Genomic DNA, 57,671 nt, shown 5'->3' with positions numbered 1-57,671 from the left:
TGTCGACCAGATCGCCCCAGACGCCGGCATGCAGGCTGAGCTTGACATGCTTCCGGATCTCCTCCAGCAGCTTTTCAATCCACTGGGAGGTCTCTCCCCGATCGAACCGATAGCCCTCCTTCATCGCGGCGAGCACGCACCATTCGCCGTCGCGCATCTGGATGACGGCATGGCGCATGCCGCTGCGCCGCAGCGACTCGCGCAGCACGTTGGCGACCGCGAAGTTCCACAGCTTGCGCTCCTTGTCGTTCCACTCCCGCCAGTCCTTGGCCTCCTCCGCGCCGGCGTCCATGTCGAGCACGAGCAGCAGGTAGGAGCGGCCGCTCAGCTCATGCTCGTCCTCGGCGACGAGCCAGTGGTTGTGCGACACGTCGGTATAGTCCTTGAGCACGTCGAACAGCACCTTTTCGTTGGCGAGGTCGAGCACGGCGTTCATCCGCACGCGCTCGTCCTGCTGCTGCCGCTGCCGGGCCCGCCGCTGGCTCATGACGCGGGCGATGACGCCGGTCAGCTCGTCGTACGGGATCGGCTTGAGGATATAATCCTGCACGCCGTACTGGATCGCCGTGCGCGTGTAGCTGAAATCCTGGTAGCCCGACAGCATGATGATGTCCAGATCCATGCCGGCATCGCGGATCGTCTTGACCAGCGTCATGCCGTCCATGACCGGCATCCGGATGTCGCAGAGCAGCAGGTCGATCTCGCCGCCCTGCAGCGCCTCCAGCGCCTCCCTACCGTTCTTGGCCGTAGCCGCCACCTCGAGGCCGAGCATCTCCCAGGGGATGACCTTCTCGAGGTTGCGCGTAATATGCGGCTCGTCGTCGACAATCATGACCTTGCCCGTCATTCGAGATCCCCCTTATTGCGCGGTATCGTACAGCGGATGATCGTCCCCTCGCCGGGGCTGCTGCAGATCATCATGCCGTAGGAAGGGCCGTAGTGGATCCGCAGCCGGTCCGCCACGTTGCGCAGGCCGAGTCCGCCCCGCTCCCCGTCTTCCATCGGGCTCCACTTCTCGTCCTTCTTGCCCTCGGCCACGCGCCGCAGCGTCGGTCCGTCCATGCCGATTCCGTTGTCCTCGACCGTCAGCACGATGGCGTTCGGACGCAGCTCGACCCGCACCGAGATGACGCCGGGACGCTCCAGCCCGTCGAAGCCGTGCTGGATGCTGTTCTCCACGAGCGGCTGCAGCGTCAGCTTGAGGATGCGATATTCGCGCGCGTCCTCGTCGACTTCCATCCCGTACGAGAACAGATCCTCGAACCGGTATTTCTGGATCTCGAGGTAGCTGCGGACATGCTCGAGCTCCTCGTGCACGGTGATCTCTTCCTTCTGATGCATGCTCGTGCGCAGCAGCTGGCTGAGCCGGCGCACCATGAGCATGATCTTGCCGCCTTCGTTCTGCGCGGCCAGCGCGTTGATCGACTCCAGCGTGTTGAACAGGAAATGCGGCTTGATCTGCGCCTGCATGAGCATCATTTCCGCCCGCTGCTTGCGGATCTGCTCCTCCCGCACCTCGGTCAGCAGCCGGCCGAGCCGCTCGGTCATGCTGTTGAAGCTGTTGCCGAGCAGCACCGTCTCGTCCTTGCCCTGCACCGGCACCCGGATGTCGAGCAGGCCCTGCTCGACGAGCCGCATCTTGCGCACGACGCGGATGATCGACTTGGCGACCCGGTTGACGAAAAAGACGTTGAACAGCACCGCGGACAGCAGGCTGAGGCCCGTCAGCAGGCTGATCCATTTGACAAAGGCGACGTTCTCGCTCATGAGCGAGCTCCACGGCTTGGCCGACACGAGCATCCAGTCGTTGATGCCGAGCCAGTACGAGGAGACGAGGCTGTCGGTATGGAGGAACTCCGCCCGCCCGCTCACATAAGGCGTGCCGGGGCTCGCCGACGCGTAGCTGGAGCTGCTGATGTAGCTGCCCTCCATATCCGTCTCGCTGTCGAGCAGCACGAGCCCGTTGCGGTTGAGGATGTAATAGCGCGAGCCGTCGTCCTCGCTGCCCTTGAAGTCGGTGAGGATCTCGTCCACGCCCGACGACTTGAACTGGGTGACCATGATGCCCAGATCGCTCAGGCTTTCCCGGTCCTTGACGAGGCGCATCTGAGTGAACAGCGTGAACTCCTTGCCCGTCAGCTCCTCCTGCTCGTAGGGGCCGATCCAGAGCGGCTTGGCGTTGAGCTTGACCGCCTCCTCATAGGAGGGATGGAGCCTCAGCTTGTCGTAGGCGATCGGCTTGAACGTCGTCGGATCGTTCCGCGTCGAGCGGAACAGCGCGCCGTTGTTGGCGTAGAGGGCGATATAGCTGATGGCCGGATTCTGGAACAGCAGCGGTCCCATCTCCTTCTCGGCCATGCCGATCGCGATCAGAGAGCTGGCTCCTCCGTCCGGATCGGCGTTGATCTTAAGCGTATGCTGGACGACCGAGCTGGTCAGGTTCACGTCCGTCAAGCGGTTCATTTCGTCGAAAAAGTTCGTGATGTTGCGGCCGACCGCATTCATCGTCAGCTCTGTCTGCTCGTTGTATTTTTTCTCGATCAGATGCTCGTAATACAGGAAGGACACGACGCCCGACGCTGCAACCGGCACGACGATGAGCAGGATGAAGGCGAGCAGCAGCTTCGGTCTCAGGTTCACGGCCTCTCCAGCTCCTCTCTAAGGTGTTCGTCAGCTGCCGCCGCCGGGCGAAGGCTCGCTCTCCTGCAGCTGCTGCAGGTCCTTGGCGACCTGCTCCGGCGTCTTGACCTGCCCGATCAGCTCCTGCAGCCCGATGCCGATCTCCGCGTTCATGCGCGGGGAAAAGATGGAGTCGAACGCCGGGAACGAGCGGCTCGCGTTGCCCACGACCTGCAGCACCTCCGAGATGAGCGGATCGATGCCCGCGTAGTCGCTCAGCTTCATCGACGGCAGCGTCTTGTCCTCCAGCAGGATCCGCTTCTGCACCTGCTCGTTGAAATAATTGCGGATGAAGCTTTTGACCATCTGCCGCTGGTCCCCGCTCAAGCTCGACGAGAAGCCGAAGCCGTTGGAGTAGCCGGCGTTGAGCGCGCCGGGATCGCCCTTGCCCCCCGTCACCGAAGGGAAGCTGAAGTAGCCGATGTCGTTTTTGTACGGCCCGGCGTTGTCGTCGGTCAAGCCGGCGAGATCCCAGGTGCCGGTGAACAGCATCGCCGCCTTGCCGGTCAGCAGGTCCTTGGCCTGCTGCTTCTCCTCCTGGCTGAGCGCGTCGGCCGGGAAATACCTCTTGTCCACGATCTCGGCATACGCCTGGAAGCCGGCGAGCACGTCGGGATCGGTCCACTTGGCCTTGCCGGAGGCGATCGCCCGCAGCTTGTCCGTGCCCGCATGCCGGTCCATGATCGTGTTCCACATCATGCCGGCCAGCCAAGGATCCTTGGCCGACAGCGCGAACGGACTGTAGCCGGCCTGCCGGATGCGCTCGCACGCCTCCATCAGCTGCTCCCACGTCGCCGGAACGGCGAGCCCGAGCTCGCGGAAGATCCGCTTGTTGTAGTAGATCGCCTCGCTGTAGCCGCCGAACGGCAAGCCGTAGACGCGGCCGTCGACCGTGAACTCCTCGAGGCTTTGGAACTGCTGGCCGATGCCGAGCTCCTCGATGATCGGCGTCAGGTCGAGCAGGCGCTGCGCCTTGACGTACAGCCGCAGGTCCGAGCCGCCGAACACCTCGAAGATGTCCGGCGTAGAGCCCGTCGCCATCTCCGCCTTCAGCTTCTGATCGCGATTGATGATCTCGTCGATGCCCTCGAGCTGGAACTTGAGGCCCGGATTTTGCCGTTCCGTCTCGTCGAGCACGTCCTGCAGAATCTTCAGCCGGGCTTTGACCGACTGCTTGATCTGCGTATGGCGGATCGTCAGATTGACATGCGACGCGCCGCCCTCCGCCGAACCTTCTCCGCCTTCGGCTTGATTGGCGGACTCGCCCGCTCCGCCGCCGAAGCAGCCGGCCGGACCGAGCAGCAGAACGAGCGCCAGCAGCGCTTGCAGCCCTTTTTTGCCCATAGACAGACCTCCCCTTGTCTGACCGCGTGACAGTCTATGTCTTGTTTTCATTATAGGCGAACGGCAAGCGGCTTGCAGGATGAAAAATAGACTGTCAAGGGATAGATTTGTATTGTAAAAAAGGCCTCGAACGCCGGCTCAGCCGGCATTCGAAGCCTTATTGCAGTCCTGCGCGCTAGCGCTGCCCGAGGCGGCGCGCCGCCTGGCGGACCGCCTCGTAGAACGCCTCCCACTCGGGGGGAAGCGCTTCGGCCGCCGCCGGCTGCGCCTGCGCGTCCGGCCCGGCTCCGTCCTGCATCGGAGCGGGACGGCCCGGACGCGGATCGAGTTCGTCTTCCATCATGCTGCCCCCCTCCTCTGGCCGCTGCTCAGCTCTCGAGCCACTCCTTGCGGAGCGTGAAAATTTCCCGCAGCTCCTCGTTCGACAGCTCGGTGATCCATTGCTCGGACTGGCTGACGACCTGCTCGCTCAGCGACTGCTTGCGCTCGATCATCTCGTGGATTCGCTCCTCAAGCGTGCCCAGCGCGACGAACTTATGCACCTGCACCTGGCGCCGCTGGCCGATCCGGAACGCGCGATCCGTCGCCTGGTTCTCGACGGCGGGATTCCACCAGCGGTCGAAGTGGAATACATGGTTCGCCTCCGTCAGATTGAGGCCAGTGCCCCCGGCCTTGAGCGAGAGCACGAACGCTCCATGCGGCCGCTCCGGATCCTGGAACGCCTCGATCATCTCGTCGCGCCGCGCCTTGGGCACGCCGCCATGCAGATACGGCACCGGCAGGGCGAGCCGCTTTTCCAGCAGCCGCTGCAGCGCCGCGCCCATGTCGACGAACTGCGTGAAGATGAGCGCGCGCTCGCCCTCGGCGGCGATCTCCTCGCACATCTCGACCAGCCGCATCAGCTTGGCGGAGCGCTCCGGCGACCAGTCCCCGGTCGCCGCGTCCTCTCCGAGCAGCAGCGCCGGATGGTCGCACACCTGCTTGAGCCTCGTGATCGAGGCGAGGATCAGGCCGCGGCGCTGCATCGGCGCGAGCGTGTCGAGCTTCTCGAGCAGCTCGGAGACGATCGTCTCGTACAGCGCGCCTTGCTCGGCCGTCAGCGTCACGTACACCTGGCCTTCGTTCTTCTCCGGCAGCGACAGCTGGATCGCCGGGTCCTTCTTGAGCCGGCGCAGCATGAACGGCTTGATCCGCCGCTGCAGCGAGGCGATGCGCTCCGCGTCGCGGTCCCTCTCGATCGGCAGGATGACGGCTCGCCGGAACTCCGGCAGCGTGCCGAGATAGCCCGGATTGGCAAAATCGTAGATCGACCACAGCTCGCTCAGCCGGTTCTCCATCGGCGTGCCGGTCAGCGCGATGCGGTGGCGGCTCGGCAAGCCGCGGATCGCCGACGACTGCTTCGTATAGACGTTCTTGATGTTCTGCGCCTCGTCGAGGCAGAGGCTCTCCCATTCGAAGCCGCTCAGCTCCTCCTCGTCGAGCGACGTCAGCGCGTAGGACGTGATGACGAGATCGGCGCCGGCCGCGAACTCCTGGAAGGCTTCCTTGCCGCGCGCGCGGCGCGGACCGTAATGCAGCCGCACCTCGAGTCCCGGCGCGAAGCGCTGCAGCTCCTTTTCCCAGTTGCCGATGACCGACGTCGGACAGATGAGCAGCGACGGCCGCGCCGGCTCTCCGGCCGCGGCGCCGGATTCCTTGACATGAAGCAGATAGGCGGTGAACTGGATCGTCTTGCCCAGGCCCATATCGTCCGCCAGCGTCGCGCCGAGGCCGAACCGCCGCAGGAACGCGAGCCACGACACGCCTTGGTGCTGATACGGCCGAAGCTGCCCGCGGAACGAGTCGGGCACGTCGACGAGCGGCAGCTCGGACGTGTCCTGCAGCCGGTTCATCAGCTGCTCCAGATGGGCGTTCAGCTCCACCTCCGCCTTGAGCAGCTCCTCGCCTTCCTCGGCCTCCTCGTTCAGGACGATCCCGCCCTGCAGATGCATCTGCATGATCTCGCGGAAGCTGAGACCTTTCTTGCCGCCGTTCTTCTTGATCCAGCTGCGGATGCGGGTGATGTCCTCCGGATGGAGATGGACCCACTCGCCGTCGATCTTCATGAGCCGCTTGTTCTGCGCCGCGAGCTGCATGAACTCCTCCTCCGAAAGGTCGGCGCCGCCGAGAGCCAGCTTCCAGTCGAACTGCACGATCTGCGACAGGCCGAACATCGGCTGCTCCGCCGAGCCGGCGGCGGAGCGCAGCTTCGCCTTGAGCCGCACGCGGCGCTTGCGCACCGATTCCCACCAGCCGGGCAGCAGCACCGCCGCTCCGGCATCGAGCAGCTGCAGGCTCGCCTGCTCCAGGAAGCGCCACGCCTCCTCGTCCGCCAGCTCGCGCTTGACCATCTCGTCGTCGCCGCTCCAATCCGGCAGCGCCGTGCGCCACTTGCCTTCTTCCTTGGCGAGGCGCTCCTCCAGCAGCGGCAGCCATTCCTCCGGCAGGCTCAGCTCCGAGCCTGCGGCCGGACGCCAGCTGCCCGGTCTGGCGCCGCGCTCCAGCGGGATCCAGCCGGCGTCCGCCGCGCGTCCGCGCAGCGCGGCTCGCAGCCGCCAGACGCCGTCATCGCCGGGCTCAGCGAGCTGCAGCGCGATGCGGAACGGGAACCGGTCCTGCTTGAGCCCGAGGCCGATGTACCAGTCCTCCTCGTCCGGCGACCGGCGCTCCAGCGCCGGGCCGAGCGCCCGGGCGAGGCCGCTCCAGGCCGCCTGCGCGCCCGCATCCTCGTCGAGCAGCTGCTCGACGCAGGCGCCGAGCCAGGCGGACAGCCACGACGGAGCCTCCGCCGTCCGGCCCGCTTCGTCGCGGAAGCGCCAGCCGCGCGCTCCGTCCGTCCAGCGGCTCCAGTCCGGCTCGAAGCCGCCGCTCTCGAGCGCTTCGCGGATGCGGATCGCGCCGGCGCGAAGCTCCTGCGCCTGGCTGGACCAGCCGAGCGCGAGCATGCGCACCGGCCGCGGCGACAGCAGGTAGTCGAGCGCCGTCAGCGGCCGCAGCAGCATCGGCTTCGCCTTGCGCGTCGGGTCGGACTCGACGTAGTCGATGTCGGCGCCGTACCAGGAAGGCACATGCCAGGCGAACAGCAGATCCTTGAGCCGGGCTTCGAGCTCGCCTGCGTCCTCGGCTTGAAGCACGATGCCGCTGCCGTTCCAATAGCCGTCCACGACGATCGGTCGCGCGGCAGAGAATCCCTTCATCATTTCAGCATGGTTCCTTTCCGCAGTTCTTCCTGGAATGCCCGCATCCGCTGGTACTTGGAGACGGTCCGGTCGAGGTACAGCTTCCACTCCGCGGTCCGCTTCTCGGCCGCGTACAGCTTCTCCAGCTTCTTGAGCTGCTTGACCGCCATCCGGTAGCTCTGCCGGTTGCGCATCGCGATCCAGCCCTCCACCGCCTGATGGTACAGCGGAATCATGACGGACGGCGCGCGTTTCGAGACGAGCCGCAGGTCCGCCGGATCGAGCTCGTCGGGCCGCAGCCCCATCGCCAGCTGCAGGTCCGCCCATTCCTCGAAGCAGCCCTTTTCCAGCAGCAGGTCGGCCAGCGACATGTACGAGTAAGGCAGCTTGTCGGCCATGCGCCGCTGCCAGGACGGATCGTCCGGCCGGGCGAGATCGGCGTCGCGGCACAGCTGCAGGTACGAGGTCAGCAGATTGCCCCGCTTGCTACCGGCGATCGGATCAAGGAAGTCCATCCAGATGGCGAAATCATTCCAGCCGCGCTGCTCCAGGCGGATGCGGGCATAATCCAGCGCGAGGCTGGCGACCGCGTCCGGCGCCGCCTGCCGCAGCCGCTCCACCGCCTTCGCGTCCTCTCCCTGGGCGGCGTCGAGGCAGGCGAGCGCCGCGTTCGCGAAAGCGAAGCCGCGTTCGAGATCCGCCGCCGCAGGAGCGCCCGCTTCGCCGGCAGGCTCCGATTGCGCCGCCGCTTGCCGCGCGGAGCCCGCCTCCAAAAGCATCCGCTCCAGCTCCGCGCGCTCGCCCTGCAGCCAGGCCGGATCGGCCAGCAGCGGCGAGATGAAGCCGAGATAAAGCTGATCCCAGCGGAACAGCTTCGGCTCGGCCGACGCGGCTTGGCCCCGCAGGTAGGAGGCCAGCTCCGCCTGCCAAGCCAGGCCTGCTTGACCGGCAGGCTCCGCCGCCTGGCGCTCGGCGAGCGAGTAGTAATGCTCGATCCACGGCTCCGCCATCCGGGCGAAGCTCATTTCCTGATAATAGCGGCTGAACGGATCCGTCAGCTTGATCGCCCGCTCCGCCTGCTCCAGGATGAACAGAATGCTGTACATCCAATGCATCGCCTGGAGCGGCTTGGGCCAGTCGCGCGCCGCCCCCTTGAGCGCCGACAGCACCGGCTGCAGCGGATGCAGCGTATGCCGGCAGCCTTGCCAGGTGCGGCCGAACCGGCGCTCCATCCATTCCATCCATTCCTGCGGGCTCGACTGCTCGTCGATGCCTCCCGCCGCCGCTTGCGCCGGCGATTCGGCCTGCTCGGCGGGCGCTTCTCTTTCCAGCCGGCTGACCGTCACCGGCCCGGCGCCCGTCAGCCGCTCGAGCGCCCGCTTCGGCTCGCCGCCCTGCAGCTCCAGCGCGGCGAAGTACGAGGCCACTATATGCTTGCACCAGCCCGAATACGGGCAGTCGCATGTGTTGTCGTCGAATTGCGCGCCGAGCACGACGTGGTAGGGCTCCGTGCCCTTGACGGCGGCCAGCAGCCGCGAGCCGGCCTCCTGCACCGACTTCACTCGTCCTTGGGCGTAGTAATCCCAGCCGCGCGCGATGATGTCTTTCCGCGTGTAGTCGGAGATCTTCCGCTCGATATCGTTCAGCAACGTTTCCGAGATCCCGTCCGCTCGCATGGCTGTCCCCCGCTTTTCTGTTTCGGCATTCTTATCATTATACCAAATAAAAACGGAAACCGTCCTGCCTCGCCTTATAAAAATGCATGGGCTCGCTCCGAAAACGGAAAACGGGGCTGCTCCCGGCCAAAAGCTGCTGGCCGAACGGAGCTGCCCCGCTGCGCGGAATAAAGGTTCGAAACAGGCGCGAGGACGGATGGAGCGGCGTCCTTCCACGCGCAGCCGGAACGATCAGGAAGCGTTTTTGCCGAGCGAGCAAAGCAGCGCCCAGCGCCGCTCCTGACGGCGCTTGTATTTGGGCAGCTGGCGATACAGCCGCAGCCCTTCCTCGAAGGCGGCCTTCGCATCGGCCTTGCGGTCGAGCCCCTGCAGCAGCTTGCCCATGCGGTAGTAACCTTCGCAGGAGGAGGACTGGATGCGGGAGAATGCCTCCAGCTCGGCAAGCGCTTGCGTCTTGTCGCTCTTTGCCTTGAGCGCGGCCAGCCGCAGATGCGGCGCGCCGTATTTGACGCGCGGGTTGAGAGCCAGCGCCTTGCGGATCGCCGCCTCCCCCTCCTCCTCGCGGCCGGTATGGAGCAGGCTCGTGCCGTAGTCGTCCCAGAATTCGGCCGAATCCTCCATCAGCAGCGATTCGCGCAGCGGCTCCAGCGTGCTGCGCGCTTCCGCATAGCGCTTGCGCTCCAGCTGCAGGCGAGCCAGCTCCAGGCGGGAGCCGCTGTTGCTCGGGTTCGCGTCCAGCTCCCGCCGCAGCGCCGCGATGCGGCTGCGGCGGCGCAGCGGCTTGGTGAAGCTCGGGGTCAGGCCGACGAAGCGGCGGTCAAGGAAGTAAAGGACGGCCAGCAGGACGAGCAGGGCGAGAAACGGGTTGCCGAGCAGCGTCCAAAGGAGGCCGAACAAAAGCGCGATTTTCATGATAGCGGCTCCAATCTCTAATAAAATGGACGCTCCTATTTTAGCACATGAAAACAAGGGTGAAAACGGAATTGATGGAGGTGTCTGGAAGGGCTGTCCCGGAGCCGCCGGCATTATTCCTCTTGACCCGCGCCCAAATGAAGAAATGACCGCACCCATGAAGAGGCGGATTCATAAGATACGTTGACTGTATCCCTTAACCTTGTTGTAACCCACAAAAACCCGTGCAAGGAGGGGGGACGAAATTGAAGGGCTCTGACCACAAAAACAAGTTTCTGCTGACTCACCGGGAACGTGAAGTCTTCGAGCTGCTGGTCCAAGACAAAACGACGAGGGATATCGCCGGGCAGCTGTTCATCAGCGAAAAGACCGTCCGCAACCATATCTCCAACGTTATGCAGAAGTTGAACGTGAAAGGCCGCTCGCAGGCTGTCGTCGAACTGATCAAGCTTGGAGAACTGACGATCTGATCCGCCTGGTCGGCGCTCTTGATAAGCCTTCCCGCTCCGCATCCGCTTCGGCGCATGCGGCGGGAAGGCTTTTTAAGCTACATAAACCATGCCCCGAAAAGCTTAGCTCCCGATGTCGGAACCCTCCATGGAATCGTGCAGGGACTGGAAGAGTTATGGTACATTTAAGGCAAAATACTTGACGAAGGTGGAACAAGCCTATGCGCACGAATGCTCCTTCGGAAATAAGCTCGCTCACTTCTCAAGAGAAGCAAAGCTTAGTTCGTCTGAAGCAAAGACTTGCTGCTAGCTTTCGACTGATTGAACTGATCCTTTTCGGCTCCAAGGCAAGGGGAGACCATGACGAATGGTCTGATCTGGATGTATTGGTTCTCGTCGAAGACGAAAAAAATTGGCGAAACCGCGAGCTGCTTTCCGATATTGTTTATGAACTGAACCTGCAATACGGCACCCATTTGACGTGCATCTTGGAAAATGCGGATGACTGGCGGTCAGAGGAAACGTCCATTGGGCTCCCCTTGAAAGACAATATTGTCGAGGAGGGCATTGTCATTGCGATACCTTAAGGCTGCCGAAGTCATGAAAGGCAAGGCGGTTGATGGATCATCGAGCAGAAGCTGACTATAGCGCCACCGTGTCTTTCTCAAAAGATGATGTGGCCCACCTGCTCCATCAGGTCCGGTCGTTCAACGAAGCCATCGTGAAGATCATCGATCAAGAAGCCGCTAAGTAAGAATCGATGTGGTAACCTCCATTTTACACGAAGCCCACATGGGCTTTTTTTTCTAGGTGTCGCACTTCATATACAATCCGTCATACATAATACCGGAGAGGAATTAGTCAACTATTTACTTATTACGCCGATATATTACAAATAACAACTATTTCAATGAAGAAAGAGGTCCGCGATGCAAACGAATGGCATTTACGCATCATCAACTCCGAGCGCTATAGCAGCAAAGAATAACCCACTTGCTGCTAAAGTGTCCGTACCTGCAAGCAGCCATGCTTCTGATGCCGTAGAAACGTACACCCCGAGTGTGATTGATGAAGGACAACAAGGGCTTCGTGCACTGGGAGGCCAGTGGATTGTTGGAAGGGAATTTACATCCGTGCAAGGTACGGACTACTCAAAGAATTTTCTGGATGATGTAAGCGGGTTTCTGGTAAAAAGCGCCTATGAGCGTGATCTCCTGCTTCAGCGTTACGCAGGAGACGAATTGAATCAGCAGCTTGAGCAATACGATAAGCAAGTTCAACTCAAGCTAGAGGATATCGCGCAGACAACAGCGAGCACTTTGTCTCACTATTTGAATTTTGAAAATGATTCTATTTTTGGAGGCAGCAAGGAGACGCAAGGAGAGTTCCTCTCCGCCTATAAGCCGCTCTTCGACAAAAATGAGTTGACCGATCGCATCAAGAATATGCTGCAGGAACAGTCCCGGATTCTGGACAAGTTGCAGGAGGAGCAGGGGGACCAATGGAAGCAGGTCATGGAACAAGGCGGCAAGGGGATTACAGACTTTCGGGATTTACTGAAGGAGGAGGCAAGTAAAGCCTCTGGAGGAGAATCGACCTCTTTTCAAGATATTAGTTACCGTGATGTAGCAGGAGTATTCGATGCACTTGTACACACAACAGCTAAAGCTATGAACACGTCTACTTTTGATACGGAATGGATGGCGAACAATTTAGGGACCGCACGTCTCAAGCTGGAACTTTATTTGCAGCAATCGCCTATGTCGTCGGCGATAAAGGAGCAGCTCACTCAGTCCGTAGATAAGGCAATGAGTACCAAAATGGGAATCGCAGAATATGAAGACTATAAATCCTCTCTTGTCTCAACGCCTTCCTTCCGCAAGCAATTTGCTTCACATCAAGAAATGTCCTTGGAAATAAAGCGAATGTACAGCGACCATCTACAAGACCCTAATGCCAAGAAGTCTGTAGGAACGATCATGTGGGAGGGCATGAAGGAATTATTGAATCAGAAGCCGGAGCATCTTCTCAGCGGCCTGATGGACTCCTTCAATAGACTGCATCACAGCCTCATATCCGCACCGAGTATGGAAGGGGATGTAGGTCCAAAGGCCAAGCTTGAATTTGCCAACCAGGTACGAGATGCGAATTTAGAGGACTGGAACAGCTTCATTTCTTCTCTGAATATGGATCAACAGCAGAAGAGCGCGCTTACGATGCCCAAGAATAGTATCGACATTAAAGTATAGCAGTAACGTAGAGCTTCTGTCCGGAATTCAGCCGGTCAGAGGCTCTTCTTCTGTGTTCTGGTTCGCAGCTTCTATATTTCCAACGTAATGCTCTGGCGATCCGGCTCCGTTTTGACAAAGACACCGTTCTCCGGTTTATTTACGATGCCGCGATCCCCTTTGACAACAACCAGGGCTGCCAACGACGAATCAGATCGTTAAAAGCCCCCAAATCGGGCAGCAAAAAAATCTAACGACGCGTGAGGAGCTTAGCCATGCAAAAAGGCCGAAAAAACGTGTGGAGGCATGCAAAAGACGGCTCTAAGCGTCTGACTCGTCGTTAGATTTCGGGAGACTCGGAAAAAGGGATTCTAAGCGTCTGAGGAGTCGTTGGCAACGGATGGTGAGTGCATGAGTCCCGCGGAACAGCAGGAACCGGCGATTCAGAAGCCGTGAGACGACCGATCCAGGCAGCCCGATGCCGCTCCAGCCGCCGACCTCGCACGGGCCGTCGTCGTTGTCGCCGCCAGCGACGACCTTTCCGTCCGATCTCAGGCCAACCGTATGCCGTTGGCCCGCCGCTGCGGAGCCCGCTGGCCGACCGCCACCCTTCATCGGTCAAGGCTCTTACATTCAAATCAAAAAAGGCCTCGATTCCTCATTAGAGGAATGCGAGGCCTTCTTCGGGCAAACTCGGGAGGGAGCGCGATCGCTCCCCCGCCGGCGCCGGTCGAAACGTCATTTCACCGCGCCGGCGACGAGGCCGGACACGATGTGGCGCTGCGCGAACATGTAAACGATCAGCACCGGGACGATCGTGAACAGCAGGCCGGCGAACAGCGGCCCCCACTCGGTCTTGTACTGCATCTCGACCTGCATCGCGGCAAGGCCGATCGGCAGCGTGTACTTGGACGGGTCGTTGACGAGGATCGTGCCGACGATGAACTCGTTCCAGATGTCCAGCACGTTGATGATGCCGACGCTGATGAGGCCGGAGCGAGACAGCGGCAGCATGACGCGGAAGAACGTGCCGAAGTAGCCGGCGCCGTCGATCGCGGCCGCCTCCTCCAGCTCCTTGGGCAGCGTCTTGAAGAAGCCGATGAGCACGAAGATGCCGAAAGCGAGCGTATTGGAGGCGTAGACGATGATGAGGCCCAGCGGCTTGTTGGTCAGCCCGAGATCGTTCATGAGGAAGAACAGCGGGATGAGCGCGAGGCTGAACGGAACCATCATCGACGAGATGTAGATCAGGAACAGCGCCTTGCTGCCGAAAAAGGTGTAGCGGCCGATCGTGTACGCCGTCATCGACGCGAGCACGAGGCCGAGCAGCGTGCCGCCCGTCGTAACGAGAATCGAGTTGAAGAAGTAGCTGCCGAAATTGTAGTTGTTCCAGACGTAGCTGAAGTTCGACCATTGCAGCGGCAGCTCCGGCAGCGCCCACGGCATGTTGAAATAGAACTGCTGGTTGTCCTTAAGGGAATCCAAGAAGGTCCACAGGAGCGGATACAGGACCGAGATGCCCCAAAGGATGAGCAGCAGCATGAAAAATCCTTTGACGACAGGATGAACGGTGCGTTGAACCATACTCGCTTCTCTCCTTCCTTATCTGTCTTGCTTTAGCTGACTTCCACCTGATCCTTGCGCAGAAGCCACTGCAGGAAGAGCGTGGTGATGAGCGAGGTGGTCAGAATCGCGATGCCGATGGCGGCTCCGTACCCGAAGTGAGCCTGCTTGAACGCCTGCTGATACAGGTACGAGCCCATGACCTGCGTCGAGTTGTCCGGTCCGCCTGCCGTCATGATCGTCACGATGACGAACGAGCCGTTCAGCGTCGTCATCATGATGTTGATGACGGAAATCTTCATCTGCTCCCAGACGAGGGGCAGCGTGATGTGCCGGAATTGATGCCACTGTCCGGCACCTTCTATGTCGGCGGCTTCGTAAAGCGACTCCGGAATATTCGTGATTGCGGCGATCAGCAGGATCATGTAGAATCCGATGCCCGCCCAGATGGTGGGAGGCAGCAGCATCCAGATCGAATGGCTTTCGAAGCCGAGCCAGTTGATCGTGACGGGCTCCTTGGTGAACAGCGACAGGAAGCCGTTCAGGAAGCCGATCTGCGGGTTGTAGATGAAGCCCCACAGAATGCCGACGACGACGACGGACAGTACGTTGGGGATGAAGAAGATGGAGCGGAAAAACCCGGCGCCCTTGATGCGCAGGCGCGTCAGCGCCACGGCGAAGAAGGTCGCGATGACCATGATGCCGATCATCTTGCCGGCGACTAGGAAATAATCGTTGCCGATGGCCGTAAGCATGATCGGGTCCTGCAGCAGGTCCTTGAAGTTCTGCAGCCCGACGAAATCCTTGTTCTGGGACATGCCGGACCAGTCGTAAAAGGAGTTGTATAAAGCTTGAACGATCGGATAGATCGTGAACAAGCAAAAATAGAGGAATGTCGGAATGATAAACGCCGCAATGAACAGCTTGCGCTGCAGTTTGGCTCCTCCCAGTTTCATCTCAAGCTCACCGCCCCGTTCGTTCTGCCATCAGAGAGCATCCCCGGGAGCTTCCGCTCCCGAGGATGGCCTTTGCTGGTTCTATCTTGGTCTTGGACAGCCGATCGATTACTTCGCGACTTTTTCGACGACTTTGACGACGCGGTCGACCCAGCCTTGCGCATCGATCTTGCCGATCGTCAGCGCGACCGTCGCGTCCTGCATCGCTTTGTCCACGTCCTGGTTGAACGTGACCGTAGGCACGACGACCGTTGTATCGGCGGTCAGGAAGGCCGCTGCCTGCTTGACGAAGTCCGGCGCGGCGGAGCTGCTGATGTCGCCCTTGATGTTGGACGGAGCGCCGCTCAGCTCGGCGAACTTGGACGCCTGGCTCTCGGAGAAGATGAACTGCAGGAACGCTTTCGCGGCGTCCTTGTTTTTCGCGTTCTTGGCGATGGCGACCGTGGACGTCGACGTGTTGGCGACGACCTTGTCTCCCGCTTTTTGCGTGACGGAAGGGATGAAGCCGAATTTGAAGTCGGCCGGAACGTCCTTGCTCATCTCGTTCGGCAGCCACAGGCCGTTCGGGATGTACGCGTCCTTGTTCTGCAGGAACAGCATCTGCGAGTCCGTATGGTTGATGGAGACGGAGGCCTTGTCGATGAAGCCCTTGTCGCGCAGCTCGACGATCTTGCCCAGCGCTTCGAGCACCTGCGGCGACTTGAACGCCTCGACCTTGCTGTCGCCCATGTCCTGCAGCAGCTTGTAGTCGTTGCCGTTGGCGGAGACGATCGCCGGGAACAGGAAGGAGCTGTTGATGTAGTACGGGTATTTGCCGGTGTGGATGAACGGCGTCGTACCGGCCGCCTTGATCGCCTCGGAGGAGCTGAGGAACGTATCCCAGTCCTTCGGTTCGGTCCAGCCGTTCTTCTCGAACAGCGCCTTGTTGTAGAAAATGCCCCATGAGTTCAGGACGAGCGGCACGTTGTAGATCTTGCCGCCGTATTGCGGAGGCTGCTGCGCGAGCAGATCGAGAATCTTCACGCCGTCGACGTTGGTCGCCGTCTGCAGCCAGTCGGTCAGGTCCTCCAGCTGGCCGTCTTCGGCCATCTGGCGGTCGTTGAGCTCCGGACCGTCGATGTACACGAAGTCAGGCGGGTTGCCCGCGATCCACTTCGGCTTGTTCTGCGTATTGATCTGAGGACCAGCCTCTTCCTTGATGTTCAGGTCCGGATTGGCCGCCTTGAAGTCGGCGATGACTTGTTTCCACCACTTGTCGCCGTAGCCGCCGACGAAGTATTGGACCGTGAAGTCTCCGCTCAGCTTCGTCTCGCCGCCCGTGCCCGCGGTGTTTTCCGCCGCTGCGTTCGTTGCCGAGTTCGCAGCCGGCTCGTTGGCCGCTCCCCCGTTGTTGCCGCTGTTGCCGTTGTTGCCGCCGCAGCCTGCAAGCACGGCCAGCGACATCGCGATCGCCATGGCGCCCGCTGCTGTTTTCTTTACGGTAAACGTCATCTTGGCATAACCCTCCCGATTGGATCTGTTTTGGCCGATGCTCGCTTTTCCGACGGCTTGCCGGTAGAGCCACGGCCTATATGTATCGTAAAGGGGATCGCTTGCGCGCTCTATGGAATATCTTCCATAAAATCTTTAGTATTTTATGATTTTTAGTTTCATCGTTTTGATAGGAAATGTCATTTTATGCACATAAGCAGCCGCCGTCTTTCCCGACGCAACAGAAAAAGCCGCTTCCGTTGCCGGAAGCGGCTCTTTCCTGCCTTCGCTCAATCCACGTCCTGCTTCACCGCGATCGTTTGAAGCTCCTCCAGCGCCGATTGCGGCGAGTATCGCCCTTGGAGCACGGCGCTGCCGAGCTTGCGGGCCGCGTCCATCACGTTGCTCCAGCGCGGCTGCTCGATCGGCACGAAGCGCGCGCCGTCAAGGTCGTCCAGGTTGGCGCGCATCTCCGCATCGGCTTCGGACAGCAGCCTTCCCGCCGACAGCGTCACCGGCAGGAACCCTTCCTGGCGCACCATGTCGGCATAACGCTCGTCCTCGTACAGATACTGGATGAAGGCGGACAGCGCGGCCGGGTCGGTATGGCCCGTCTTGAACGAGACGAGCACGTCCTGCACGCCGAACGTCATCGGCGGCTGGCCGTCCTTGACCGGAATCGGTCCCCTGCCCCATCGCAGTCCCGGGAATTCCTTGGGCACGACGGAGCTGAAATAATTGCCCGAGATCATCATCGCGAGCCCGCCGCCGCCAAGGATCCGCTGCTTCTCGTCCCGCGTCTTCAGCCACGGTTCGGCATCGGTGAGGCCGGCGTCGTACATCGACTTGAGCAGCTCCAGCCCCTCCACGTTGGCCGGCTGGTCGATCGCCCACCGGCCGTTCTTGATCCAGCCGCCGCCCGCTCCGTAAAAGAAATAGCTCAGGTAGGAGTGGATCTCGTTGTCGGTCATGTCGATGCCGAAGCCCTCTCCGTGCCCGCCCTCCCGGACGAGCCGCGCGTCCTCGACGAGCTCCGACCAGGTGCGAGGCGGTCCCGCGATGCCGGCTTGCTCGAGCAGATCCTGATTGTAGTACAGGCTGCGGACCGAGGCGACGTACGGAAGCGCGGCCAGCTGTCCTTTGTAGGTGTCGCGGGAGAGCAGCGAAGGCTGCAGGTTGTCGAGGAACGAGTCCGGCAGGATTTCTCCCAGATCGTTCAGCAGCCCGTCCGCCGCGAAATGCGCGTAGAAATTGGCGTTCAGCAAATCGGGCGGCTCGCCCTGCGCGAGCATGTTCGTGTAGACGCCGTCAAGAATGTCCCAATTGACGACCTGGAGCTCGACGCGGATGTCGGGATGGAGCGACTCGAAGCCGCTTACGATATCCTCGAGCAGCGGCTTCGTCTCCGTGCTGTATTCGGAAGCGACGAACTTGATGAGCGCTTGCTGCGGCTCCGGCTCGGTCACCTTGGGCGCGGGAGAGGACGAGGAGCAGCCTGCCAAGAGCGCGGCCAGAGCGAGCGCCCAGGCGGTCCGCTCGCTCCGCCGCCGGGCCGTCGTCCGCCGCGGAGCGGCAGCACCCGCCTGCCGCTTCGGCGCATGTTCGGGACGCTGCGGGCGCGCGGACCGCGGCGATGCTTTGCCGGCGACGTCATTCGTCATGGCATAGCGCCTCCTTTTCAACGGACGATGGATTCAAGAAACGAACGGAAACAGCAGCTTCTGATTCTCGGGCTCGTACATGTTGGCCGACGTGACCGTCGCGGACGGGATGTCCACCCACTGCGGACGCTTCCTGCCCTGCATGACGGCGCTAGCCGTCTCGACGCCGAGATACCCCATGTTGAACGGGTTCTGAACGATCAGCGCATGCATCCGTCCCCGTTCGAGCAGCTGGATCTCCGGCAGCGAGCTGTCGAAGCCGATCAGCTTGACGCTATGAGACAGTCCCTGATCCTCCAGGGCGCGAGCCGCGCCGCTCACCCCGACATCGGTCAAGGCGACGATGCCGTTCATGCCGGGATAGGCGACCGTAAGCGACTTGACCGTCCGATACGCCTGCTCCTCGGACTTGCCGACGTCGATCGTCCCGAGGCTGAACGCCTCTCCCGGCGGGAGCTTCTCCAGCACGCCCTGGCGGCGCTGGCTCGCCACGACGGAGTCGTCGTCGCTTGTGATGAAGGCGTAAACGGGCTTCTTGCGCTTGTCGGGAGCGAGCATGTCCGCCGCGACGCGGCCTTCCTCGACATGATCGCTGGAGACGTAGCTGTCATACGGATGGCTCAGCAGCGGCGTATCGATGACGATGAGCTTGATGCCGGCCTTGCGGCAGGCGTCCAGCTCCTCCGACAGCCGCTCCTCGGCTATCGGCGCGAGCACGATGGCCTCCGGCCGGGCCGCGATCGCCCCGCGCAGCAGCTCCTTCTGCTCCTCCGCCGCCTCCGCTCCGGTCGGACCGAGCAGCTCGAGCGCCACGTTCAGCTCCTTGGCCGCCGCCATCGCGCCCGAGCGCACCGTCTGCCAGTAAGAGCTGTTGACGTCCTTCGTCTGCAGGATGACGATGATGCCGCCTCCGGCATCGGCAGGCTCCGAGCGCTTCAAGCCGTTCCAGACGACGAGCGCGGCGAACAGCAGCAGCAGGAGCGGCAGCCACAGCTTCTTGCTTCCCATCGGCATGACCTCCTTCAACGGACCTTCGGTATCGTGACGGCGACGCAGGTTCCTTCGCCGGGCTCGCTCTCGATCGACACGCCGTAGCCGGCTCCGAACGTGAGGACGATCCGCTCGTTGACGTTGCTGACTCCGATATGGTCGCGTCCGTCGTTGTCGCGAGCGCTCGCGTTCAGGACCGCCTGCACCGTCTCCTCGTCCATGCCCTTGCCGTTGTCCCTCACCGTGAATCGGATGGAGTCTCCGTCCACCTCGGCGGCAATCTGCACCACTCCGCCTTCCGGCATGTTCTTGATGCCGTGATAGATCGCGTTTTCCACGAACGGCTGAAGCAGGATGCGGGGCGACTTGTACAGGTGCAGCTCGCGCGGGATGTCGATCTCGTAGTCCAGCATGTCCCGATAGCGCATCTTTTGAATCTGCAGGTAGCTGGCGATATGCTCCTGCTCGATGCGGATCGGCACGAGCTCGTCGTCCTTGGCGATGCTGGCGCGGAACAGCTTGGCCAGCGCCGAGGTCATCCGCACGACCTCCTCGTTCTTGCGCTGCTCCGCCATCCAGATGATCGAATCGAGCGTGTTGTAAAGAAAATGCGGATTGATCTGCGATTGCAGCAGCCGAAGCTCCGTCCGGCGCTTCGTCTCCTCGGTCTGGATGCGCTCGTCCATGAGGCGCTGCGTCTGGCCGACCATCATGTTGAACGTCCGCTCCAGCTGTCCGATCTCGCTCTGCTGCTCCACCTCGGCGCGCACCTCGAAGTTGCCTCGCTCGACCTGGCGCATCGCCGCTTGCAGCCTGCGGATCGGGCGGGTGATGCGATGGCTCAGCAGCAGGCTGATGAGCAGCGTTCCCGCCAGCGCGGCCGCGGCCCAGAGCAGGAAGGAGTTTCGCATCGCGTCCGGTTCGGCGATCAGCTCGCTGCGATAGGCGACGCCGACGATTTTCCAGCCGAAGTTGCTGTCCTGCACGGAATACAGCCTCTCGCCGGCGCCGTCATCGACGAGGAAGCTGCTTTGACCCGCGGAGAGGATGCGCTCGATCGGCTCCTCGCGCAGCTTGCTGTACAGCAGCTGCTGCTGGGGGTGGTACACGATGTTGCCGGCGCTGTCGACGATGAACACGTAGCCGCGCGAGCCGAGCTTGACGCTTCGGCAGATGTCGTTGATGACGTTGAGCTTGAGGTCGACGAGCGCGATGCCTTGGCCGGTCATTCCGTTGCTGTTCTTCAGCTCGCGGCTGAGCGAGACGACCCATTCGTAATCGCCGGAGACGACGTTCTGCACATGCGGCGCCGAGATGACCGAGCGTCCGCCGGCGCGCGCCGCTTTGACATACCAATCCTGCTCGCGCAGCTGCACGTACGGATTGAGCGTCGTCAGCCTGCGGTCGGATACGTTGCGGCCGTTATAGCCGAACACCATGATCGAGGCGATGTCCTTGCGGGTGTACAGCAGCGATTGGAACAGGTCGGAGATGCTTTTCTCGTAGGTGCGGATCTCCTCCCGGCTGAGGAAGGGATTGTCCGACAGATAATACTTGACGTCCTTGTTGGTGAAGATAAGCAGCGAGATGTTCTCCATGTTGTCGATATACGACTGGATGTTCTGGCCGACCTGCTGGATGACCTCGCCCAGATAAGCCTGGGAATTGCTCAGCACCGCCTCTTCCGACAGCTTGTAGCTGTTGAGGCTCGTGATGCCGATCGCCGCGAGGATCAGGATCGAGAACGCGGCCGAGATCGTGCCGTGGATCGTGCGGAGCGGCCGCAGCCCGCGCTTCAGCCAGTCGGGAGGCCGCAGCCTCGTCATGCCTGCCCTCTCGCCTGCTCGCGGTATTCGCGCGGCGACAGGCCGGCATGCTTCTTGAAGGCGAGGCTGAAGTAGTTCGGATCGGAGTAGCCGACCCGCGCCGCGATCTCGTACAGCTTCAGCGGCGTGTTCTCCAGCAGCTCCTTGGCTTTGGCCATGCGGATTCGCGTCAGGTATTCCACGAACGTCTCGCCGGTCTCCTGCTTGAACATCTGGCTGAAATAGCTCGTGCTCATCAGTGCCTGCCGCGAAATATCCGACAGGCTGAGCCGCTCGTCGGCGAAATTCTGCTCGATGTACAGCAGCGCTTGCCCGATCTGGCTGCGCCCGAGCCGGCTGCGGCCGTCCGCAGCGGCTTTGGCGCCCCGCACCGCGAGCTCCGTCAGCCATTCCCCGACTTCATCCAGCGTCGGGAGCCGATGCGCCTCGGCGAACAGGCTGCCGGGACTGTCGCCCAGGCCGCTTTCGTCGACGCCCATCTCCTGCAGGACGCTGAGCATCGTGACGAGCGCACGCTGGATCTCCAGCTGGCAGGAGACGAACGGCGCCCGGGACTGCTTGAGCCGCTCCGCAAAATCGCCGAACAGCTGGCGCAGCTCGGCCGGCGAGCCGGTCCGCAGCGCCGCTCCGAGACTGCCGGACCAGTCCTCGCTGGCGGCCGGCGGAGCCGATGCGCCCTCGAGCTCGACGATGCTGAGCACCCGGTCGCGGCCATAATGGAAGCGGTAGTCAAGCGCCGCAAGCGCGCTTCGGTACGCCTCGGGCAGCTCCTCGAGACGGTCCGCAGCCCGGCCGAACGCGGCCGACACCGCGTAGCCGAGATAGTGCTCGATCTCCCTGCGGATCGACCAGGCGATACGCGAGGCCTGCTCGTACAGCTCTGCCGGCGGCTTGCCCGACAGCAGCACGGCGATCCTTTCTTCGCGGGTGCGGAAGCAGATCGCTCCTTCGCGGACGGCGATCTCCTCGGCGATGTTGTAGCCGGCGAAGCGCAGCAGCTCCCGATCCGGCTCCGTGCCGGCGGCCGGACCGCCGTCGTAGTCGAGCAGCAGCGCGACCAGCGGCGGCTGCAGCGGCGGCAGGCCGAAATAAGCCAGCCGCTCCTCCGCGTCCTGGGAGCCTGCACCGGTGGCGGCAAGCCGGTCCAAATACCGCTCCCGCAGCAGCGGCAGGCTTTGGGTCAGCTGGCTGCGCAGCCTGTCCACGTCTTCCTTGCGCCGCTTCTCCTCGTCGAGCTCCGCGCGCAGCCGATCGAGCAGCTCCCGCGTCTCGCTCGCGGTGATCGGCTTGAGGATGAAGTCGTATACCTTCATGCGCAGCGCCTGCTGGGCGTACTCGAACTGGTCGTAGCCCGTCAGGATGATGATCTTGACGGCCGGGTGGCTGGCCGAGATGCGCGCGCTCAGCTCGAGGCCGTCCATGAACGGCATGTTGATGTCGGTGAGCACCAGATCGGGCCGGATGCGCTCGACCGCCTCCAGCGCGTCCCGGCCGTTGGCGTAATCGCCTGCGAGCTCGAAGCCATGGCTGGCCCAGTCGATCGTATTCATCAGCCCTTCGCGGACGATCGGTTCGTCATCCGCCAGAATCAGCTTGTACATGTCTGGCGCCTCCTGCTGCTTGATCGAATATGTACACATAGTGATCGCGCCGCCCGTTTTTGTCAATGCTGCAAAAAAAAGCCGCCCTTCTCGGGGGCGACTGAAGGCGCTCGCCGCATCGGCTGCGGCCGCTTTCGCTGCTTTTATTTGAAAATATGCGCGTCCAGGCCGCTGAGCTTCTTCTGCGTGCCGGCGCTGCCGTCGTCCACGTTCGGGAACACCCGCTCCACCATGGCATTGAACTCCGCGAGGTACGGCTGGATCGGATGGCCCTGCTTCGCGTCGTTGTCGTAACCCTGCATGCGGCTGAAGAAGTCCGGGTTGGAGGAGACGAACACCTTGTCGATGCTCGGCATGCTCTTGCGGACCGCGTTGGCGACTTGCGTCTTGAACCCATCGTTCAGGCTCCGGGCCATGTAGATGTTGTTGTTGTCGGCGAGGCCGTCCATCCTATGCCCGCGGCGGTTCGTCGCCGAGGCGCCTCCGTAGCCGTTGGAGCCGTTGGACCGCGAGCTGTACCCGTTGTTCTCGCGCTTCTCGCCCATCCGGCCGTATTGGTCGATCGTGTTGTCGAACGCCTGGCCCATGCCTTGGCCCAGCCGCTCGTTCATGCGGTCCATGCTGCCGTTCAGACGGCTCTTGCCGCGCTCCATGTCCATGCCGCTCTCCATGCCCATGCCGCCGCTTCTGGCCGTCATCCGGCCGTCGTTCGAGGCGATCGGGCCCGTGTTGGAGCTGGAATAGCCCATCTGGGTTCCCGAGCGGGTAGTGGTGCTGCCGACGATGCTCTCGCCCTTGAGCCCGATCGCGACATAAGCGTTGTCGTTGGTCGTCATGACGTAGGCGTCGCGCACGCCGTCGATCTTCTTGACCGTTCCGGCGATCTGCCGATTGGACTTCAGATGATAGTTGCGATGATTGCCGATGATGTTGTTGCCGTTGAGCTGGCGGCCGTCGACGCGGTTCATCTCGTTCATGTTGTCGTCGGCGAAGCGCTTGTCCAGCAGGCGGTAGTTGCCGATGTTGCTGTTCCGGATGTTCTTGTTGCCGAGCTCGCCATGATGCGTGCCGCAGCCCGCCAGAGCTGTAGTCAGGACGACGCCGGCCGCAAGCACTTTCCAGGGATGCTTCATTCGAAAACCTCCATGTCATGGGCGTCCGCTCCGCTCGCGGGAACGGCTGTAGTAGTGTCGCCCCGGGCAGGCGGCCGTATGCGGAGCAATCGCTGGCAGGAATGCGGCCGGCTGCCGGCAACGAAAAAAAGCCCTCCATGAAGCGGAGGGCTGCTGCTGGCCGCCAGGCCTGGCTTGGCCCGAGGATGAACTCGAAAGCGTAGTCCTGATCGGACGAAATGCGAAACTGCGGATGGACCGGGGCTCCCCAGCTGTCGTCGCCGCCGACGCCGAGCTGTCGTGCTTCGATCGCGATTGCGTTGGGAACGGAGGTTCTTCGCTCCTTGACGGATGCCGCCGATGAAGTTATGGTAGGTACTAGTACCAGATACTAATATCTGTTGGCAATCCATCACTCAAAGGAGGCATCCTCATGAATCGAACCCGTCCAGCCGGCGCGCTGTCCACCCCCGCAAGGATTACCGCCATCGGCTCCTACGTCCCCGATCAGGTGCTGAGCAACGCCGATCTGGAGCGCATGGTCGATACGAACGACGAATGGATCGTGCAGCGCACCGGCATCTCCGAGAGGCGCATCGCCGCCGACGGCCAGTTCACGAGCTCGCTCTGCATCGAGGCCGTGCGCGATCTTCTGCGGCGCTATCCGAGGGCGATCGACGATGTGGACTACATCCTCGTCGCTACGGCGACGCCGGACATGAGCTTCCCTTCGACAGCCGCGCTCGTGCAGGCGGAGTTCGGCATGCGGAGAGCCGGAACGGCGGACCTGTCGGCCGCCTGCGCCGGCTTCGTGTCGGCGCTCCATATGGCGGGCGGACTCATCGCCGGCGGGGCCTTCCGCAAGATTCTCGTGCTCGGGGCGGAGACGCTGTCCCGCATCACGGACTATACCGACCGCACGACCTGCATCCTGTTCGGCGACGGTGCGGGCGCCGTGCTCGTCGAGGCCGGCGAGGCGGACGAGGAGCGCAGCTGGCTCGCCGCCCACGCCGCTACCGACGGCCTGGACGGCCATCAGCTGTACCGCGCGGCGACCGCCGATCGGATCGGCGGGCAGGCCGTGGAGATCGGCGGCAAGCTCGTGCAGAACGGCCGGGCCGTCTACCGCTGGGCGGTCTCCCGCGTGCCGGAGGAGATCGGAGCCTTCCTGGGCGAAGCGGGCGTGTCGCCGGAGGAGATCGACTGGTTCGTGCCGCACAACCCGAACATGCGCATCCTGGAGGCGATGAGCGAGCGCACCGGCATTCCGCTGGAGCGGACGGTCACGACGCTCGCGCGTACCGGCAACACCTCCGCCGCGTCCATCCCGATCGCGCTCCGCGAAGCGGCCGCCGACGGACGGCTGCGTCCGGGCCAGCTCGTGCTGCTGTACGGCTTCGGCGGCGGGCTCACGCAGGCGGGGCTGCTGCTCCGCTGGACGCTGTAGCCAAGCAGGCCAGGCGTTCCCTTCCTGCGGCGGCATCAGGCGCGGCGGGATAGGAGGACGGCGCGTTGACGGGGTCGAGACTTCCTTCAAGCGGCCAATGGGGAAAAAACGGCAACTTGGGCTGCCGCCTCGCGTCAGCTGTCCCTATCGCCGGCGCCGAGAGGCTCATAGGATAGAGGTGACAGCTTATCCGATGAGGTGATGCCCGCTATGCTGCCGTTAGTCACGGTTGTCATACCGTTCTACAACTGCCCGTACATTCCGCAAGCGATCCAGAGCGTGCTCGATCAGTCCTACCCGTCGATCGAGATCATCGTCGTCGACGACGGCTCGACCTCGAACCAGCATCTGCTCGATCCGTACCGTCATCGCATCGTCTACCTGAGCAAGGCCAACGGCGGAACGGCCACCGCGCTCAACTACGGCATGCAATGCGCGACCGGCCAGTACGTCGCCTGGCTCAGCTCCGACGATCTGTTCACCCGCGACAAGGTGCTGAACCAGGTGTCCTACATGCTGGAGAAGCGCGCCCAGTTCTGCTTCACGGACTTCAATACGATCAACGAGACCGGACAAATCACGCAGCTGTGCAGCATGGTCAAGTTCCCGACGGAAAAAGCGTTCGTCGCCTCCATGCTCGACTTCTGCCCGGTCAACGGCTGCACCGTCATGATGCTGCGAAGCCTGATTCAGAACGTCGGATGGTTCAACCCCGGCCTGCCCTACGCGCATGACTACGACCTGTGGGCGCGGATCGCGCTGCATGACGTCGGCATGCACTACCTGAACGAGCCGCTCACGCTGTACCGCCGCCATGCCGGCATGGGCACCGTCCAGCATCTGGCGCGCATCATGCCCGAGTTCGAGTCGCTCAAAGCCTATTATGCGCCGATGCTCCGGACGAAGCTGGCCCGCATGCCGGGCTGACTGCAAGCAGAGCGGAAGCGGAGCGCGAGCGGAGCTGGATCCGAAAGCGGAACTCGGAGCGGTACGCGAGCGGAGCTGGAGGAGAAGCGGAATTCGAGCGGTACGCAAGCGGAGCTGGACCGAGATGCCGCCCGCGCCCTCATTGATTCGGTCCGGCCGGATCGGCTCATGAGTCTCCGACAACAAGACGCATGCCAAAAAGGGACGCGGCAGCTCAGGCTGTCGGGTCCCTTTTCGGCATGCTCGCGGCTGGTTCGAGCTGCGGATGGCGTTCGTTCGAGCGTTCGTCCGAGCATGCCTGCGGATTCCGGCAGCCGGCCGCTCAGCGGATCGTCCGCTTGAGCGCATGCAGGTCGTCCTCGACCTGCAGCATCCGCTGTCCGAGCAGCTTCATCGCGTCGTCGACGCCCTTGTTGTACAGATGCGGAGCCAGCGCGGCGATCATATGGTCGAGCAGCGCCTCCGCGGCGATGCTTCCGAGCGGCAAGTCGAGCTCGCGGTCCGCGAAGTCTTGCAGGCTTTCCGCCAGCTCCTTTTTCTGCTCCAGCGGCAGCTTGATCGGCATCATGGCGTTCCCTCCCTTGTTCGAAATGTCGTGATCTCTAGTATAAAGCTTCGCATCGGCAAGCAAAACGGGATCAAGCGGGATGTTCTCCGCTTGATCCCGTTCTTGATTGCGCTCGCTGCGGGCCGGGCGCAAGCCCGGCGTCGAGCTAGATCAGCTCCGCCAGCCGCAGCAGGCGGACGAGCACCGCCGCCGCTTCCGCGCGGGTGACGGCGCGGGCCGGCTCGAACCGCCCGCCATCGCCGGCCATCAGGCCGAGGCGGGCCGCGTCGGCGACCGGCTCCGCCGCCCAGCGCGCGATGGCGTCCGCGTCGGCATAAGCCGCCGATGCCGCGCCCGCAGCCCTAGCCGCCACGCCAAGCTGGCTTGCAGCCCGCGAGGCGAGCGCCGCCAGCTCCTGGCGGCTCACCGGCGCGCTCGGACGGAAGCGTCCGTCCGCATCGCCCTGCGCGAGGCCGGCGGCCAGCGCCGCGCGCACCGCCGCGGCATGCCAGGCGCCTGCCGCTACGTCGCGCGGCGCGCTCGCGCTGTCGCCGGCCGGCAGCTGCAGCGCGCGGACGAGCAGCGCCGTCAGCTCCGCGCGCGTAATGGAGCGCGCCGGCTCATAGCGGCCGCCCGCGCCCTGCGCCAGGCCGAGCCCGGCCAGGCGGGCGATGTCGGCCGCAGCCCAGTGGCCGGCCGTGTCGGCGAACGCCGCGGCCGAGCGGACGGCGGCGGCGAACGCGCCTCCGCCGGCCGGAGCCGCCGACGCCTTGCCGCCTGCGAAGCGGGCCGGCAGCCCCGCCGCTGCGCCGTCCGCCGAGGCGAGCCGCAGCAGCGCGCTCGCGCCAGCCTCCGCGCCGATGCTCAGCCGCGGCCGGTCGGCCGGGCGGAACGCCAGCGGCTGCGAGCCGCCTGCCCAGACGGCGTCGATGCTCGCCTCCACCGCCGTGCCCGCCAGGCGGAACCCGGCCGCCTGCGCGGCGCGGCGAAGCGCCGATGCCGCGGCTTCATCCGCCGAGCCGAGCCGCAGCTCCAGCTCCGGCTTCGCGCCCGCTGCCGCCGCCGTCGTGCGCAGCGCGCGCAGCAGAGCGTCCGGCTGCAGGCGCAGCTCGGCGCCTCCCGCCTGCACGAGCAGCTGCGGCTGCGGCTTGGCCGCGGCCGCGCGGGCCAGCGCATCCAGGCTCAGCCGCAGGCGGCCGTCCGCGCCGAGCGGCAGCAGCACCTCCGCTTTGCCGTCCGCGATGGCGGCCAGCAGCGCCTGTTCCGCCGCATGCGCCGGTGCCGACGTCGGCGTCGGCGTCGCGCTCGGCGTCGGCGTCGCGGACGGACCCGCTCCCGTATCCGGCGTCGGCGTCACTCCCGTATCCGGCGTCGGCGTCGCTGCCGCATCCGCCTCCCTCACGGTCAGCGTATACTTCCGCTCGGCGCCGCCGAGACGGACCGTCACCGCCGCTTGACCGGCCGCCAGCGCGTTCAGGCGGCCGTCCGCATACGAGGCTGCCGACGGCGGCTGGACGGTGACGGCCGCATCGGCCGTCCGGTCCGTCCCGGCCGCATCCCGCACGGCCAGGGCCGACGATGCTCCGCCCGTCAGGACGAACCGCGAATCCTGTCCGTCCTCCAGCCTGACCGAGAACGGCTTGACGCGCGAAGCGAACCCTTCGTTCCATTCCTCGAACGTCAGCCTTCCCGGCGGACCGGCGAAGGCGTCCTTCATCCGCTCGCCGCGCACGATCAGGTTGTCGATCCGAACGCTGCCGGTCGGATAGCCCTGCTCGTTGTCCGTCTTCGTCTTCGCCGCTTCCAGGCCGTTCGTCCCCATGCCGTCCAGCACGTTGTCCTGCAGCAGCACGGAGCCCAGCTCATGCGAGCCGTGGACCGTGATGCCCGCATACGCGCTGTCCAGCGCCACGTTGCCGCGCACGACGACGCTGCCCCCGCCGCCGGCCAGGTCGGACTCACCGGCGAACAGCCAGATCGCCCCCAGCGGAATGCCGTAGCCGGTGTCGTAGCTGCCGGTGCGCACGAGCGTATTGCGCTCGACGATCGTCTCCCCGGCGAACGGCTCCGCCGCGAAGCGAGTGGAGACGGCGATGCCCGCTCCGTTAACGACCGTATCCCGGAGCAGGTTGTCCTGGATCCGGTTGCCCCCGCCGCCGAACACCGCGATGTTGTCCGCCAGCCACGGCAGCGACACCGTATTGAAGCGAGCCGCGTTGTTCACGCTCGGCGTACGCTCCGCTCCGTTCGGCTCGGCCAGCTTGGGATCGGTGAACGACCACATCGCGATGCCGTCGTCGCCCGGATAGCGGACCTCGCTCTGCTCCATCAGGCTGTCCGAGGTGCCTACCGCGAAGTTGATGCCGTCCGCCAGCAGGTTGCGCAGCCTCAGCCCGGCCATGTACAGCCCTTTCGTGCGGACCTTCTCGCCGATCGGCTGGGTCAGCCAGAGCCCCGCCTTGGCATGCTCGACCCAGACGTTCTGAATGACCGAGCCGGGACCGAACGCGCCGTGGAACGCATTGTCGAACGCCTCGTCGTCGCGATCCGCCACGTTGCCGTCGATGAACAGGTCATAGACGCCGACCTTGCCGCCGTGGCCGTAGAAGCGCGCGCCGTTCAGCTCCGTATGCCAGACTCCCGCTCCGCGGATGACCGCGTTCCCGAGATCCAGCACCTCCTCTGTAAAATCAAAGCTTCCCGCCGGGAACCAGACGCCGCCGTCCGCGCCGCCAGCCGCTTGCAGGGCGGCTTTGAGCGCCGCCGTATCGTCCTGTCCGTCGCCGGACACCGCGCCGTAATCCGTCACGGATACGAAGCCGTCCGGCTTGGCGTAGGCCGCGTCCGCCCGCTCCAGGTCGACGGCGTCCAGCGTGTAGGACGCCGCGTCGTCGCCGCCATCCTTTTGCAGCCGGATGACCGAGCCGGCCGGAACGTCGCCGATCCGGGCGCGGACATCGTCATAGAAGCGGTGGCCGCTGCCCTGGGCTGGATCGTTCGACCACGGATAGCTGCCGTACACCCAGGAGTTCCGGTTCGTCAGCGTCAGCTTCTGCCGGAACTGGCCATCCACGTACAAGGACAGCGTGCGCTCCTGCTCGGAGCCGTCCAGCGTATCCGGAATGGAGTAACGCAGCACGAGCGCGTCGGCCGCCTCTGCGGCGGCGAACTCGACATAGTCGCCTTGCTGGCGGAGCTGCACGGCCTCGCGGCCGGAAGCCTCCGAGGCGAGCGTGCGATGCAGCCGCGACGGGCCGATCCGCTCCCCTTTCACATCCATGTGCTCCGCTTCATAGGAGACGTAGGCCGCCGTCGCGCCGCGATCGTCCGGCGCGATGCTGTCCGACACGACCAGCGAGCGAAGCTTGCCGGCGTCCGCCACGGAGATGACGTTGACGCCTTGCCGCAGCTCGGCCGTCCAGCCCGCCCGGGCAGCGATGCCCGCAGCCGGCAAGCCGTTCACCGCCGCCTTCGGCTGGGCGGCGGCAGGCGCCGCTCCGTCCCACGCGAGGCGGATCGCATACGCGCCTGCCTCTGGAGCCGTCACGGCGAACCGATACATGCCGTCCGCCTTGAACGCCTTTTCGGCGGGATAGACGATATCCGCCCGCGCCGGCTCCAGCCTCCACCGCACAGCGGCGTCGCCGGCCTCGCCGGATCGGGCGAGCGAGTCCCCGCCCGCAGCGGCCAGATAGCCGTCCCCCTGAATCGAGCGCAGGATGCGGTAGCCGAGCCGCTCCTCCATGCTCCACTGCGCTTCCGCAGCGAGTCCGCCCGCCGCCGTGCGCAGGCCGCCGGCAGGCAGCAGCTCCGGCACGCCTGCCGCCGTCATCGCCAGATACGAGCCGGTCGCCTCGTTGCGCAGCAGCTGGCGGCCGTTCGTGTCCACCTGCCGCCAGCGCGCCGAGGCATCCTCCTCGTCCGCAGCCAGGAGCTGCGGCTTGCCGCCGCGATCGGCGAGCTTCAGGCCGGGCGCGCCGGACGGCGCGATCGTGACCGCGTTCGCCGCCTCCAGCATCGGCGTCGACGTGTCCGCGCGGCGCGGCTCCGCGGCCGCAGGCGCATCCATCTCCGCCGGCGCCGGCTCGAGCTGCCAGCGCGCCGTCGACGCCGAATCGAGCGCCAGTCCATGCTCCGCATACCCGGCCCCGCTGCCGACATGCACGAATTCGTCGCTGAACTCGCCGTACAGGCTGCGCAGCAGCCAAGCGCCGCCGTCGGCCGTCTGCTCGGCCGCCCAGGCGGCCGCTTCCGGAGCCGCCTCCCCTGCGGCGAGGCTTTCCAGGAACGGATAGTCGGCGTTCAAGCGGAGCAGATGGCCGCTCGCCCGGTTGCGGATGCTCCAGCCGCCGCTCTCCCGACGCTCGAGCGTCCAATGCGACGAGCCGTCCCGCTCGCTCGGACTGCCGTACAGCACGATGCCGGACGGATTCTCGTACAGCCAGCCTTGGCCGGACGCCGAGCGGATGCGCACCGGCTCCTGCGGCGGCTGCTTCGGCCCGCTGGCCGCCGGCTCGGCGATGAAGCGCGCCGCGTCCCGCTCGCCGGCGCCGGCCGCCTTGCTCAGCCGGATCGCCGGCGAGCCGTCCGCCGCCTGTCCGGCGAGCAGATAATGCCCGGCCCAGCGGCTCTGGATCGTGGAGTAGACGGTATCCGCGACGGTGCCGACCGCCCATTTGACGCTGGCCCAGTCGGAGCCGACGGAAGCGAGCGTCTGCGGCGATTCCGCCGGCTCGTCGTCGGCCTCATGGCCCGCGATGTTCTCCAGCGCCGCATAACGGCCGCTGCCCTGATTTTTGAGCCGCACGACGCCTGCGGCGCCGGCGTCCTCCAGATACCAGATCGAGGCCGGGTCCGCAGCGTCCGCCGGCCCGTACGTCGCCGTGCCGACGGCAGCATCCGCTCCGGCCTGGACATCGAGCAGATACTGATCGTCCGTGCCGGCGATGCGGAACCGGAACAGCCGCTGCTTGTCCGGCACGACCGGCACGAAGCGCCAGCGCGGGCTCGACCAGCCGGGGTTGATGACGCCGTACTCGGCGTATTTCGTCAAGTTCTGGATGGACATGTACTTCAGCGGCCGCTCGCCGGGATGCTTGTCCCGCACGCTGCTCACGAGCATGTCGCCTTCGCCGGCATTGCGGATCGTCCAGACGTAGCCGCCGGAGCGCTCCTCGCCCGGCGTCAGCGCCGCCAGCCCGATCCGGCCGCCGTATTCGGCGCCGAGACGGACATGATGGCCGGTCGCCCGGTTCTCGATCAGCTTGCGCCCCTCGAACTTGTGGACGACCCACTGATCCCGGCCGTCCGTGCGCGCGTTGCCGTACTTGAGCAGGCCGTCCTCCGATTCGTACAGGTAAAAGCGGTTGTCCGGCCCCCAGGCGTTCTGGATGCGGAGGTAGACCGGTCCGTCGCCCGCCGGCAGCGTATTCGGATCGGCCAGCTGCCACTGCGAGCCGAGCGAGGCGGCGTCGCCGCTGATCGCCGCCATGCCGTCCGCCCCGCCGGCCACATAGGCCGCCTCGCCCGAGGCGCTGCCGATCGTCACGTAGTCGTCGTACTCGTCGGACTCCGTGAACGCCCATGTCGAGCCGTCTCCAGGAGCCGCCTGCGCCGCGAGCGACACGCCGGACGCGCCGCCGCGAACGATGTAGCGCCCGCTGGCCGCGCTCCGCAGCCGCTTCGCGCCGTCGTAGTCCTCGACGAGCCACAGCGAGGCGGCTTCGTTGCCGAGCGCCTCCGATACGGCTCCATGCTTCAGCTCGCCGCCCTGCTCATAGAGGAAGTCCGTCGGCCGCTGCGCGTCCGTGTAGGCCGCGAGACGCACCGGCTCGATCTCGCTGAGCGGGACCGCCCGCCAATGCGCAGTCGGATTGCCCTTGCCGCCCGGCCAGCCGTTCGAGCGCACGTCCGTATCGTCCGGAAACTGCGCGTTCAGCAGGCTGCCGGACGCCTGGACGTTCTCCAGCGTGAACCAGCCGTCGTCCGCGGCCTCCTGCTTCCAGAGCGTCAGGCCGGGCGACGCGCCGTCCCGCTCGCCCGTCCGCACGGCCGCCCAGTCCGGATCGCGCTGCACGATATAGCGCCCGGAGCCGACGTTGCGGATCGCGACCGCGCCGCTGGCCGCATCCGGCTCCAGCATCCACTGGGAGGCCCGGTCCGTCGCCGGCCGCGCCGCGAAGCCGACGGTCGGCTCCCCGTCCTTCGCCGCATATTCCACCATGACCTGTCCCGGATGGCTGCGGGACTCCAGCTGCACCGGCTGCGGCGCGTCCAGCGGCACGAACGTCCACTTCGGGCTGTCGAAGCCGAGGTTCACGTCCGAGCCGAGCTCCGCCCAGCCGAGCTGCCGCTCCTCGTGGATCGCGCGCTTGCCCGCCGGGTCCGCCGCGCTGACGAGGTTGTAGTAGTCTCGCGTCGCGGTCGGCACGATGCGCCAGCGCTCCTCCGCTCCCGGCGCGCCGGTCTCCTTCGCCTGCAGCGCGGCGCCGAGCTCGCCCGCTCCCGCCGCCGTGACGACGTGGCCGGTGCGGACGTTGCGCAGCAGAGCGCCGCCTTCCTGCCATTCGACCGTCCAGTGCGAGGACTCGTCGGACGGATTCGTCTTGCCGTAGCGCACCTTGCCGTCCGAGCCCTCGTACAGATAGTTGCTTTTCCACAGGTTCTTGATGCGCACCTTGCCCTGCGGCAGCTCCGGCTGCGCGCTGTCCGCCGCCATCGCGGCTCCCGCCAGCGCCGGCAGGCTGCCGATCCAGAGCAGCAGCGCCAGCAGCGACATCGCGACCGGCTTCCACCTCGTTCGATTCATCGATTGACCCCCTTGATTGTCCACAGATTCTCTTTCAGTGTAGGGTGCAACCGCTTCCATGTTCGAGGTGCGCTTTTATCGCAAGCAGGTGTTTTTCTACGAATCTTCCTTGCTCCTCCAGCCGCCGTGCTATAATGCGGGAAAAAGGAGGGACGTCATGATCGCCGAAACGGCCTTTCTTCATTACGACGCTTTTGCCGACGAGCCCGGCAAAGGCAATCCCGGAGGCGTCGTGCTCCAAGCCGAAGCCTTGACCGACGAGCAGATGCTCGATCTGGCCGCGCGCGTCGGCTTCAACGAGACCTGCTTCGTGCTGCCCTCGGAGCGCGCCGACTTCCGCATCCGCTACTTCACGCCCGGACATGAGATGGATCTATGCGGCCACGGCACGATGGCCTGTCTCGCCGCGCTGGCAGCCGCCGGCCGTCTGGACGGCCTGGACACGCTCACCGTCGAGACGCTGGCCGGCGTGCTCCCGATCCGCGTCGAGCGCGATGCCGGCAGCGGCAGGCCGAGCTTCGTCATGCGCCAAGCCGCGCCGCAGTTCCGGCCGTTCGGCGGCTCGCGCGCGGAGCTTGCGGACGCCATCGGGCTGGCGGAGCAGGACCTGCATCCCGATCTGCCGATCGTCTACGGCAGCACGGGCATCTGGACGCTGTGCGTGCCTGTGCGCGGACTGGCCGCCTGCGCCCGCATGCGGCCGGACAACCGCCGGTTCCCGGAGCTGCTGGCCGAGCTCCCGCGCGCCTCGCTCCATCCGTTCTGCCTGGAGACCGTCCATGCGGACGCCCGCCTCCACGCCCGCCACTTCTCCTCCCCGTACTCCGGCACGGTCGAGGATCCCGTCACCGGCACCGCCTCCGGCGTGCTCGGCGCTTACTGGGACCGCTGCATCGCCGCGGCGCCGCCGGAAGGGCTGCGCTTGACCGTCGAGCAAGGCCGAGAAGTCGGCCGCGACGGCAAGGTCCATGTCAGAGTCGTCCCGCGCGGCGGCGAGCGGGAGGTCGAGATCCGCGGCTCCGCCGTATTCGTGCGGGAGTGGAGCTTGCCGGCGCTTTAGCCCGAGGACGCTCCGTCTCGCGCCCCATCCGACTCATTTCTCGATAAAAAGGAGACTGAACCTATGACCCGATCCGATTCCGCAATCTTCGCCCAGCTCGACGCCGTGCGATCGCTCACCGTCCGGCAGCTCGAGGATCTGACGCCGCTGCAGGGCGACCTCATCCCGTCCGGCTTCCGCAACTCCATCCGCTGGAACGCCGGCCATCTCGTCGCCGTGCTGGAGCGCTTCGCCTTCAAGGCGCCGGCGCTGCCGTCTCCGCTGCCGGCTTCGTTCCGCACGCAGTTCGACTTCGGCAGCTCGCCGGCATCCTGGATGGACCAGGATGAGCCCGTGCCGGCGCTCGAGGAGCTGCTGGAGCTGCTGCGCGAGCAGCCCGGACGGGTGCAAGGCGCGCTCGCCGGCCGCCTCGACGAACCGGTCGAGCCGTATACGACGTCGACCGGCATCCTGCTGACGACGCCGCGCGAATTCCTCTCGCTCGCCCTTTACCACGAAGGGCTGCACATGAGCGTCATCAAGCTGTACCGCCGGCTGCTCGGGCTGTGAGCATCGGTCCGCGAGGAGCAGTCTAAGACAGGCTGACGGCGGCGAAACCCGATACAATCAGCAAGGAAGGAGGCGCGAAGCCGTGGATTGGCTGACCCGAATGAACGACACGCTCGACCGGATCGAACGGCTGCTGGACGGACGCCTCGACGTGGAGGCGCTGGCGCGGGACGCCTACTCGTCGCCGTTTCACTTTCAGCGCATGTTCCATGCTCTGACCGGCTATCCGCTGGGCGAGTACGTGCGGCGCCGGCGGCTCACGAGAGCGGCGCAGGAGCTGGCCGCGAGCGGGATCAAGGTCGTCGATGTCGCGCTCAAGTACGGCTACGAGTCGCCGGAGGCGTTCGCCAAGGCGTTCCGCAAGACGCATGGCGTCACGCCGACGATGGCCCGCCAGCCCGGCTGCCGCCTGGTCGCCTTTCCGAAGCTGCGCTTCCATCTATCGCTGAAGGGAGAAATGGAAATGAACTATCGGATCGAGAAAAGAGACCGCTTCACGATTGCCGGAGCATCGATCGTCGTCAGCTGCGAGAACGGCGAGAACTTCCGGCGCATCCCGCAGTTCTGGCAAGAGAGCGGGCCGAACGGCACGATCGATCGTGTGCTGAAGCTCCAGCCGGGCCAGCCGCTGATCGGCGCCTGCACGGACTTCCGCATGATCGACGGCACGGCTAGCGACAAGGACGAGACGGAGCGGTTCCGCTACATGATCGCCGTGGAAGCTCCTGCCGGGACGGTGCCGGCGCCGTTCGAGCATGCCGGCGCCGAGTTCGTCGAGCGCGAGGTGCCCGCCTCCACGTGGGCCGTCTTCACCGCGGCCGGGCCGCTGCCGGAGTCGGTGCAGAGCGTCACGAAGCGCATCTTCTCGGAGTGGTTCCCGTCCACCGGCTACGAGCACGCGGGCGGCCCGGAGCTGGAGCTGTACCTGGAGGACGGCGGTCCCGATACGGACGCCGTGACCGAGATCTGGGTGCCGGTGAAGCTGACGTCGTCGTAATCGTTCCAAGCAAAAAGGCCAGCACACGGCATCCGTGCGCTGGCCTTTTTGCATGGGAGCGTGCGCCGACCGCGCCGGCCGCGCGGGCTACGCGCGGTTTTCACGCGCGTAGGCTTCGCTTGCGCGCCGGCCGCGCGGGCTACGCGCGGTTTTTACGCGCGTAGGCTTCGCTTGCGCGCCGGTCGCGCGGGCTACGCGCGGTTTTCACGCGCGTAGGCTTCGCTGGCGCGACGGTCGCGCGGGCTACGCGCGGTTTTCACGCGCGTAGGCTTCGCTGGCGCGCCGGCCGCGCGGGCTACGCGCGGTTTTTCTGCGCGTGGGCGTCATCTCCTCGCACCACCTGCACGCCGCACGACGGTACTCTCGACCCCGTCGTCGTCTCCTCGCACCACCTGCACGCCGCACGACGGTACTCTCGACCCCGTCATCGCCTCCTCGCACCGCCTGCACGCCGCACGACGGTACTCTCGACCCCGTCATCGCCTCCTCGCACCGCCTGCACGCCGCACGGTACGAGTGCAAGAAAAAAGGACGGAGCCAAGATCTTTTCATAGACCTTGGCTCTGTCCCTATGACTCCTTATCTTCCAGCTACTCCCGCTGCGCCCCGTCGACGCCGCTTCGAGCCGGCGCTGACGCCGGACGGGAAGGCCTCGTCGCCAGGAATACGCCGGCGAGGATGATCGCGAGCCCGGCGAGCAAGTTCCAGCGCAGCTCCTCGCCGAGCAGCAGGAAGCCCCACAGGATCGCGGTCGCCGGCACTAGATAGGTGACCATCGTGGCGAGCTCCGGGCTTCCTTTTTGGATCAGGTAATAGAACAGGATGTAGGCGATCCCGGAGCCGAATACGCCGAGGCCGACGAGCGCCCCGAGGAACGGTCCCGACCCGAGCGCTTCCACCGGCAGCGGATCGCGGACGAGCGCGATCGCGCCGCAGGAGACGGTCGCCACGAGCAGCGTGCCGAAGGTCGACTGGTACATCGTCAGTCCGCTCAGCCGCTTGGACAGCTGCGAGCCGATGCCGTAGCAGAGCGTCGCGCCCATCATGCACAGGAAGCCGAAGCCGTCGACCGAAATGATCGTCGCCGGATTGACGCCGAGCAGCACGAGGATGCCGGCGAGCGAGACGAGGATGCCTCCCCACTGCTTCGGCCCCGGCTTGCCGGCGAAAAAAAGCGCCCCGACGACGAGCGTCCAAAGCGGCGTCGTCGCGTTGAGCACCGAGGCGACGCTGCTCGTCAGCCTCGTCTCGCTGAGCGGGATGAGCGCCCACGGCACCGTCGTGTTGAACGTCGCCATGACGGCCATCGGCAGCCAAGGCAGCGAGCGCAGCGAGAACGGCTGCCGCAGCGCAAGCATGACGGCGGTGATGGCGACGAGCCCTGCGCCGGCGCGGAGGAAGGCGATCATCCACGGCCCGGCCTCCTCCAGCAGAATCTTGATGAAGAAAAACGAGCCTCCCCAAATGAGGCTGAGCGTTACGAGCGCGGCCGCGAGCGGCTTGGTCATGGCCATTCCCTTCCTTTCTGTATCAATCGCAGCAAAAGGCAAAAGGACGAAGCGGCAGGCGCTTCGTCCTTTTGCCTTTTGCCTTGTCGGCGGAGTCCTCTCCCCGTCAGGAGAAGAACGTCCAGCTGCCGAACCACTTGAGGAAATGCTCCGCGTAGCTGCGGCTGATCGTGAGGCCGGTCAGCACCGGATAGAACATCGCCAGCAGCGCGGCCGCAATTCCCACATAAAGTCCCGTCGCCAGGTTCGCCGAGCTTCGGTCCATCTTCTCCGGCAGGCGGATCAGCACGTACACGATGCACAGGATGAGGAACGGCACCGTCGCGTAGTAGTGGTAGATGAACGTCAGGCGCGGAATGCCGACCCACGGCAGGTACTGCGAGAGCAGCCCGATCGTAATGACGAGCAGCGCGCGGCTGCGTCTTTTCCAGGCGGCCGCGAAGGCAGCGAGCGCGCACGGAATGCCGGCCCACCAGATGAGCGGGTTGCCGAGGCTCATGATGCTGGCGATCTGGCCCTCGGCTAGGCCGGAGCCGCCATAGTACCAGATCGGCCGGCGGATGATCGGCCACTCCCACCAGGTCGAGGCGAACGGATGCGTCGCCACGAGCTTGGAATGGTAGTCGTACATGAACTTCTGGAACTCGATGACGTTGCGCAGGCCGTGGCCCGGCCCCGGCACGAGCATGAACGGGATGTACGTCAGCGCGTAGACGACGGCGGGCACGGCGACGAAGAACAGGAAGCCCGCGCCGATCAGCTTCGCCGGCACGCGGCTTTCCGCGGCCGCCGCCTCCGCTCCGCGCGGAATTCCTGCGCCGCCGCGAGCCGCGTCCGCTCCGCGCGAAGCCCCGGACACGCCTGGCGCTCCCTCGCGCGAAGCCTTCCACCGCCGGTATATCGAGCCGAAGAACAGGACGGCCAGGCCTGCGCCGGAGTAGACGCCGACCCATTTGACCGACGCTCCGAGCCCGAAGAAGACGCCGGACAGCGCGAACGCCTGCAGCGCCGGCCACAGCCTCGCTCCGACGACGTTGCGCTGCAGGAACCGGTTCATGAAGTGGTAGCTGAGAAGGATGAACAGGACGGCGTACGTATCGACCGTGCCGATCCGCGACTGCACGAGCGGCATGAAGTCGAGCAGGATGAGCGAGGCGGCCAGCAGGCCGGCCTTGCGCGAGTTGAACAGGCCCCGCGCCAGCGCGTACATCGCCGGGATGAGCAGCAGCCCCGCCAGTCCTCCCATCACCCGCCAGCCGAACGGGTTCATGCCGAAGATCGAGACGCCCGCCATGATGATGACCTTGCCGAGCGGCGGATGCGTCGTCTCGTACGGCTCGATCCGATGCAGATGCTCGAACGCCGTGCGCGCGTGGTAGATCTCGTCGAAGTACATGCTGTTCTTGTACGAAGGCTTTGCCGGCACGAGCGACTGCTCGTCGAACAGCGGCGAGCCGCCCGTATCCAGCAGCGGCATCGTCCGGCCGTCGGCGTCGATCACTCCCGCTTCGTACAGGACGACGCCCGGCGTGCCGGTGATGCGCACCGCCTGGATCGTCTGTCCGCCGATGCCGATCGACTTCCACTGGAAGACGGTGCCGCCGTCGAGCTTCTGCTCGGCCGGAGCGCCGAACGTCGTGCCGTCCGCGGACAAGGCGACCTGCACCGTGCCGCTGCCGATGCCGGCGTACAGCATGACATGATCGGCCGGCTGCGGACCTCCCTCGAGCTGCACCGTCACCTCATGGCTGGCCTGCGTCGGCGCCCACGGCGTGGACGGCGCCTTGGCGTCGCCGAGCTGCCAGAACATGAGGATGGCGTAGACGGCGACCAGGCCCGCGATCGGCAGCCATTCCTTGCGCCGTGATATGCGGGTCGTGTCCTCGTACGGCTCGGGACCGGACGGCTCGTTCGCGGAAGCCGCGGAGCCGGCTGCCCGCTGTGGCGCAGGCGCGTCCGGCAGCTTCCACGCGCCGCCGGCGGCCAGCGCCAGCGATCCGTACGAGCGGCCGCGGACGAGCTGGACGACCAGATGGACGAGCGCCGCGCCGGCGAGCAGCTGGAGCAGCGATACCGTCACCATGAGGCCGTCGCCGTTGGCCCGGTAGAAGCTCTGCTCGATCGCGTCCCGCAGCACCGGCGCCGTATTCGCCAGCACCGTGAGCGTCAGCGCGCCGTACAACGCGAGCAGCCGCTTGCTGCCGGAGACGATGAACGCCGCCAGCGCGAACGCGAGCGCGGGATATAGGTAGCGCTCATGCATGCCGGTCTTCAGCAGGAAGACGAGCAGGGCTCCGGCGAAGGCCGCCAGATAAAGCCCTTCGCGGCCTTTTTTCCAGCAGATCAGCCCCATCGCCACGAGCGCGGCGAGCGCCCCGACGTTGCCCCATGCCGAGAGCTCCAGGCCGAGCCAGGTGCGGGTCGTCTCGATGCCGTTGTAGCCGAGCAGCCCGTACAGGTTGAAGGCGTTGAGCGTGGCGTACGGGTAGGACGCGAACATGTTGCCGTAATGCTCGATGATCCAGCCCGGCTCCCTGCCGATCGCGAACGGCAGGAGCAGCAGCAGCGCGCTGCCGATGCCGGCTCCGGCGGCCTTGAGCCAATCGGCCGGCCGGCGGCTCGAGAGCAGCGCGAACAGCAGCAGCGGCAGGAACAGCACCGCTTGCGGCTTGACGAGCACGGCGACGGCGAGCCAGGCCGCGCCGGCGGCGTAGCGGCTCGACGTCAGCGCCCGCACGGCCAGCAGCACGAGCAGCGCCATGACGGAATCGACCTGCGCCCACAGCGCGGAGTCGAGCCAGACGGCCGGGCTGAACACGTACAGCGCCGCCAGAAACGCGCTCAGCCTCGTGCCGAAGCGGCGGCGGGCCAGATCGTACAGCAGCCAGCCGGCGGCGAGATCCGCGAGCAGCGCCGGCAGCTTGACGAGCAGGATCTCGGGTCCGGCTCCGAAGCCGAGTCCCAGCGCGCTCTTGAGCATCCCCAGCACCCACAGGACGTAGATGTAGCCCGGCGGATAATCCGCGAACACGCCGTCCTCGAAAAATCCGTTCAAGCCCGTCTCGTACGCCCGCTGCGCCCATAGGCTGAAGTCGGTGTAGTCGACGGGATGGCCCTGCATCGTCGGCGCGAGCAGCAGCCGCAGCAGCAGGCCGGCTCCCAGCACGAGCCAGATCGCGCGGCCGGAGCGGCCCGGCTCCGGCTGCCGCCGCAGCTCCGCGGCCAAGCCGGCGGAGACGCGGCGGCCGAAGATCGCGCTCCAGCCGATGTACAGCGCCGCCGCGAAGGCGATGCCGCCGAAGATCGCCAGCGGCATGAGGAAGCCCGGCGCGCCGGCTCCGGCGGAGGAGTCGCCGCCCGAGCCCGGCGCTACGGTCGACGGATCGAACGAAACGGCGTTCGCCGCCGCTTCTCCCTCGACCTCGACGAGCGACACGGCGGCGAAATCGGCCGTGCCGGTCGTCTCGCTGCCGTAGCCGCCGAGACGAAGGGCGACGTCGAGCTCCTGCTGCTCGGGACCGGTCCGTCCGTACAGCTCGACCTGCTGCCAGACGCCCGCGGTATCGAATGCCGGCGCGGACGTGTCCAGCACGCCGAGCACGGACAGGTTCGCGCCGGCCGAGCCGGACGGCACGCCGGATGCGCGGATCATGCCGCTGAGCTTGTACAGCGTGTCCGGCTTGACCGCGACCTTTTGCAGCCAGCGGGCGTCGTTCGGCTGCTGGCTCGCGACCCGGACGTAATGCGCGGGATCGGAGCCGCTGCCCTGCTCCAGCGTCCATGCCGTCACCGATTCGTCGAGCTTGTAGCCGTCTTTGGTCCAGCCTTGCGGCAGCCCGTCCTGGGACGCCTCGAAGCCGCCGTTGACGACGAGCTCCGTCGCCGCAAAGGCTGCCGGACGTCCGGCCAGCGCCATGACGGCGACCAGCAGGATCGCCAATGCCGGGCGTATGTATGTAAGCTTCACTTCGTCCTACCATCCTCTCCTGGCTGCATGACTTCTACCAGATTAGCATACCGGACCCGCTTGCGACACCCTCAAAAGACGCAGCTTCCGAGCGGATTCGATCTCTTTCACCTTTGCAGGAGAGGAAGGCCGGGCGCAAGGGGAAATTTATCGGCGTCACGGAGGAAAAAAAGCGGCAGGCGGCCGTTTCGCCGCCGGGAACCCGCTTGGTAGAGCGAAAAGGACGAGAGCCCCTGTCGAGGCCTCGTCCCTTTCACGTTCATGATCTTATTTCGTCAGCTCGCTCAGGAACCGGAGCACGAGCGCGGCCGTTTCCGCGCGCGTCGCGACGGCGTTCGGATCGAACTTGTTGCCGTCCCGTCCGGTCAGCAGGCCATGTTCGGCTGCGGCTTGGACGGCCGGCTTGGCCCACATCGGAATCAGGCTGTCGTCCGCGAAGGAGGTCTTGCTTGCCGCTGCGGCTTTCAGGTCGGCGGCGCGAGCGAGCAGCGTCAGCAGCTCCGCTCTCGTAATCTCTCGATTCGGGCGGAACGTCCCGTCTTCATAGCCTTGGATCAGGCCAAGGGCCTTGATCTGGGCGATCGCATCGGCCGACCAGGCCGGGAAGGACGCGGCATCCTTGAACGGCGCCGGCGCGGCTGCGCTTGGAGGAGGCAGCAGGCGGCTCAGCATGACGGCCAGCATGGCGCGGGTCGTCTTGCCGTCCGGCTGGAATGTCCCGTCCGGGTAGCCCTGGAAGATGCCGAGCTGGATGGCTTTGACGATATCGTTCTGTGCCCAGTGGCCGACGGCATCCTTAGGCGTCTCGACGGCTGGCGTCGGAGACGGTGTCGCGCTTGGCGCCGGAGTTGCGCTTGGAGCTGGAGTTGCGCTCGGCGAAGACGACGGAGTCGGAGTCGGCGTCGGCGTCCAGTAAATCGGCGGCGCTGGAGTCGTGGTCGACGTTGGCGTTGGCGTTGGCGTCGACGTTGGCTCAGGCGTCGGCGTCGCGGTCGACGTTGGCGTCGGTGTCGTGGTCGACGTTGGCTCAGGCGTCGGCGTCGCGGTCGACGTTGGCGTTGGCGTCGGTGTCGGTGTCGACGTTGGCTCAGGCGTCGGCGTCGGCTCCGGATGAGCCTGGCTCGGATTGCCGTAGATCGGCAGCTCCTCGAAGATCCGTGTCGTCAGCGTCCGGTTGCGGTCGCCGGATATCTCCCAGTTCATCATGCCGGCCAGGTTTTGCGCCCGCACATGGATCGCCTTGTACGTGATGGATTCCTCGTCGTCATAGGAGATGAAGGCGCCTGTTTCTTCGTTGAACAGATAAGGCACTTTGGCCTTGTCGTTCCAATGCCGCTTGTAGGTGGACTTGGTTACGTAATTCTCTTCCAGATCGGTGAAATCGAACTTGCCCGCTTCCCATGTACCGTCCGTGGACGGAGAGGCGCATGCTCCGTACTCGCCCGCGCAGCCGATCCAGCCGTTGCCATAGGACGGCACGCCCATAACGAGCTTGTAGTTCGGCACGCCGTTGTTCAAATGTCCGGATATTCCGCCCGCCACATTGTTGCGCGGAGCGGTCGATTGCTTGTTGGCCGGATCATAGTAGAGCGGCGCGTTGTGGTAGGCGGAGCTGTGCCAGCCGCCGCTGTAGTCGTAGGCCATGATGTTGACGAAGTCGAGGTAGCGCACGGAATTCGTGAAGTCGGCGTTGCGCGTGAAGTTGTCGCCTTGTCCCGAGGCGATGGTCAGCAGATAGTATTTGCCGTCCTTCTGCCCGGCGGCGTCCAGCGTCTCGCGCAGCGTCTTCATGAGCAGCGTGAAGTTCTGGGGATCATCGGGGCTTCGGTAGTTGTCGTCCTCCCCGCCCTCGACCGGGTATTCCCAGTCGATGTCGAGTCCGTCGAAGCCGTAGCTGCGCAGGTATTGCAGCGCGGTTTGAGCGAACGTCAGACGGGTCTCTTCCGTAGCGGCGAGCTTGGAGAAATACTTGGACCAGCTCCAGCCGCCGGCGGAAACCATCAGCTTGAAGTCCGGGTTCTGCTGCTTCATCGTCCGGAGTTCGGCGAAGTTCGGCATGTCGTCGGCCGGCGCGCCGAGCACCATGCTGCCGTCGAACACATAGCCGGATTGGTCGGCGATTTCCGGATTCCGGCATTCCCTGCCGCTTTCGCCGTATCCGCCCCAGCAGACGTCCGCGAACGCGTAATTGATATGCGTCAGCTGGCTCGTATCGATGTCGGATGGCTGGAAGTTGCGGCCGCTTTCGCCGCGAGCCCACGAAGCATAGTAGTAGACGAGATTGTAGTTGTGGCCCGGCGTCGCCTTGACTTGGGCGCTCGTCGGAGAAGTCCACAGATCATTTTTGGCCACGACCGTGAAGGAGTACGGCTGGCTCGTCTTCAGCCCCGTCGCCAGATAGCGCGGCTCCGCCGAGGTGCCGAGAAGGTTGCCGCCTTCGAAAATTTCATAATACGTCGCGCCTGTCACGGTCGCCCAGCCGAGCGTGACCTCGGACTTCGTCGCCGTGACGACCTGCACGTCCTTCGGAGCGTCCAGCTGGCCCCAGATCAATCGAACCGGATCGCTTTTCGGAGAGTTCGGCCGAGCTTTCGTCGAATCCTGCGCGGCGACCTGCAAATAGACTTCTTGCCCGACCGTCAGCGTCGAGGCGTCCAGCTTGTAGGTGCCGGAGCCGTTCCAGATGCCTCCCAGCCAGCTCGTACGGCTGTAGACGTCATATCCGTCCGCTCCGGGAACGTTTTCAAACTTAACCGTCAGCGACTCGTACGTGACTTCCGTCACTCTCGGCTGATGAGGCTTTTTGAGCGGAGCAGGCGGAACGGTCGCCGTATCGGCTGCCGTCGTGAAGGTGATCCGCTCGCTCGGCACACTGGAGCCGGAAACGCTTGCCTGCCGGATGTAGAACGTGTACTCGGTTTCGGGCTCCAGTCCGCCGAGCTTGACCGGCGGAGCTGCGAACCAGCCTTGGTAGCCGAAGCCGCCGTCCGGCCTTGTCTTGTCTTTGGTCACATAGATGTCATACCCCTTGTCTGGATCATGCCGGTCGTTGAGATCCCAGCTCAGCATGGCGGTCCGTCCTGTAATTTCCGACACCTGCAGATTCGTCGGCGGCGGAGGCGGGCCTTCGGCCGCGGTTGCGGATGCCGGCAGGGAGATGAGCCCTGCGAGCAAGGTCAAGCATAAAAGAGAGGCTAGCTTTGCGGCAACGTTCTGTTTCCATCGTCTGTTCAACCTCGATCACCTCTGCGGAAGATTGGGGGAAGAATGAATTCGCGACTTGCCTGTCTGCGCCTTGCCCGTGCCTGTCCCTCCCTTGTCTCTCGAGCTGGATACGAGGTCCATTTTCGCATCTTTTTCCGCTATTTCCTTCCCATTTCCTAGAATCAGCGCGTATCTATCAGAAAAAGTGGGAAAGTATCAAACGATTGCGAATAGTGAAAAAAAGGAGGGAAAATCTCCCCCTTTTTCGATAAGATATTTCCCCCGCCGAACGTTGTTCCGCCTCTTGATTTCCTACGCTTCCCTTGATCTAGAACGACAAAAAAAGCCCATCCGAACGAAGTCGGACAGGCTTTCCATTCCAATCGGCCGGGCTTGCGAGAAGCCGCTTGTTCCGGCTGTCACGCTTCTTTGTTCTTCTCCTCGCCGAGCGGAACATGCAGGATATCCAGCACGAACATGAAGACCGGGATGCCGATGATGAGCCCCCAGATGCCGAAGTAATGCTGCGAGAAGACGAGGATGACGAACGTATAGAACATCGGCAGCTTCGTCTTGGACGCCATCAGCCTCGGATTGAGGACGTACGCCTCCAGCGCGTGGATGAGCAGGATCATGACGATGACCCACAACACGAGCGTGATGCCTCCTGCCTGATAGCCGATGATGCTGATCGGCACGAACGAGATGATGACGCCCGCCACCGGAACGAGGCTCAGCAGGAACACGATGATCGTCAGCGCGAACAGGTACGGATAGCCCATGATCCACAGGCCGAGCATCGTGAACACGGTGTTGAACAGCGCGATGACGAGCTGGACCTCGATGACCTTGCCGAACGAGGAGACGAAGCGCTCGGAGAAATAGGCGATCTCGTCGTAGATCCAACCGATCTTGCTCTTCTGGAACTTTTGCGTGAACGCGCGGATCTTGGTCTTTTGCAGCAGGAAGAAGAAGCTGAGCAGGATGACGATCAGCACGAGCTCCAGCATCTTGCCGATCTTGCCGAGATACAGGAACGCCTGGTCGACATACGTCTTGTAGTCGATCTTCTCCAGCTCCTCGGACAAGCGCTTCGAGATGTCGTTGCCCTCCGTGGAGTTGAGGAAGCGGATGATCGTATTGATCATGTCCCGGCCCTGGGTGACGAGCTGCGGCACATAGTTGGAGATGCCCCAGGCGAGACCGGAGAGCAGGAGCACGTACAGCAGCACCGCGACGACGATCGGATGCACGGGCACCGCCTTGTTGATCCATCGGGTGACGAGTCCTTGCAGCCGGTTCATCACATACGTGACGAGAAACAGCAGCAGGATCAGATTGAGCATGTGCCGGAGGCTGTAGAGCAGTCCGACGAGCAGCAGCAGGACGACGATCCTGCGGACGGCAGGTGCAGCAAAAAAAGCGCGCAACGATTCCATGACTTCCCTCTTTTACGTGAAGGTTCTCGTGCTGGCGCGCATCGCGTCAGGACCGGGTAGGCCGCGATGCGCGCCAGGCTTCTCTACATTATTACCGATGCAGGCCGCGCTGTCGATGCGAAGCGGCCGATCGGCCGAAAAAAGAAGCCCGATCTGCTCCTGTGCAGACCCGGCCCCCGGCGATCAGCGGACATGGATGGCGTCGTAATACTTGGCCTGCATCATCGCGGCCGCCTCGTCCAGCTTCGCCTTCAGGTCGACGTCCTTTTGGGAGAACACCTCCTGGATGATGCCGGTCATCGCGCCGTAGTATTCCTGCGTGTTGTACTGGGCTTCCGGCTTGCCGTCCATCCGCTTCGTCGACTCCGGATCGTACTTGTACACGTTGTCGTAGTTGTCGTAGATCGACTTGAGCTTCCGGCCGTATTCCGAATCGTTCTTGTAGTAGCTCATCTGCGGGGGAATGTAGTACTTGCCTTCCGCCCGGCGCGCCTGGATGTCCTTCTCGACGGCGGTCAGATAGTTGTCGGAGAAATAGTCGTACGTGATGTAGCGGAACGCCATCTCCTGCTCGTCCTTGCTGGCGTTGGGGTTGATGACCAGATAGTCGCCGCCCATGACGCCCGTATGCTTGCCTCCGGCCTGGGCCGCCGGCATGGGATAGGTAGCCACGTCGCCCGGCTTGAGCCCGCCCTGGTTGAGCGCCTGGTCGAGCACGCCTTCCGCGCCGGCGATGACCATCGCGGTTCGTCCCTGCGCGAACGCGCCGACCGCGTCGTCCCAGCCGAGCGCCCAGTCCTTCGGAATGGCGTTCGCTTCCCAGCGCAGCTTCTGATAGAACTGCAGCGCCCTCACGGCGGAATCGGAGTTGAACGCCGCCGTCACCTTGCCGCCTTCGACGGCCTGGATCTGGCCGCCGGCTTCGAACAGGAAGTTGGTCCAGTTCCAGCCGGATTCGTTGCCTTTGCCCATCAGGGCGATTCCCGAGATGCCTTTCCCCGGATCCGCCACCGCCTCGGCCGTGTTCAGCATGTCGTCCCAAGTCCAGTCATACGACGGGGCGGCCACGCTTTTGTCGGCGAGCAGCTTCTTGTTGACGATGGTCGAGGTGGAATAGCCGTTCTGCACGATGCCGAACACCTTGCCGTCCTGGATGAACTGGCTTTGCAGCGTCGGATTGATGTCGTCCTTGCGCTCGTAGCCATGCCACAGCTCGGTGATGTCCGCCGCCCAGCCGCGCTGCACGAGGAAGCCGGCTTCCGTCGCGAACGTGTTGAAGAACGTCGGCGCCTCGCTGGCCGCCATCTTCACGCCGATCTCGTCGACATTGTAGTGCCAGTCGCTCTTGTTGATCGTGACGTTCGGATATTCCCGCTGGAAGCGGGCGATCTTGTCGTCTTCGGCCTTGCGCTTCTCCGCTTGGTCCGGCAGCGGATAGTAGATGCTGATCGTGATCTTCTTGTCTTTGATGTCCTCTTCGGCCGGCGCCGGGGCGCCGCCGCCGCTCGCATGCGGCTGCCGCACCGCCGTTCCTCCTCCGCTGCCGCCCGTCGCGGCATGGCCGGAGCCGCCGCTGGCGGCATTGTCTCCGCTGCAGCCGGACAGCAGCGCCGCCGCCATCAGGCAGCTGATGAGCGCGGTCGACTTGCGCATGCGCAGCCCCCCCCCTTTTTTGCCTTGCTCGGTTACTTGCCTTGGCTTTCCTTTTTCAGCTCGCTCGGGCTGTAGCCGTAGTACTTCTTGAAGATCTTGCTGAAATGCTCCGGCGATTCGTAGCCGACCCGCTCCGCCACCTCGTATCGCCTCAGATCGGTCGTCAGCAGCAGCCGGCGTCCTTCCTCCATCCGCAGCTTGATGACGTATTCCCACAGGTTGTAGCCGGTATTCTTCTTGAACAGATAGCTGAGGTAGTTGGGACTGACATGTCCGCGCTGGGACACCTCGTGCAGCGTCAGTCCCTTCTGCGCGTAATTGTCCTCGATGTAGCGCAGGGAGCGCTCGACGATCCGGTTCGTCTGGGCGGAAGCCTCCTCCTCGCCGGGCTGCTTCGCCGAGCCGCCCTCCGCCTCGCTCCAGCTGAAGTCGCCGTAGTAGAATACCTTCTGCCCCGGATGCCGCATCCGCCACTCCAGCGCCCGCCTTGACTGATCCGCCAGCAAGTGGAGGAAATCCGGCCCGCGGGCGATCTGGCTGATGCCGACGAGCACCGGGAGCCGCAGGAACGAGTCGGCATGATGATGCAGGCTCCGTCCGATCATGTCGAGCTGGTTGATCTTGCTGACCGTCCCGTCGTCGTAGCGCTCCTCGCTCCAGCCGATGACGAGGCCGACCTCCCCGTCCGGCAGCGCGATCGGAACCGGATTCCAGTCCTTGCCGAGCAGCTCCGTGGAGAGGTTCATGACGGCGTAGCCGAGCAGATCCTTGTCCCGCGGCGACAGGTCCGGGCGCGCGTCGAACTCCGGATGGATGCGGATGACGGCAAAATAGGGTCCCGTCTCCCGCAGTCCGGCGGCGTCGGCCAGCTCTGCGGCCTGCGCCGGCGAGGCGGGCGATCCGGCGAGCAGCCGCTCGAGCGCCCGGCGCGGCTCGCCGTCCGGCGCCTGCAGCGCGAAGCGGCCGCCGAGGCTCGCCGCATAGTCGGGCTCGCTCTCGGCCGGGCGCTCGGCCTGCAGCAGCGCGTTGCGCACGCTGTCGAGCAGCTGCGCCGCGTTCAGCGGCTTGATGAGGTAGTCGCGCGCGCCGAGCCGCATCGCCATCTGCGCGTACTGGAACGTCTCGTGCGCGGAGACGACGATCGTCTGCACCCACGGCTTGATGAGCCGGGCCTGATGCATCAGCTCGATGCCGTTCATGCCCGGCATGCCGATGTCGGTGATCATCAGGTCGACCTCCTCCAGCCGGAGATAGTCGAGCGCCTCGAAGCCGTTGCTCGCGGTGTGGATGTCCTCGATGCCGAGCCCGGCTCCGGCCAGCAGGCTGGACAGCCCCTTGCAGATGAGCGGCTCGTCGTCGACGATCAGGATGCGGTGCATGTTCATTCTCCTCTCGGTGGTCCAGATGTCGAGTTCTCGTCCAGCAGCGGCAGCTGCAAACGCACCTCGGTGCCTCCGCCCGCTCTCGGGCCGATCGCCAGTCCATAGCGCGGACCGAACTGCAGCCGGATGCGCTGGTCGATGTTGCGGATGCCGTAGCCGATCGACGGCGAGCTGTCCGGCTCGGCCAGCCAGCTCTGGATGGAGGCGTAGTCGACCGCCTTGTAGCCGTTGTCGCCGACCGTCACGATCAGGCCTCCGCCCTCGTCCGCATGCGCCGCGACGACGATCTCGCCGTCTTCGCCCATGTGCTTGATGCCGTGGACGATCGCGTTCTCGATCAGCGGCTGCAGCGTGATCTTGGGGATGAGTGCCGAGCCGAGCTCCTCCGGGATGTCCCAGCGCACGCGCAGCTCCGCCTCGTAGCGCCGGCGCTGCAGCGCCACGTAGGCGGCGGCGTGCTCGCTCTCCTCCGCGAGCGTGATCAGCTCGCGCCCGCGGCTCAGGCTGATCTTCATCAGCTTGGACAGGTCCTTGATCATTTCCGCGGATTCGGAGTGGCCCTCGAGCGAGCTTTTCCAATAGATGCTCTCCAGCGTGTTGTACAGCAGATGCGGGTTGATCTGGTGGTACAGGATCTGCAGCTGCGCTTCCTTCTGCCGGATGTCCGCCTGGTACTTGTCGGCGATCAGGCTGTTGAGCCGGCGCGCCATGCCGTACACGGCCGAGATGAGCACGCCGACCTCGTCGCTGCGCGACTGGCCCGGCGTCTCCGGCACCAGCCTGCCCGGCTCGTACTTGCGGACGAACAGCGACAGCCGCTGCAGCGGCGTCATGAGCGAGCGCCAGAAATAGATCATGATGATGCAGCCGACCGCGACGTAGGCGGCGGAGATGAGCAGGATGACGTTCTTGAGCTCGCTTTGCTGCTGCAGCATCGCCTGCAGCGGGATTTCGTAGATGAGCCGCAGACGAAGGCTGTTCTCGCCGCTCGCCATGTAGATCCGTTCCCCCTCGATGAGGTGGACCGGCAGGTTCGAGCGCGCATGGGCCGCCTGCTCCGCGAGCGCCGGCGGCAGCTGCAGCCGCGTGCCGAGACGGTCCGGCAGCGTGCTGCTCATGACCGTGCCAGCCTCGTCGACGAGGCTGATGTCGCCTCCCGGCAGGCTGACCGAGCGCATCGTGCCGACGAGCTTGTGCTCCAGCTTGTAGGCGACGAGCACGCCGATGACGCCGCTGCCCTCGGCGATGTTGTTGACGGCGCGGACGTAGGCGAGCGTCGAGCTCTTGTCGAACGCCGTGTTGGTGGCCGTCACCTGGACGAAGCCGAGCCCCTTGAGCCGCACGGCCTTGTCGAACCAGTCCGGCTTGGTCTTGGCCGTGAGGAAGTAGACGCCGTTCTGCGTCATCTGGATGGAAGGAGCGAAGAAGAATTCGCCTGAAGGATCGTAGACATACAGGGAGTAGTACACCGGCGTCTCGCCGTCCGTGCCGGTCGAGTAGGCTCGCAGCAGCTTGTCCATCTCGGCGTATTTCTTGACCCGGTCCAGCACCGGCTCCCGCCTTCCCGGCACGATGCGCTGCGTCACCGGATTCTGGATGATCGTCGTCGTGATGCGGTTGATGCTGTCCATTTCCTTGTTGATCATGAGCAGGTTCTGCTTGTTGAGCTCGGCGTAGGCGCCGGTGACGTTGTCCTTCATGATCGTCTCGGCCTTCATGTTGCCGTAGGCGAACAGGCCGAGGATGGGCAGCGCCATGAACAGGAACAGAAGGATGAGCTGCAGCTTGACGCTCTGCCTCGTAAGCGGATTCAACATGAGCGGGCGTCCTCCGTGCGCGTTCGCAAGTACCCCGATTATGGACCGGAACGGGGCGGATTTCAATCCCTTGGCGCGAAAGGAAGAATCATTTCCCGGGCAATCCCTTGCATAGGAATTCCCTGCTCTGCGAAAGCTAGCCGAAAATGCCGCGCTTGACGCGCGGCGGAAGGAGCGGGACGTCCATGAGCTCGGCCGTACTTCTGGAATATCTGTGGGTGCTGGCGGTGCTGATTGGCCTGGAGGGCATCCTCGCGGCGGACAACGCGCTGGTCATCTCGATCATGGTCAAGCATCTGCCCGAAAAGCAGCGCAAGAAGGCGCTGTTCTACGGCTTGGCGGGCGCCTTCGTCTTCCGCTTCGCCTCGCTGTTCCTCATCTCGTTCCTCGCCGACGTCTGGTACGTGCAGGCGATCGGAGCCGCGTACCTGCTCTACATCTCGATCAGCCACATGGCCAAGCGGCTGTTCGTCAAGCAGAAGCAGCACAAGAAGGAAGCCGAGAAGAAGCAGGAAAACTTCTGGGTGACCGTCCTCAAGGTCGAGCTGGCGGACATCGCCTTCGCCATCGACGCCATCCTCGCCGCGGTGGCCCTGGCGATCACGCTGCCGCCGACGACGCTCCCCCGCATCGGCGGCCTCGACGGCGGGCAGTTCAGCGTCATCCTGGCGGGCGGCATCATCGGGCTCGTCATCATGCGCTTCGCCGCCACGTACTTCGGCCGGCTGCTGGAGCGCAGGCCGGGCCTCGAGACCGCGGCGTTCGCCATCGTCGGATGGGTCGGCATCAAGCTGGCGGTATATACGCTGTCCCACCCCGATGTCGGCGTGCTGTCCGAGAAGTTCCCTAAAAGCCTCGGCTGGAAAATCGTATTCTGGGGCGTGCTGCTGGCGATCGCGATCGGCGGCTGGTTCCTGTCCAAGGAAAAGAAGCCTCCGCAAAGTCCGGAGGCGGGGGCGGCCGGGACGGAGCCGGTTTAGCAAAGGAATCCAAGGCAGATTTATGCCTTGGATTTTTTTCGGGCCGGATTCCGGCGAGCCAAAGGAAATTCTCGGTTCTGCCGCCCACGCTCGTTTGAAACAGTCTCGGCGGCAGCCTGCGCCGCTGGCGCTCAGGCGCTGCCGGCGGCGCGGCAGTCCTCCAGCGTATCCTGCGCCGACTGGCGAAGCGGGATGCGCGGTGCCCAGCCGAGAGCGCGCAGCGCGCTGGCGTCGATCGGCTCCGGCGAAGCCGCCGTGCTGCCGCCGATCTCCATCGGCAGCGGCACGGCGGCCAGCTCCCGGTACAGCTCCGCCAGCTCGCCGAGCGGCGTCATCCTGCCGCTCGCCATGGCGTAGCTGCGGCCTGCGGTCCCCCGCTCCAGCAGCATCTCGTAGCCTGTCATGGCGTCCCGCACGTCGAGAAAATCGCGCGCTTCGGTGGCAGAGGACAGACGGAACGGAGGCGGAGCCTGCGTCTCAGCCGCTGCAGATGGAGCGGGATCGGCGACAGCATCGCTGCGGCCTGACAGGGATGGATTGGCGGCATCGCTCCGGCCTGGCAGGGATGGATTGGCGGCAGGCGCGGCTTGCGCCGGATCTCCAGCCTGCGCTGCCGTCCGCTCGCAAGCGGCCGCGTAGCGGGCGAGCAGCCGGCTCAAGCCGGCGGAGGGGCCGGGGCCGACGAGGTTGGAAGGAATTGCGACAAGCACGTCGAGCCCGTACAGCGCATGCCAGCCCAGCGCCGCCTGAGCCTGCATCGCTTTGCTCAGCGCGTACGGATGCAAAGGCTTGACAGGCGGCGGACCGTCCGCCGAGCCGCCGAGCATCGAGCCGGCCACGACGATCCGGCAAGGATGCCCGGAAGCGCGGACCGCCTCCAGCAGCCGGACGGTGCCCATCAGATTGAGGTCCAGATAACCGGATGGATCGGCCCAGGAAGGTCCGGCGGCGTTGAGCCCCGCCAGATGAAGGACGGCGTCCGGACGCGTCCGGCGCAGCAGCTCGGACAGGCTGTCCGAGCCGGGCTCCGACAGGTCGAGCGCCTCGAGTCGGACGAGAGACAGCCACTCCGGCTCATCGCGGGCCGGCCGGCTCGCGAAGGCGAGAGAGGATGAGCCGGGAGCGCCGTCATCCGAGGCATCGGCGTGATCGACGGCATTCGAAGCGTCCGGGGCGTCCGGGGCGTCCAAGGAATTCGAGACATCCGAGGCATTCAAAACATCCGAGGAATCCACGCCAGTCTCGGCTCCTGGGGCATCCAGGCTATCGGCGGCATTCACGGCATCCACCGCATCCGTCGCATCCACGGCTTCCATCTCATCTACGGCATCCGCAGCACCCACGGCATCCATGACATTCATGGCATCCGTCGCATCCACGGCATCCGCAGCGACGAACCAGTCAGGACGTTTCGCCGGATCCGCCCAGAACGGCGTCGATCCCGGACGGACGCAGGCGACGATCTCCCAGCCCGCCCGTGCGAAATGCCTCACCGCATGCGAGCCGCAAAAGCCGCCCGCTCCGGTGACGAGCAGCCGCTTCCGACGGCCGGACGATTCCGCTTCGCTCCGCTCGCCGGCTGCGCCTTCTTCCAGCCTGCATCCTGCCGATCCGCCGGTCTCGTGACCGCCCGTTTCCTTTTCCAGCCTTCGGCTGGACGACCTTCTCCAATTGGAGGCTTCGGCTCCCTTTGGCCCGCTCGTTCCCCCGATGCTGCGGCTGGACGATCCGGATTCGCTTCTTTCCCGCCTGTTCGTTCCTTTCCCTGCCATTGTGCCTCTCCCCTCCCGACCCGCATCATTTGCTTCATAACGCTGCTTGCCCGGCCCGCTCCTTTGAATGAAGGCTCGTGCAGCAAACGACTTCTGGAGCTGAAGACCGCCCATACGCTGATGTATCTAAAAATGCGGAATGCGTCGAAAACATGCTAGTTGCATCCTTTTTTTGCCGCCGCCAGCTTATCGCCCTCTCCAAAACGGGGACTATCGGCCATCCACGGCTCCGGTTGACGTGGAGAAGAAGCCAGCACCGAGCGTCGATGTTCCGTGGCTGCTTTGATCGATGAACCTTGACTGCTCTGGTCTATGATCCATGACTGCTTTGTACGAAAGATCGTACAAATTCTCCGCTCACTGATCAATTCCGACCCCTTTGTACGATAAATTACACAAAATCCTCACCTGACATTTTAGGAAGGTTGAGTTTATATGAAAAATCATATAAACTGCTCCAATGTCTTCCAATCGATCAAAGTTTGTGTGATTAATCACACAAAGGGAATGATTCTATTCGCAAATCGTCACCGAGAGTCCCCTCCACTTGCGCTGCAGGCCCCCGACATGATTTTCCGCTGAGATTTTACCGCTGTGAATGTCGTGCGGGATTGCGCTGGACTGCCCCTTCGCCGAAAAAGCAAAAAGGGAGCAGGAAAAGGACCGGCTGCGGCGACATGCCGAAGCCGGTCCAAACCTCGCCGGGCTGTTGCCGCCACTAGGCCATCAGCCCCCGCGCCGCTCCCATGCCGCCAGCTCGCGCACCATGTCCGGGATGCTTGGCGCCCGGTAAATCCAATCGGTCCGCACCGCGCTCAGCGTGCGGTCGATCTCCGGCTCTGCCGCCGGCACGATCGCAACATCATCGCGGCCGTACGCCTCCTTGAACCACTCCAGCATTTCCAGCTTGCTTGCCGGAGCCGCCGCCAGCAGATGCACGAGCCCGCCGATCTCCGGATGCGCCGCCGCATGCTCGACCGCCTTGGCCAGCTCCAGCGTCGTCACGCCGTTCCAGTAGACGCGGCTGTAGCCGGACACCTCGCCCGTCTGAGCCAGGAACCAGCGCAGCAGGCCGATGCCCTTGGGGCTGGCGTCGGGCCCGATGATCGACGTGCGGATCGTCAGATGGCGCGGATCGTTCACCTCGCCGAGCGCTTTGGAGCGCGCGTAGACGGTGATGCCGTCCGGCCGGTCGAGCTCCGTATAGCCGCCGCGGTCGCCGAGGAAGACGCAGTCCGAGCTGATGTGGATGAGCCGAGCGCCGATCTCGCCGGCGGCGAAAGCCAGCCAGTGCGGCAGCAGGCCGTTGACCGCGTACGCCTCCAGCGGATGCGCCTCGGCGTCGGCGTTGAGCTTGCCGATGCAGTTGACGATCAGCTCGGGACGGACCGCCGCCACCGTGCGCCGCACCGCCTCCAGGTCGGAGGCGTCGAGCGGCAGGGATCCGTCCCCGCCGCCGCGCGTCGTCCAGCTGAGCTCGAAGCCGTCCCGGCCGCGAAAGTAATCGACCATCATGGAGCCGGCCATGCCGCCCCCTCCGAGGACGAGCAGCCTCATTGCAGGAACCCGCCCCTCCTCAGCATGTCGCGGATCTGCTCTTTGTCCATCAGGTTCTCGCTCGAGCAGAAGCTGTCGAAGTCGACCGCGTCATACGTGCTGTACCGCTGCTGAAGCCCCGGGATGTCGAGCGGCGGCAGGATGACCAGGTATTCCTTGTCGTAAATGACCGTGCTCTTGCTCTCGAACTCGGTCAGCAGAATCTCGTGCAGCTTCTCGCCGGGGCGGATGCCCGTCTCGACGACCTCCGCCTGCACGCCGATGTCCTCCATGAGCACCTCGGCCAAATCCTCGATGCGACAGGTCGGCATCGTCATGACGAAGATCTCGCCGCCGAGGCTTTCCTCCGACGCCTTGAACAGCAGGCTGATCGCGTCATGCAGCGTCAGGAAGAAACGCGTCATGCCGCGGTCCGTCAGCCGCACCTGGCCCTTCGTCTTGATCTGGTTCGTGAACAGGTGGATGACGCTGCCGTTCGTGCCGAGCACGTTGCCGCCGCGCACGCAGACGAACTTCGTGTCCGTGCTTACGAGGTTCGCGTACACGATCAGCTTCTCGCCGATCGCCTTGGTCATGCCGTAGAAGTTCGACGGGTTCGCCGCCTTGTCGGTCGAGATGTAGATGACGCGCTTCACCTTGTTCAGGTTGGCGGCCTCGATGACGTTCTGCGTGCCGAGCACGTTCGTCTTGAGCGCCTCGTACGGATGCTCCTCGCACACCGGCACATGCTTGAGCGCGGCGAGGTGGAACACGTAGTCCACGCCTTGCGTCGCCTTCGTCAGCGCCTCCAGGTCGCGGATGTCGCCGATGCGGAACGTGAGCCGCGCATCCTCGAACATGCGGCTCATCGTCACCTGCGCCGACTCGCTGCGCGAGAATACGATGATTTCCTTCGGATTTTGCGGCAACAGCTGCCGAATCAGCTCATGCCCCCAGGAACCGGTTCCGCCGGTGACAAGGATGCGAGAGTTTTCAAACATTCCATTTCCCTCCAAGCACATATTTCACTACGATGTCCGAAACGTCCAAAGCCTCGTATCCCGCCGGGATGCCCCAGCTTGCCGGCAGCGCCGTCATGACGTCGACCGCATCCGCGATATTGCCCGCCCGCAAGCCGCTCACGACGTTGCTGCCGCAGTCGACCGTCTCGGGACGCTCCGTCGTGTTGCGGATCGTCACCGTCGGCACGCCGAGCAGGCAGCATTCCTCCTGCACCGTGCCGCTGTCGCTGACCGCGCACCAGGCGTCCCGCTCCAGCCGCACGAAGTCGAAGAAGCCGAACGGCTCATGAAACTCGACCAGCGGATGCGGCTGCACCGCCGTGCCGCCGGCGTCGATGCGCGAGCGGGTGCGCGGGTGGATGCTGCAGACGATCCGCTTGCCGTGCCGCTCCGCGATCCGGTTCAGTCCGCCGAGGATGCCGTCCAGATGGGCCGGCACGTCGACGTTCTCGGCGCGGTGCGTCGTCACGAGCACATAGTTCCGCTCCTGCAGGCCGAGCCGCTCCAGCACGCCGCTGGCGTCGATGCGGTCCTTGTACTGCGCCATCACCTCGCCGATCGGGTTGCCGGTGCGCACGATTCGGTTCGCCGGAAAGCCCTCGCGCAGCAGGTTCTGCTTGCTGTACTCGGTATACGGCATGTTGATCGTCGCCACGGCGTCGATGATGCGGCGGTTCTTCTCCTCCGGCACGGTCAGGTCGTAGCAGCGGTTGCCGGCCTCCATATGCGCGACCGGGATGCCCATCCGCTCCGCTACGATCGCGCACAGCGCGCTGTTCGTATCGCCGAGCAGCAGCACGATGTCCGGCCGCTCCTCGCGCAGCAGCCGCTCCATCTCGCCGAACATGACGGACAGCTGGCCGCCGAGCGTGTGGCTGCCGCCCGCCATCACATGGTCGGGACGGCGCACGCCCAGCTCGCGAAAGAACACGTCGTTCAGCGAATCGGTATAGTTCTGTCCCGTATGCACGAGGATGTGCCGGTCCGCCAGCCGGTCGAGCTTGCCGATGATGAGGCTGAGCCGGATGATCTCCGGCCGCGTGCCGAGCACGGTCATCACTCGCATTCGTCCATTCCGCCTTTCGGGTTGAAAATAGATGCTCTAGCGCTTCTTCCTGCCGGCTCTGCGGCCGGCAGAGCCGCTCTTGCGGCGGCGCGAGGCGCCGCCGGCACGCCCGCGCCTGGCCGGGCGGCTGCGCTCGCCGAGCCGGGCTCGCCGCGCGCGGCCGGACTTGCCGCGGCGCAGCCGGCCCTTGCGGCGCAGCCGCTCCCTCCGGCCGCCGGCCCAGCTTGGCGAAGCCGGCGCGGGCGGCTCCGCGGCCGCCGGCTCCGCAGGCCGTCCGGCAGCTGGACTCGCGGCACGCCGCCGAG

At 64.6% G+C, this 57,671-nt stretch carries 40 protein-coding genes and 1 pseudogene (1 of these 41 running past the window's edge); 10 read left to right on the top strand and 31 right to left on the bottom strand.

Going from position 1 to position 57,671, the window contains the following annotated elements; genetic code table 11:
• The 7 genes from H582_RS0105810 to H582_RS0105780 form a co-directional block, all read right to left on the bottom strand.
• Positions 1 to 847, bottom strand: the 5' portion of a protein-coding gene (locus H582_RS0105810) for a response regulator transcription factor (protein WP_028597785.1). It extends 764 nt beyond the left edge of the window; the window shows 847 of its 1,611 coding nt (coding positions 1-847); the start codon lies at positions 845 to 847; its stop codon lies off the left edge, out of view.
• The gene (locus H582_RS0105805; protein ID WP_028597784.1) at positions 844 to 2,640 is read right to left on the bottom strand and encodes a cache domain-containing sensor histidine kinase; all 1,797 of its coding nucleotides are present in this window, start codon (positions 2,638 to 2,640) and stop codon (positions 844 to 846) included. The genes H582_RS0105810 and H582_RS0105805 overlap by 4 nt, the downstream gene beginning before the upstream one ends.
• Positions 2,641 to 2,670: 30 nt before the next feature.
• Positions 2,671 to 4,023: an extracellular solute-binding protein gene (locus tag H582_RS0105800; protein WP_043110973.1), complete on the bottom strand. Its 1,353-nt coding sequence runs from the start codon at positions 4,021 to 4,023 to the stop codon at positions 2,671 to 2,673.
• Between the two features lie 175 nt (positions 4,024 to 4,198).
• Positions 4,199 to 4,366 carry a hypothetical protein gene (locus H582_RS31620; protein WP_153783244.1) on the bottom strand — a complete coding sequence of 56 codons (168 nt, stop codon included), beginning with the start codon at positions 4,364 to 4,366 and terminating at the stop codon, positions 4,199 to 4,201.
• A 25-nt stretch (positions 4,367 to 4,391) separates the two neighbouring features.
• Positions 4,392 to 7,262: a DEAD/DEAH box helicase gene (locus H582_RS0105790; RefSeq protein ID WP_240478950.1), complete on the bottom strand. Its 2,871-nt coding sequence runs from the start codon at positions 7,260 to 7,262 to the stop codon at positions 4,392 to 4,394.
• Positions 7,259 to 8,890, bottom strand: coding sequence for an SWIM zinc finger family protein (locus tag H582_RS0105785; RefSeq protein ID WP_164820169.1), 1,632 nt, complete (start codon positions 8,888 to 8,890; stop codon positions 7,259 to 7,261). The genes H582_RS0105790 and H582_RS0105785 overlap by 4 nt, the downstream gene beginning before the upstream one ends.
• A 258-nt stretch (positions 8,891 to 9,148) precedes the next feature.
• On the bottom strand, positions 9,149 to 9,829 hold the full coding sequence (locus tag H582_RS0105780; RefSeq protein ID WP_028597780.1) for a tetratricopeptide repeat protein: 681 nt from the start codon (positions 9,827 to 9,829) through the stop codon (positions 9,149 to 9,151).
• Positions 9,830 to 10,074: 245 nt separating this feature from the next.
• Here H582_RS0105780 and H582_RS0105775 point away from each other — a divergent pair, with 245 nt between their 5' ends.
• The 4 genes from H582_RS0105775 to H582_RS0105760 all read left to right on the top strand — a co-directional run bounded on the left by H582_RS0105775 (position 10,075) and on the right by H582_RS0105760 (position 12,527).
• Positions 10,075 to 10,299, top strand: coding sequence for a helix-turn-helix domain-containing protein (locus tag H582_RS0105775; protein WP_028597779.1), 225 nt, complete (start codon positions 10,075 to 10,077; stop codon positions 10,297 to 10,299).
• 200 nt (positions 10,300 to 10,499) lie between these two features.
• Positions 10,500 to 10,865 (top strand): nucleotidyltransferase family protein, encoded by a 366-nt coding sequence (locus tag H582_RS0105770; protein WP_052333000.1) that lies wholly within the window; start codon positions 10,500 to 10,502, stop codon positions 10,863 to 10,865.
• A gap of 32 nt (positions 10,866 to 10,897) precedes the next feature.
• Positions 10,898 to 11,032, top strand: a complete 135-nt coding sequence (locus H582_RS33095; RefSeq protein ID WP_255309764.1) for a hypothetical protein — start codon at positions 10,898 to 10,900, stop codon at positions 11,030 to 11,032.
• A 175-nt stretch (positions 11,033 to 11,207) separates the two neighbouring features.
• A complete protein-coding gene (locus H582_RS0105760; RefSeq protein WP_028597777.1) occupies positions 11,208 to 12,527 on the top strand; it encodes a hypothetical protein in 1,320 nt (439 codons plus the stop codon).
• A 300-nt stretch (positions 12,528 to 12,827) separates the two neighbouring features.
• Here H582_RS0105760 and H582_RS33315 read toward each other — a convergent pair whose 3' ends face one another.
• The 10 genes and pseudogenes from H582_RS33315 to H582_RS33090 all read right to left on the bottom strand — a co-directional run.
• Positions 12,828 to 13,121 (bottom strand): RCC1-like domain-containing protein, encoded by a 294-nt coding sequence (locus H582_RS33315; protein ID WP_127464541.1) that lies wholly within the window; start codon positions 13,119 to 13,121, stop codon positions 12,828 to 12,830.
• 123 nt (positions 13,122 to 13,244) lie between these two features.
• Positions 13,245 to 14,090, bottom strand: coding sequence for a carbohydrate ABC transporter permease (locus tag H582_RS0105755; protein ID WP_028597776.1), 846 nt, complete (start codon positions 14,088 to 14,090; stop codon positions 13,245 to 13,247).
• A gap of 32 nt (positions 14,091 to 14,122) precedes the next feature.
• A complete protein-coding gene (locus tag H582_RS0105750) occupies positions 14,123 to 15,025 on the bottom strand; it encodes a carbohydrate ABC transporter permease (RefSeq protein ID WP_028597775.1) in 903 nt (300 codons plus the stop codon).
• Between the two features lie 108 nt (positions 15,026 to 15,133).
• Positions 15,134 to 16,516, bottom strand: coding sequence for an ABC transporter substrate-binding protein (locus H582_RS0105745; RefSeq protein WP_028597774.1), 1,383 nt, complete (start codon positions 16,514 to 16,516; stop codon positions 15,134 to 15,136).
• A gap of 269 nt (positions 16,517 to 16,785) precedes the next feature.
• Positions 16,786 to 18,156, bottom strand: coding sequence for an extracellular solute-binding protein (locus H582_RS0105740; protein WP_028597773.1), 1,371 nt, complete (start codon positions 18,154 to 18,156; stop codon positions 16,786 to 16,788).
• Between the two features lie 33 nt (positions 18,157 to 18,189).
• The gene (locus H582_RS0105735) at positions 18,190 to 19,164 is read right to left on the bottom strand and encodes a substrate-binding domain-containing protein (protein ID WP_028597772.1); all 975 of its coding nucleotides are present in this window, start codon (positions 19,162 to 19,164) and stop codon (positions 18,190 to 18,192) included.
• Between the two features lie 14 nt (positions 19,165 to 19,178).
• Positions 19,179 to 20,972: a cache domain-containing sensor histidine kinase gene (locus H582_RS0105730; protein ID WP_052332999.1), complete on the bottom strand. Its 1,794-nt coding sequence runs from the start codon at positions 20,970 to 20,972 to the stop codon at positions 19,179 to 19,181.
• Positions 20,969 to 22,573, bottom strand: coding sequence for a response regulator transcription factor (locus H582_RS0105725; RefSeq protein WP_028597770.1), 1,605 nt, complete (start codon positions 22,571 to 22,573; stop codon positions 20,969 to 20,971). Before H582_RS0105725 ends, H582_RS0105730 begins: the two co-directional genes overlap by 4 nt.
• A 143-nt stretch (positions 22,574 to 22,716) precedes the next feature.
• Complete coding sequence (locus tag H582_RS32335; RefSeq protein WP_028597769.1) at positions 22,717 to 23,706, bottom strand: YhcN/YlaJ family sporulation lipoprotein; 990 nt, start codon at positions 23,704 to 23,706, stop codon at positions 22,717 to 22,719.
• Between the two features lie 193 nt (positions 23,707 to 23,899).
• Positions 23,900 to 23,995 (bottom strand): annotated as a pseudogene (locus H582_RS33090) (beta-galactosidase small subunit-related protein); the annotation flags it as partial.
• Between the two features lie 123 nt (positions 23,996 to 24,118).
• Here H582_RS33090 and H582_RS0105715 point away from each other — a divergent pair.
• The gene (locus H582_RS0105715) at positions 24,119 to 25,132 is read left to right on the top strand and encodes a ketoacyl-ACP synthase III (RefSeq protein WP_084136693.1); all 1,014 of its coding nucleotides are present in this window, start codon (positions 24,119 to 24,121) and stop codon (positions 25,130 to 25,132) included.
• 210 nt (positions 25,133 to 25,342) lie between these two features.
• Positions 25,343 to 26,059, top strand: coding sequence for a glycosyltransferase (locus H582_RS0105710; protein ID WP_028597767.1), 717 nt, complete (start codon positions 25,343 to 25,345; stop codon positions 26,057 to 26,059).
• 322 nt (positions 26,060 to 26,381) lie between these two features.
• On the opposite strand, the gene H582_RS0105705 is transcribed toward H582_RS0105710, so the two are convergent.
• Both H582_RS0105705 and H582_RS29830 read right to left on the bottom strand, forming a co-directional pair.
• Entirely contained in the window at positions 26,382 to 26,627 is a 246-nt protein-coding gene (locus H582_RS0105705) for a DUF2164 domain-containing protein (RefSeq protein WP_028597766.1), read from the bottom strand.
• A 145-nt stretch (positions 26,628 to 26,772) separates the two neighbouring features.
• A complete protein-coding gene (locus H582_RS29830) occupies positions 26,773 to 33,414 on the bottom strand; it encodes an RICIN domain-containing protein (protein WP_052332998.1) in 6,642 nt (2,213 codons plus the stop codon).
• A 157-nt stretch (positions 33,415 to 33,571) separates the two neighbouring features.
• On the opposite strand from H582_RS29830, the gene H582_RS0105695 reads away from it, so the two are divergent.
• The 3 genes from H582_RS0105695 (at position 33,572) to H582_RS0105685 (ending at position 36,020) form a co-directional block, all read left to right on the top strand.
• Positions 33,572 to 34,474: a PhzF family phenazine biosynthesis isomerase gene (locus H582_RS0105695; protein ID WP_028597765.1), complete on the top strand. Its 903-nt coding sequence runs from the start codon at positions 33,572 to 33,574 to the stop codon at positions 34,472 to 34,474.
• A gap of 63 nt (positions 34,475 to 34,537) precedes the next feature.
• A complete protein-coding gene (locus H582_RS0105690) occupies positions 34,538 to 35,023 on the top strand; it encodes a DinB family protein (protein ID WP_028597764.1) in 486 nt (161 codons plus the stop codon).
• Positions 35,024 to 35,105: 82 nt separating this feature from the next.
• Positions 35,106 to 36,020: an AraC family transcriptional regulator gene (locus H582_RS0105685; protein WP_028597763.1), complete on the top strand. Its 915-nt coding sequence runs from the start codon at positions 35,106 to 35,108 to the stop codon at positions 36,018 to 36,020.
• A 590-nt stretch (positions 36,021 to 36,610) separates the two neighbouring features.
• Here the strand turns inward: H582_RS0105685 and H582_RS0105680 are convergent.
• The 7 genes from H582_RS0105680 to H582_RS0105650 all read right to left on the bottom strand — a co-directional run bounded on the left by H582_RS0105680 (position 36,611) and on the right by H582_RS0105650 (position 50,990).
• Positions 36,611 to 37,528 carry a DMT family transporter gene (locus tag H582_RS0105680; RefSeq protein ID WP_028597762.1) on the bottom strand — a complete coding sequence of 306 codons (918 nt, stop codon included), beginning with the start codon at positions 37,526 to 37,528 and terminating at the stop codon, positions 36,611 to 36,613.
• A gap of 106 nt (positions 37,529 to 37,634) precedes the next feature.
• Positions 37,635 to 41,495 (bottom strand): glycosyltransferase family 39 protein, encoded by a 3,861-nt coding sequence (locus tag H582_RS29825; protein ID WP_127464583.1) that lies wholly within the window; start codon positions 41,493 to 41,495, stop codon positions 37,635 to 37,637.
• Between the two features lie 267 nt (positions 41,496 to 41,762).
• Positions 41,763 to 44,669 (bottom strand): glycosyl hydrolase family 18 protein, encoded by a 2,907-nt coding sequence (locus tag H582_RS29820; RefSeq protein ID WP_255309795.1) that lies wholly within the window; start codon positions 44,667 to 44,669, stop codon positions 41,763 to 41,765.
• A 449-nt stretch (positions 44,670 to 45,118) separates the two neighbouring features.
• Complete coding sequence (locus H582_RS0105665; RefSeq protein ID WP_028597760.1) at positions 45,119 to 46,138, bottom strand: AI-2E family transporter; 1,020 nt, start codon at positions 46,136 to 46,138, stop codon at positions 45,119 to 45,121.
• A gap of 183 nt (positions 46,139 to 46,321) precedes the next feature.
• Positions 46,322 to 47,791 carry an ABC transporter substrate-binding protein gene (locus tag H582_RS0105660; protein ID WP_028597759.1) on the bottom strand — a complete coding sequence of 490 codons (1,470 nt, stop codon included), beginning with the start codon at positions 47,789 to 47,791 and terminating at the stop codon, positions 46,322 to 46,324.
• 32 nt (positions 47,792 to 47,823) lie between these two features.
• The gene (locus tag H582_RS0105655; protein ID WP_028597758.1) at positions 47,824 to 49,170 is read right to left on the bottom strand and encodes a response regulator; all 1,347 of its coding nucleotides are present in this window, start codon (positions 49,168 to 49,170) and stop codon (positions 47,824 to 47,826) included.
• A 2-nt stretch (positions 49,171 to 49,172) separates the two neighbouring features.
• Positions 49,173 to 50,990, bottom strand: coding sequence for a cache domain-containing sensor histidine kinase (locus tag H582_RS0105650; protein ID WP_028597757.1), 1,818 nt, complete (start codon positions 50,988 to 50,990; stop codon positions 49,173 to 49,175).
• A gap of 185 nt (positions 50,991 to 51,175) precedes the next feature.
• On the opposite strand from H582_RS0105650, the gene H582_RS0105645 reads away from it, so the two are divergent.
• Positions 51,176 to 51,970, top strand: a complete 795-nt coding sequence (locus H582_RS0105645) for a TerC family protein (protein WP_028597756.1) — start codon at positions 51,176 to 51,178, stop codon at positions 51,968 to 51,970.
• 131 nt (positions 51,971 to 52,101) lie between these two features.
• Here H582_RS0105645 and H582_RS0105640 read toward each other — a convergent pair whose 3' ends face one another.
• The 5 genes from H582_RS0105640 to H582_RS32330 all read right to left on the bottom strand — a co-directional run.
• Complete coding sequence (locus H582_RS0105640) at positions 52,102 to 53,742, bottom strand: NAD-dependent epimerase/dehydratase family protein (protein WP_028597755.1); 1,641 nt, start codon at positions 53,740 to 53,742, stop codon at positions 52,102 to 52,104.
• A gap of 726 nt (positions 53,743 to 54,468) precedes the next feature.
• The gene (locus H582_RS0105635) at positions 54,469 to 55,299 is read right to left on the bottom strand and encodes a dTDP-4-dehydrorhamnose reductase family protein (protein WP_028597754.1); all 831 of its coding nucleotides are present in this window, start codon (positions 55,297 to 55,299) and stop codon (positions 54,469 to 54,471) included.
• On the bottom strand, positions 55,296 to 56,279 hold the full coding sequence (locus tag H582_RS0105630; RefSeq protein WP_028597753.1) for a polysaccharide biosynthesis protein: 984 nt from the start codon (positions 56,277 to 56,279) through the stop codon (positions 55,296 to 55,298). Before H582_RS0105630 ends, H582_RS0105635 begins: the two co-directional genes overlap by 4 nt.
• Positions 56,272 to 57,366 carry a non-hydrolyzing UDP-N-acetylglucosamine 2-epimerase gene (wecB, locus tag H582_RS0105625; protein ID WP_028597752.1) on the bottom strand — a complete coding sequence of 365 codons (1,095 nt, stop codon included), beginning with the start codon at positions 57,364 to 57,366 and terminating at the stop codon, positions 56,272 to 56,274. The genes H582_RS0105630 and wecB overlap by 8 nt, the downstream gene beginning before the upstream one ends.
• Before the next feature lie 36 nt (positions 57,367 to 57,402).
• On the bottom strand, positions 57,403 to 57,671 hold a 269-nt coding region (locus H582_RS32330), incomplete at its 5' end, for a hypothetical protein (RefSeq protein WP_043110971.1).

Origin of the sequence: Paenibacillus pasadenensis DSM 19293, assembly GCF_000422485.1 — a bacterium.
Classification (GTDB): Bacteria; Bacillota; Bacilli; order Paenibacillales; family Paenibacillaceae; genus Paenibacillus_O; species Paenibacillus_O pasadenensis.
Note: the sequence above shows the minus strand (reverse complement) of the source record. Positions and strands in the feature narration are given on the sequence as shown.

Coding starts and splice junctions, on each gene's coding strand:
- H582_RS0105800 (WP_043110973.1), bottom strand. CDS start 4,023: ATGGGCAAAAAAGGGCTGCAAGCGCTGCTGGCGCTCGTTCTGCTGCTC.
- H582_RS31620 (WP_153783244.1), bottom strand. CDS start 4,366: ATGATGGAAGACGAACTCGATCCGCGTCCGGGCCGTCCCGCTCCGATG.
- H582_RS0105790 (WP_240478950.1), bottom strand. CDS start 7,262: ATGATGAAGGGATTCTCTGCCGCGCGACCGATCGTCGTGGACGGCTAT.
- H582_RS0105780 (WP_028597780.1), bottom strand. CDS start 9,829: ATGAAAATCGCGCTTTTGTTCGGCCTCCTTTGGACGCTGCTCGGCAAC.
- H582_RS0105770 (WP_052333000.1), top strand. CDS start 10,500: ATGCGCACGAATGCTCCTTCGGAAATAAGCTCGCTCACTTCTCAAGAG.
- H582_RS33095 (WP_255309764.1), top strand. CDS start 10,898: ATGGATCATCGAGCAGAAGCTGACTATAGCGCCACCGTGTCTTTCTCA.
- H582_RS0105760 (WP_028597777.1), top strand. CDS start 11,208: ATGCAAACGAATGGCATTTACGCATCATCAACTCCGAGCGCTATAGCA.
- H582_RS33315 (WP_127464541.1), bottom strand. CDS start 13,121: ATGAAGGGTGGCGGTCGGCCAGCGGGCTCCGCAGCGGCGGGCCAACGG.
- H582_RS0105755 (WP_028597776.1), bottom strand. CDS start 14,090: ATGGTTCAACGCACCGTTCATCCTGTCGTCAAAGGATTTTTCATGCTG.
- H582_RS0105750 (WP_028597775.1), bottom strand. CDS start 15,025: ATGAAACTGGGAGGAGCCAAACTGCAGCGCAAGCTGTTCATTGCGGCG.
- H582_RS0105745 (WP_028597774.1), bottom strand. CDS start 16,516: ATGACGTTTACCGTAAAGAAAACAGCAGCGGGCGCCATGGCGATCGCG.
- H582_RS0105740 (WP_028597773.1), bottom strand. CDS start 18,156: ATGACGAATGACGTCGCCGGCAAAGCATCGCCGCGGTCCGCGCGCCCG.
- H582_RS0105735 (WP_028597772.1), bottom strand. CDS start 19,164: ATGGGAAGCAAGAAGCTGTGGCTGCCGCTCCTGCTGCTGCTGTTCGCC.
- H582_RS0105730 (WP_052332999.1), bottom strand. CDS start 20,972: ATGACGAGGCTGCGGCCTCCCGACTGGCTGAAGCGCGGGCTGCGGCCG.
- H582_RS0105725 (WP_028597770.1), bottom strand. CDS start 22,573: ATGTACAAGCTGATTCTGGCGGATGACGAACCGATCGTCCGCGAAGGG.
- H582_RS32335 (WP_028597769.1), bottom strand. CDS start 23,706: ATGAAGCATCCCTGGAAAGTGCTTGCGGCCGGCGTCGTCCTGACTACA.
- H582_RS0105715 (WP_084136693.1), top strand. CDS start 24,119: ATGAATCGAACCCGTCCAGCCGGCGCGCTGTCCACCCCCGCAAGGATT.
- H582_RS0105710 (WP_028597767.1), top strand. CDS start 25,343: ATGCTGCCGTTAGTCACGGTTGTCATACCGTTCTACAACTGCCCGTAC.
- H582_RS0105705 (WP_028597766.1), bottom strand. CDS start 26,627: ATGATGCCGATCAAGCTGCCGCTGGAGCAGAAAAAGGAGCTGGCGGAA.
- H582_RS29830 (WP_052332998.1), bottom strand. CDS start 33,414: ATGAATCGAACGAGGTGGAAGCCGGTCGCGATGTCGCTGCTGGCGCTG.
- H582_RS0105695 (WP_028597765.1), top strand. CDS start 33,572: ATGATCGCCGAAACGGCCTTTCTTCATTACGACGCTTTTGCCGACGAG.
- H582_RS0105690 (WP_028597764.1), top strand. CDS start 34,538: ATGACCCGATCCGATTCCGCAATCTTCGCCCAGCTCGACGCCGTGCGA.
- H582_RS0105680 (WP_028597762.1), bottom strand. CDS start 37,528: ATGACCAAGCCGCTCGCGGCCGCGCTCGTAACGCTCAGCCTCATTTGG.
- H582_RS0105665 (WP_028597760.1), bottom strand. CDS start 46,138: ATGGAATCGTTGCGCGCTTTTTTTGCTGCACCTGCCGTCCGCAGGATC.
- H582_RS0105660 (WP_028597759.1), bottom strand. CDS start 47,791: ATGCGCAAGTCGACCGCGCTCATCAGCTGCCTGATGGCGGCGGCGCTG.
- H582_RS0105655 (WP_028597758.1), bottom strand. CDS start 49,170: ATGCACCGCATCCTGATCGTCGACGACGAGCCGCTCATCTGCAAGGGG.
- H582_RS0105650 (WP_028597757.1), bottom strand. CDS start 50,990: ATGTTGAATCCGCTTACGAGGCAGAGCGTCAAGCTGCAGCTCATCCTT.
- H582_RS0105645 (WP_028597756.1), top strand. CDS start 51,176: ATGAGCTCGGCCGTACTTCTGGAATATCTGTGGGTGCTGGCGGTGCTG.
- H582_RS0105640 (WP_028597755.1), bottom strand. CDS start 53,742: ATGGCAGGGAAAGGAACGAACAGGCGGGAAAGAAGCGAATCCGGATCG.
- H582_RS0105635 (WP_028597754.1), bottom strand. CDS start 55,299: ATGAGGCTGCTCGTCCTCGGAGGGGGCGGCATGGCCGGCTCCATGATG.
- H582_RS0105630 (WP_028597753.1), bottom strand. CDS start 56,279: ATGTTTGAAAACTCTCGCATCCTTGTCACCGGCGGAACCGGTTCCTGG.
- wecB (WP_028597752.1), bottom strand. CDS start 57,366: ATGCGAGTGATGACCGTGCTCGGCACGCGGCCGGAGATCATCCGGCTC.